The sequence below is a fragment of the Segetibacter sp. 3557_3 genome (assembly GCF_004354985.1).
Lineage (GTDB): Bacteria > Bacteroidota > Bacteroidia > Chitinophagales > Chitinophagaceae > Segetibacter.
In genome coordinates this window covers 57672-115342 of the sequence record NZ_SMSK01000010.1, presented here as the reverse complement: position 1 = coordinate 115342, position 57671 = coordinate 57672, and the positions used below count along the sequence as shown (strand labels likewise).

Here is a 57671-nt window from a genome sequence, read left to right as displayed (position 1 = left end):
TCCGGCGTTTCTCCGCTGACGAAGCGAACGAATTTTTGAGCCTCCAATACAAGATCCTAAGAAAGCATATACCGGCTTCACAATGGATCACGACCAACCTCATGCCTGAGCATGTAGACGTGGATCCTACACATATCAACAGTCTCGATTTTCTGACTTATACCAAATACCTGGTTGCCGGTTACGATAAAGGAATTGGTCCGCAGGGTTTTCGCCTGGGATCGTCGACCAGCATTGGCTTTGCAAATGATTTCTTCCGTTCATTTAATGGTACCACGGGGGTTATGGAGCTTCAGCCAGGCCAGGTAAACTGGGGCAAGTTTAATTCACAACCGCTGAAGGGTGCTGTACGCATGTGGATATGGCACGCGTTCGCCGGTGGAAATAAATTCGTGTGCAACTACCGGTTTAAGCAACCACTCACCGGTGGTGAACAATACCATTATGGCATCATCAGCACCGATGGGGTTACGCCAAGTACAAGCGGACTGGAGTACATAAGGGTGATCAACGAAATAAAAGAACTCCGTAAGTCGTACGACGCTGCTGCAGGCATGCCAGCGGCTTACAAAAAGCGCCTGACAGCGATCTTGTATAATGCAGACAACAGGTGGGAGATGGACAACCAGCCGCAAACCAACCAATGGTTTTTTATGGATCACCTGAAGCGGTACTACAATGGGTTGAAGCAATTGGGTGCACCTGTTGATGTAATTACTGAAGACAAAGATTTTTCCGGGTACCCGGTAATGGTTGCACCTGCATACCAGCTGCTTGATGCAAAGCTGGTAGAGCGATGGAAAACCTATGTTCAGAATGGTGGCCACCTGGTATTGTCGTCCCGTACCGGGCAAAAGGACCGAACCGGTAAACTCTGGGAAATGAAGTGGGCCGAGCCCATTCATGAATTAATCGGCGCAAAGATTTCGTATTATGATCTGTTACCGGATAGCGTGCAGGGTACAATTAAGATGGGCAACCAGGGGTATCGCTGGAACAACTGGGCAGATATGATTAAGCCGTTACAGGGTACAGCCGTTTGGGCAACTTATACCAACCAGTATTACGCAGGAACTGCTGCAGTGGTTTCGCACCGATTTGGTAAAGGAACAGTCACCTACATTGGCCCGGATACCGACGATGGTGCGCTGGAGAAAGCCGTATTACAACGAGTGTACCAGCAGGCAGGTATTGCAACTGAAAATTATCCCGATGGTGTGATGATCGATTGGCGGGATGGATTTTGGGTGGGGGTGAATTACTCCGAAAAACCCTTTATTGTTCCGGTTAAACCAGGTGCTAAAATACTTGTTGGCAGTAAGGTGGTGAAGACAGCCGATGTGGTGGTATGGAAAGATTAAGTCTATAGCACACGGATGGCACCGTTGAAGGGATCAAAAGACGTTATTAGAATTTTTCTTTACAATGATTAATCCTGTTTATGATGTTTAAAAGACCATTGTTTGTTTTGGTGATCATGTTATCCACGGCCGTATGTATGGCGCAGCAGCCAATGCAGCTGGTGAGTATACGGTCATATGGCGCGGTTGGGGATGGCAAAACAAATGATACCAGGGCGATTAATGATGCCATAGCGGCGGCCGGGAGAAGTGGCGGAGGAACGGTATTTTTTCCCGCCGGAACCTATATCAGCTATTCAATACACCTTCAAAGCAATATTTCACTTTACCTCGACCAGGGTTGTGTATTGCAGGCGGCCGACTCTACCCACGGTGGCCGGTATGATGAGCCGGAGCCTGGTGCAGGCAATAACTTCCAGGACTTCGGCCATAGCCATTGGCACAACAGCCTGATCTGGGGTGAGAATCTTGAGAACATTTCCATCCTGGGACCAGGCACCATTTTCGGCAAAGGACTAAGTCGCGGGTTTACCCGAAGCGAAGGTTGGGCAAGACGAGGGATTAATGCCGCACCCTATATGTGGGACGGTGGCGCAAATAAGGCCATCGCATTAAAGCTGTGCCGCAATGTAATACTTAAAGATTTTACCATCACCTATGGCGGGCACTTTGGTATTCTGGCAACAGGGGTTGATAACCTCACCATCGATAACCTTAAGATGGATACCAACCGCGACGGAATGGACATTGATTGTTGCCAGAACGTGCGCATCTCCAATTGCAGCATCAATTCGCCCTACGACGATGCGATCTGTTTAAAAAGTTCTTATGCACTTAACGAGGCGCGGCCAACACAAAATGTAACGATCACCAATTGCCAGGTTAGTGGTTATGACCTGGGAACATTTATTAATGGTACCTATCAGAGAAAAGCGTTTAACCAGGTGCCCGACCAGGAAGGTCCGACAGGCCGGATAAAATTCGGAACGGAGTCGAATGGCGGGTTTAAAAACATTACCATTACCAACTGTGTATTTGATTACTGCCGCGGGCTTGCTCTAGAAACCGTTGATGGTGCCTTACTGGAGGATGTTACGATCAGCAACATTACGATGCGGGACATTGTTAACTCCCCCTTTTTTCTTCGGCTTGGCGGTCGTATGCGTGGACCGCAAGGCATGAAGATTGGCGCACTCCGACGCGTATTGATCAGCAACATCATGGTGCATAATGCCGACGCACACTTTTCTTCGCTTATTTCCGGGCTTCCCGGGCACGACATCGAAGACGTTAAGTTTAACAATATCCGGATTTATCACCGGCAGATTGACTCACCGGCTACAACCATACAAACCACGGTTCCAGAGTATGAAAGAGCCTACCCTGAGCCCCAGAAGTTTGGTGTTATGCCTGCCTATGGGTTCTTCATCAGGCATGCATCGAATATACAAATGAATAATATTGAGATCAGCTACCTGGGTAAAGAAACCAGGCCGGCCATTATACTGGATGATGTAAAAGGAATAGAACTCTTTAACGTTAAAGCCCAACAGGCTGCAAATGCAAAGCGGTTTGTGCTGAAGAACGTCACAAACTTTGTCGCGGACAAAGTACAGGGGATTACACCACGGAATATGCCTAAGCTGACGAATACAAGTTTTTAGGGCCCTCACGGCAAAGCTGGTGTCGCACCGAATACACAGAAAGGCACAGCAGAAAACAATTACTTCTCGACGAAATTTGGAAAGACGTCTGTGCTCATCTGTGAGCAAAATGGGGTCTCGCACAGAAAGCACGGATAACCACAGAAGATTACTCTTTTATTCTGGATTGCCTTTTCCTTTTGTCAGGGCTTGTTTCTTCTGTGATCATCTGTGAGCCCACTATCCAAACTTAATTCGTTTAGTACGCAACCCTTTGTTTTCCACCAACGTCTATATAAGTGGTTTTTCATAGAATATTGGATTAAAACGGGGCTGGATTTCTATCCTGGCCCTTCTTTTTTTTACCCCTGTCCTGAGGTTAAAGCACGAGCTTACCCCTGTAATAGTCGAGTATTTGTGACCTGAATATGCAATCATATTTTGCAGATATCAGGTTTATCTTCGACCTGTCGACATTGTTTTTTGCAATCAGGTAATCTACCTGTGTCAGCACTCCCGCGTTAAACCGCACTTCTGCGATCCGAAACGACTCACTAAAATCTTCCACCTGCCGATGCAATGTTTTGTAACGTTCTCTTGCTGCATTCAACTGGAAAAATGCCTGCTCAACCTGCTGGTTCAATTGTGTACGCATTGCCTGTTCAACCACCGTTGCATTCGCCAGGTCGATCTTCGCAAGCGACACCCTGTTGCGGGCACGGAAACCATTTAGTATGGGAACCCTTACGCTGAGGTATAAGGATGTACTGTAATTGTTCTTGAACTGGTCGGTATAGGGGATCTTTTGGATGTCGAAATTTCTTCGCTGGGTCATTACGGGAACCTTGCTTCCGTTAACATTGATATAGTCGCCGGTAGCAACATCTACAATCCCCAATGGAATGTCGCGGCGTGCTGCATTGGAATAATTGGTGTTGATAGAACCACTAAGTGCAACCGTAGGCAAAAAGGTTCCTTTGGCTATCTTGATATTTGCCAACGCACTTTGCTTCCGGTATTCTGCCGCTTTGATGATGGCGAGTTGCTCTTCTGCAACCTCGTATACCCGGGAGGGAACATCGTTGTCGTAAACCAGCTCTTCGTTTATGGTGGTAAAAGGTTCCACCTGCAGGTCTTTGTCGTACGGTACATTCATCTGCTGACAGAGGCTTAACCTTGCTGCATTAAGTTCATTTGCACTGCTTACGATAGCCAGTTCATCGTTTGCGAGCTGCCCCTTTAAATCATAAAGCAACACGGGGGTAATGGCTCCTGCCTTGTTAAGCGTTTCGAGCCGTTCCATTTGTTTTCGGGTGACTGCTTCCTGGTTACGTGCCTGTATCAATTGTTCTGCCCCGTTCAACATCTGCACATAGGCTAGTATCACGTTCAGCATGATGTTGTCTTTTGTCTGCTGTACGTCCATTTGGGCAGCCTGGTTATTGAAAGTGCTTTGCCGAACAGCGTTTTTTAGTTGAAAGCCATTAAACAGGATGACAGATGAGTTCAGGTTATAGCTGGCATACGACACCTGCTGGTTGATATAGGTGTTTGTGAACGGGTCAATACTTCTGCCCTGGTTGAGCCCGTGACCAAGATTACCAAACAGGTCCGGGAAAGCATTCGCCTTAGCCTGCCGCAGTTGTATAGCAGTTGTCTCATTTTGCAACTTGCTTTGTTGTACCTGCAGGTTGTTTGCAAGCGCCTTCTCTACGCTTTGTTTTAACGTAATCCTGTGCACGGTGCTATCTTGCGCATAAACACATGGCGGTGCGGTTATCAGTAGCAAAACCGCTATCCTAAATAATAAATGCATTTCTTTCTTTTTAAGCGTACGAGGCATGTTCAATCCTCCCATCCAGCAATTGTATGATGCGCGAGCCGTATGCTGCGTTTTTTTCAGAATGTGTCACCTGGATCACCGTTACACCTTCCTGGTTCACCTGCGTAAAGAGTTCCATAATTTCTTCGCCTTGTTTAGAGTTGAGGTTGCCAGTTGGCTCATCAGCAAGGATCAGTTTTGGCTTTGCAATCAGCGCTCTTGCAATACCAACAAGCTGTTGTTGTCCACCAGATAACTGCGAGGGATAAAGGTCCTTTTTGCCTACAATCTGGAAGCGGTCGAGCATGTCACCAACCATTGCTTTACGTTCTGATCCTTTCACATCCTGGTAGAGTAAGGGGGTTTCAATGTTTTCGTAAACCGTCAATTCATCAATGAGGTGATAAGCCTGGAAAACAAAACCGATATAGCGTTTATACAACTGTGAGCGTTGCTTCTCTTTTAGTTTCGCGACAGACTCATTCATAAACAGGTATTCTCCTTCTGATGGTTCGTCTAGCATTCCGATGATGTTTAATAAGGTGGACTTTCCCGAACCCGATGGTCCCATTATGGATATGAATTCGCCTTCTGCAACCTTGAGGTTAACATCTTTCAACACGAAGTTTGGCCGCCCGGCCTGCATGTGCCATTTAGATAAATGTTGTAGTTCGATCATGATTTTGATAGTGCGTTTAGGTTGTACTTGGTAGGGCCTTGCTTATACAATTATTGATTTCTCATTTATAGGCAAGACCAATAGTCTATGATGATTTCTTTGCATGATTGCTATTCTGTTCGTAGTTGCTTTGCCGGGTTTTGAATACTTGCCCTGGCAATCCGAAGCACGATCAGCAATGTTGTAATTGCACCCAGTGATACGATGGAAGCAATAAAGGGAAGCGCTGAAAGGTTGATCTTAACCGAATAGTTGTTTAACCACTGCCGCATGAGCAGGTAAGCCGGTGCGGTGCTGATTATGCCGGCTACTGCAATTACCGGTAGAAAGTCTTTCAGAAAAAGCCTCACCACATTTGCTGTTGCAGCTCCGAGCACCTTGCGTATAGCAATCTCTTTTGTTCGTTTTTGAATGCTGATGGAGACAAGTCCGGTTACACCTAACAGAACAATGACGATGGCAAGCGCAGTTGCCGCCTGAGCTGCCTTTTTGAGTTGTATTTCTGATTGGTAGAGCCTTGCGAGCGTATCGTCCATAAAAGTATATTCAAAGGCGACACCCGGGAAAAGCGCTGCCCACCTTGCCGACAATGCCGCTACAGCTGCGGAAACGTTTCCGGGCTTTATTTTAAAGGAAAGGTAGCGGTAGTTGTTCCAGAGATCTACGTTAAATAGGGTAACCGGCTGAATGTGGGTTTGCATTGAACCAAAGTGGTAGTCCTTAACGACACCAGCAATTGTCAGGTCATTCCCGCCTCCTGTAGCCCGTACAACTGCGCCTACGGCATCAGCGTTACTGCTGAACCTAAGCGCACGAACAGCGGTCTCATTGATCACGATATGTGAGGAGTCTTGTGGTTTGTATGCTGGGCTAAAGAAATTGCCTGCACTCATCGTTAAACCGTATGTAGTTTGATAGTGCTCATCTGTGATCATGGCAACTGTGGCTACAGATTGGGTAGAGTCAAGGTCTTTGCGATAGACCGAAACACCGCCGATATTGTTTCCATTCGGGATTTGGTAGGATAGAGCGGCACTGCTTACTTGTGGCACGTCCAGAAACTCGTTGCGGATGGTACGCAGCTTTTGTACCCCGGAGGCGGACCAGTCCCTTGGTACCTGGGCTGACAATACATAATCTTTGTCGTAGCCCAGTTCTTTGCTAAAAAACAGCGAGACCTGTTGAGAAACTACGATTGCCCCAATGAAAACGATTGACGCGGTGGAGAACTGAAAAGCCAGCAGTGATTTCCGAAGCATGATATTCTCATTCACCGACCTTAGTTTACCCTTGATGGAATCGGAAGCTTTTAACTTCGATAGCAGTATGGCAGGATAAAACCCGGCGAGCACTCCGATCACCAATAACAACCCAAGTGGGCCCAACAGAAAAACTGCAGGAAAGCTGTTAAATGCAGGAATTTCCCTGCCTAGAATACCCGAGAGAAGTGGTCTGAAAAGCACATACAGCAATATTGCAAAAAGGGTTGCTATCCCGGTTAAGAAAACAGACTCAAACAAAAATTGCTGCAGCAATTCCTTTCGCAAGCCACCCAACACTTTGCGCACACCGATCTCTTTTATCCGGATTGAGGATTTACTTACCGAAATGTTTACAAAGTTGATGATCGCCATCAATAAGATGAAAGCGGCAATAAATGAAACCGTGTAAAGCATTTTTCTTAACAGTCTATTATTTGCATCAAGGTAGTAACTCGTCAGGGGCACCAGGTATGGTTGCATATTAGCCCTGATTTGTTCGGGTGCATGCGTTTCTACAAGGTGTTGAATGGGTGCTTTTAAAGCGCTAATGTCGACCCCTTTTTGCAACTCAATAAAACCAACTACCCCGGCGTTCAACCATGTGGACATGTCCCTGTTGAAGAACTTAAGTGCCTCAAGTGGTATAAACAATTGGTTATGGTTACTTGGCAACAGCCGTGTGACGCTGTTTTCACCTGGGTCCTTCATTACAGCCGTAATCGTAAAATCGCGTTTGCTGCCGGAGAAACTTTCAATGGTGAGCGACCTGCCTACAACATCCGTTTTTCCAAAGTACTTAATCGCCGCCGCGTCGCCGATCACCACTGAACTGGGATGTTTTAAAGCTTCGGTAGCGCTACCATGTAACAATTCAAACCCGTACATATTGAGTAGGGTGGAGTCACCTACCTGGAGATCCTGGCGAAAGCTGATGTTTCCCCGGGATACATTGGAGGTGATACCATCGAAACGGTAGTAGTTTGAAACCAGGCCCGGGTACTGTTCTTTGAGCGCCCGGGCCAGTGGGCCAAGGGTAGTCAATTCGCCTCCCAAATTCGGATCCTTCCATCTGCTCTGTAAAATGTATTGGCGGCCGGCATTTTTAAGGTTTTTATTCACCTGCAGTTGTGCCCACAGGAAAGCAGCAACCAGCATCGTAAATCCGAGCCCGATGGATAAACCAAATATATTTAGCGCTGAATGAAATTTGTTTTTCACAATGCTTCTCCAGGCAACCTTTAAATAATTCCTCAGCATAATACTTGTCTTTTGCCGGATCAATCCGGTGTTAACAACCGTCTCCTTTGTTTTCCTACTCAACTTTCAAACTAGCAACCGGGTTAGCTGACGCCACCTTTATAATCTGTGTGCTTATGGTTAGCATAACCAGCACTAGCAACCCTGCGAAACACAAGATGATACTAACCGGATCCATGGTTACCCGGCTTGCAAAAACCTGTAGAAATAAACCTCCACCGATCAGGCTAAGCGGTAATGCGATAAGACCAGCAATAAAAACGAGTTTCAGAAAATCACGCGATAACAGTGTTACAATCACCGCCACGGATGCGCCAAATACTTTTCGGATACCAATTTCTTTTGTTCTTGTTTCTGTGTTGTAGATCACCATGGCAAACAAGCCAAGGCAGGCAATGGTAACGGCGATAAAAGCAAGGAAGTAAAGCATCGAGACTGTGCTCAAGGCAGATGCTCTTTCATAAAGATCCTGTTGAAGCCAGCTTACCTGGAAAGGTTTCGCAGGGTACACTTGCTTCCATGCGCTTTCAAGCGTTGTTTCGATTTGAGGCGACGACAGGTTGGTTCGAACCTGTAAAAGCTTAAAATTATCGGGCCGGTACCGAAGCACCAGTGGTGAGATCGGCACCGCAAGACTGCGAAAATGGAAATCCTTTACTACTCCGGCAATCTGTACCTGGCTGCTGTCGTTCAGCCATACGGTTTGTCCGACAGCCTCCGAAGCGGACTTAAAATTAAGTACCTCGATGGCTTTTTCATTGATCACCACAAACGCTCCGGCATGCGCGTCATTTACTTCCGGCATTGAATTGCCCGCCGTTAATTGCAGCCGGAGAACCTTAAGCCAGTTTAGATCCGTATCGTAATAGTCAAAGGAAAGCGGTTGATTTCCTTTCAGCCTGCTTACTGCAACCCTGCCAGACGAACTGTGCCCTGGCGTTAACGAAGTGGCACTAACATCTTCAACACCTGTTACTGTCTTCAACCTGGTAGCGATCACCTTTGGATCGGCACCATTCAGCGGGATTACTGCGAGGTTTTCCCGATCAAAGCCGGGATCTGCAGAACTCATGTAACGGAACTGCCTCGCAGCAATGGTGGTGAAAATAAGCGTGAACAGGCTTATGGTGAACTGGGTTATGATCAGGCCTTTTCTAAACCTGTTGCCTCCAAATAGTTTAACGTTTGCCAGGTTCTTCAATACATCTACCGGCGCAAAGGACGAAAGTGCCCAGGCCGGTATGACACCCGCGATGAGCCCGGTAAAACATGCGAAAACAATGAAAGTAATCACCAGCGTGCGGTTGATACTAAAACCCTCAGGAATCATTTCTCCGCTAAATGGGGCATAGTCGATGATCAGCTTTAGCATAAAGCAGCCAACCGCAAGTGCAACCAGTGATACCAGCAGAGACTCGGTAATAAATTGGTAAAACACTTGTGTTCTCGGTGCACCCGATACCTTTCTTATCCCAACCTCCTTGCCCCGCTTTAATGATCGCGCGATGGATAGGTTGGTATAGTTGAAACAGGCCGAAACCAATATTACCAAACCCACCAGGATTTCGATAAAGGTTTTGCTGCGCGAACCAATGTCGCCAAGATTGTTAATAAGCTCTTCTCCCAATACAATGCTTCCAAAGGGCTGCACCATAAACCCATAGTTCTCCTGCCCCTGCAAACTTGAAGTTTTCGCAAGTTCAGCTGAAATGCTTGCTGCTGCCTTCTGCAACTGATCCTCCGTCGCTCCGGGGTGAAGCAGCACATAGGTGTAGGTATGGTTGTAGTTGCTCCAGTCACCTGCTTTTGCCCGAGCCTCATTTTCAGCTCCTGTTATAGATGCTATAGGGAAGTAGGCATCAAAGTCGAGGTGTGATTTTGACGGCGCCTCAGCCAGCACAGCAGTTACTATAAAATTACCGGCATTTTCAAGCGTTAAGACCGAACCAATTACGTTAGTTGACCCAAAGAGACGTTCTGCATATGTCCTGCTAAGAACAACCGTATTGGGGTTTTTTAATGCGGTTGCCGCATCGCCTTTTAAAACCGGAAAGCTAAACACCTGTAGAAAACCAGGGTCCGTATAGGCTGCACGGATATGCAATGCTTTTTGGCTCGTTGAAGCTGTTGTAGCAGTAGCAGGTTGAACCCGAATGGCCTTGTCTATAATGCCATATGATTGCAACAGGGCAGGAGCGAGGGGCATAGCAGAAGAAGCCATGCGGTAAGTTGATCCGTCGCGACTGGTGAGCACCGTATTGATGCGGTAAAGCTCCTTTGCACGACTATGAAAACCGTCGTAACTCAATTGATGATTTAACCGCAACAACACCAGTAAACACACCGACATGCTTAGCCCAAGTCCGAACACATTTATGAATGAGAACAGCTTGTTTCGCCTGAAGTTGCGGATGGCTATTTTAAAATAGTGTGTTATCATGAGATTTCGGATGGATAGAGCCGGTTTGTTCTTTTTAAAACGTGTTATTGACCAGTGCCTCTGTTGGCGAATAGGTTAATGTCTTGCTGCCTTTAAGGTTTGCCGGAAATCAACGCTATGTATTGTAAGCGCATTAGGGAAGCGATTCTGCGTTGCAATGGTAATCAGCCGGACGAATAGCGCTGCAGGATTTTTCAAGCCGCCTGATAACAGAAACCGTTTACCCACCAGTTACAAAAGGATATTTTCAGTAACGGTTTGTCCGTCCAGCATCCTGATGATCCGGTGGCTGTAACGCGCATCGTGTTCGGAGTGGGTTACCATAATGATCGTAGTGCCTTGTTCGTTAAGGTCGGTCAGCAGGGCCATAACCTCGTTTCCATTTGATGAGTCGAGGTTACCCGTGGGTTCATCCGCAAGAATAAGTTTTGGATTATTCACAACTGCTCTTGCAACGGCTACCCGCTGTTGCTGTCCACCCGAAAGTTGTTGTGGATAGTGGTTACGCCGGTGCATGATCTGCATCTTATCCAATACACTTTCTACGCGCTTCTTTCTTTCATCCGTTTTTACACCCAGGTAGATCAGGGGTAGTTCAACATTTTCAAAAACAGTCAGTTCATCGATGAGGTTAAAGCTTTGAAAAACAAAGCCGATGTTTCTCTTCCGCAGATCGGCTCTTTTTCGCTCGTTGAAGTGCGACACCTCAATACCATTAAAAAGAAAGCTGCCATTGTCGGGATCGTCGAGTAAACCAACGATGTTAAGCAGGGTGGATTTACCACAACCCGAGGGTCCCATTACTGCAACAAATTCTCCCTCCTTGACTTCAAATGTGAGTTTATTCAGTGCTACGGTTTCAACGTCTTCCGTCCGGTATACTTTTTCAAGTTCTTTGATGCGGATCATTGTAGGTAAATATTTTTATTGGTCTTTGCTAATGTACTAGTAAAAGCTTTGGCTCAATAGCCGAAGCGGATGAAAAACTACCGGTGCTGCAGGTACTGAAATGTTCTCCTTTACCAATGCAACTACGTTTCCGCTGTACTTGCAGCTTTTCTTTTTTACTTCGGTTATCTGCGTAAATCCGAAGCAGCATATGATTAATAAGGAGATGGGTGCAACGCGTTTCATAGTAGTATGTTTCAAGTTTAAGATCTATTGTGAGGGTGGACTACGTCATGGTTTTTTGAGCACAAGCTCCTGCATGTTCCCATAATTTTCATAACTGGAGGTAACAACTTTGTCGCCTGGTTTGAGCCCACTGAGCACTTCGTAGTAATCGGGATTTTGCCTTCCAAGCTGGATGTCGGTTTTATAAGCAATCTGTCCATTGTCTGAAACTTTAAAGATCCAGTTACCGCCTGTTTGTTGGAAGAATCCGCCTTTCGCCAGGAGTACAGCCTGTGTTTCATCACCAAGCGCCAGCCGTATTTGTAAGGTTTGTCCGCGACGAATGCCTGATGGCACAGCATCGGTAAAAGCCATATCTACCTGGAAGCGACCTGCCGTCACCTGGGTATATACTTTTGTAATCTTGAGCTTATAGCTTTTTGCACCCAGGGTAAACTCACCCATTAGTCCGGTAAATATGCGGGATATATAATGTTCATCAATGTCGGCGCGTATTTTAAAGCCGCTGGTTACGTCGAGTTGTCCAAGGCGTTCGCCCTTGTTTTTGGATTGGCCGATCTCCGCATCAAGCGAAGTAAGCTGGCCATCAACCGGTGCGCGAACAATGAGGTCGCCCACTTTCCTGCGCATCAGTGCCAGTGCATTCTGCATACGGGAATACGACTCTCTTGCCTGCCGGATCTGCATCTTGCTTCCGGTTGCGTCTTTGTCAAGCGTTTCCTGGGTAAGCTTTTTACGACGTTGCTGGTAAGTGTAATTGTTTTCGGATGCCTTAAACTCCTGCGAACCGATCGCCTTTTCTTCGTACAGGTGTTTATTAAGTTTATAGATCCGCTCTGCCTCCACCAATGCATTTTCCACATCGGCCATCTGGTTCAATTGGCGTATCGTATTCTGATCGGCATTATTCCGGGTGTCCTGCATTTGAGTGAGTACATTGAATACCGCGGTCTCCTGGTTTGAAAGACTTAGTTCAAGATCAGTGTTAGCGAGCCTGAGTATGGGCTGCCCCTTTACCATCATTGCACCGTCTTCAACAAATTTCTCTTCAACCCTGCCACCTTCTACTGCGTCGAGGTAGATGGTTGTAATTGGTAACACAACCCCGTTAACCGGAATAAATTCCTGGAACGAACCTTTAGATATTTCAGAAACCGTGATCCTTTCGGTGTCAACATTCAACCTGCTTTTGCCCGATGTCATCAGGAAACTTAAGGTAATTAATGCTACTGTAGCAACCACCCCGACGATGGTGAGTATTCTTTTCCTGCTCCACTTCTTTTTTTGTATTTGCCGGTCCACCTGTTTGTTTTTTTAAATTCGTGATAGGGGAGGTCTATTGCCTCAAAATGTCCAGTTTCAATATGATTGTGAATAATGTGCCAGTCTATAGCTCGCTGGTTTACAAGTGCTTAGGAGCCTTGTGATCCGCTATGTGTTCGCTTGCACTACAAAAAGTGTTCGCTTTCGATACAGCGATATTCTGCTCATTTTCGAGCTAAAAAATTAATTGCCATAGGCTTGCATTATTGGTATCATTGTAGCCGGGCAGGTTTCACTTCCTTGCCAACGCTTGCCGGCCGGCCATGGAAGTTGTGCTGCACCGCCCGAAGCTTTGCCTGAAATTATCAAAAACCATCATTGCGCTTAGGAGCGATGGCTTTTCAGCGAAGCAGGTATGCAATTATATTCAGGAATAAATTAATTACAGTGCAATTAAAAAATGCCTCGATACTGGTGATAGACGATGATACCGATGTGTTAACTGCGGTGAGGCTGTTGTTAAAAACAGAAGTTAAAGAAGTGCTTACGGAGAAGAACCCCGAGCACATCCGCTCTATTCTTGCCCGGCAATCATTCGACGTGATTATGCTGGACATGAATTTCACGAGTTCTATCAACACTGGTAACGAAGGCTTATTCTGGCTAAGGAAAATCAAAGAACTCAAATCGGATGCTGCCGTAATCATGATTACCGCTTACGGCGATATCGACCTGGCTATTCGTTCCCTGAAGGAAGGCGCTTCTGATTTCGTAGTTAAACCCTGGCATAACGAAAAGCTGATTGCCATCATTAAAGAAGCGTTGCTTAAGAAAGATAAGGGTAAACAAAAGGGTGGGGGAAGTTCTGCAGAACAGGGGATCACGAGCACGGGTTTGCTCGGGCAATCAGAACCCATGAAAGAGATCTTTTACAAAATATCCAAGATCGCTCCAACTGATGCAAACATCCTTATACTTGGCGAAAATGGTACCGGTAAGGACCTGATTGCACGTGCTATTCACCAGGAGTCGTTAAGAGCCGAAAAGCCCTATGTAAAAGTGGATGTAGGTGCCTTAACCGACTCGCTTTTTGAAAGTGAACTTTTTGGTCATAAAAAAGGCGCCTTCACCGATGCACGTGAGGATCGCGAGGGACGATTTGAATTTGCAAATGGCGGTACACTTTTTCTCGATGAAATCGGCAATATCGCCTTACAGCAGCAGGCCCGCTTATTAAGTGTATTGCAAAACCGGCAGGTGGTAAGACTAGGTGATAACCAGCCAAGACCCGTTGATATCCGCCTGATCTGCGCAACCAATATGCCATTGCAGGAACTCGCTAATGAAACAAGGTTCAGAAAAGACCTGGTTTACCGGATTAACACCGTGGAGATCATCGTGCCTCCCTTACGCAGGCGCGGAAACGATATCCTGTTACTTGCAAACCACTTCAGCAGCGTTTACTGCAACAAATACCTGAAGCCCGGCATCCAGTTTGGAGGCAGTGCAATAGAGAAACTGCTGCAATACCACTATCCGGGTAATGTGAGGGAATTACAGTATACAATTGAACGCGCAGTGATCATGGCCGACAATGATATCCTGCAGGCTAAAGACATCATTTTTTCGCCCATCGAAACCACCAAACCGGCAGACGATGAACCCCGGGAAATGAACCTCAGTTCTATCGAAAAAAACACCATTCTTAAAGTCATCGAGAAACATGGTGGCAACATATCCAAAGCAGCAAAAGAGTTAGGACTCACCCGCACCGCTTTATATCGGAGGCTGAGTAAATACGATATCTAAATGCATTACACCCCCATCCTGTAGCCGGGCTAAACTCATATCGCTTGAACTTAAAAGACTTTTACTGGCCCATTCTGCTTCGTATCATCCTGCTGTTTGCAAGCATGTTCGCGATTGCTTTCCTGTTGAGTGCAGCCAGGTATGCTTATGTGGTGTTGTTGGTTCCATTACTCATTTACCAGGTTTTTGAACTGTACCGTTTTCACCGGAGAGCACATGAAGAACTGGAACAATTTATTGAGTCAATACACTACCGCGATTTTTCGAGGAACTTCGATGTAAAACATGCAGCGCCTGAACTTAAGTCGCTACGGAAAGGGTTCAACGATATCAATACCACCTTCAGGGTAATCAGCAAAGAAAAAGAAACCCAGTACCAATACCTGCAAAAAATACTTGAGCTGGTTGACACCGGTATACTGTCGTATAAGGAAACAGGTGAAGTGGTTTGGATGAATGAATCGCTGAAGAAGATGCTCCAGTTACCCTATTTGAAAACGATACACTCGCTTGCCAAACGCGATGAAGAACTTTACAACCAGATTACGCTGTTGAAACCAGGGGAAAGTAAAGTAGGGGTCGCTCGTCTTGAACGTTCCTCGTTTAAGATATTGCTATCGGCTACGGCTTTCCAGACCGATGGTGAAAAATACAAGCTGATTGCTTTTCAGAATGTTGATGAAGCCCTTGACGAAACCGAGTCGAAGGCATGGCAAAAGCTGTTGAGTGTGATGACCCATGAGATCATGAATTCCATCGCCCCGATTTCATCCCTGGCAGAAACATTGCGGCACAGGTTGAAGGAGTCCATGCCTCAGCTCAGCAACGACACCGGCAGTGTTGATGATCTTGAACTTGGTATTGAAACCATAAAACGCAGAAGTGAAGGCTTGCTGAAGTTTGCCGAAACCTATCGCAACCTGAATAAGATTACCACACCAAACCTGAAGAAGGTATTTGTGCGCGACCTTTTTGAAAACCTGCATAATCTGATGCAGCCAACGCTTGAGCAAAAGAATATCGACATGGAGATTGTGTTGAAGGATACCGCGCTGGTGGTGCATGCGGATACCAATCTTGTTGAACAGGTGCTCATAAACCTGGTGGTAAACAGTATTGAAGCAGTAAAGGACCGGCCTGATGCACGGATTGTACTGTCGGCCTACCTCTCACCATCAAAGAAAATTGTTGTAAAAGTGAGCGACAATGGTTTGGGTATGGAAGAAGAAGTAATGGATAAAATCTTCATTCCTTTTTTTAGTACGCGTAAAAACGGGAGCGGTATCGGGCTAAGTCTTTGCAAACAGATTATGATGTTGCATCATGGTAGTATAACCGTACAATCCATTGTTGGAACGGGAACGTCTTTTCTGTTGCAGTTTGAGAGTTGAGAACAAATTATTGGATTACGGATTAGCGAATTGAAGTGGGGAATTTGATATAAGGTATTGGATATTGAGGTAATGCGAAAATTAGCGAATCCCGGATTGACGAATTGCGAATTGGGGACTGGGTATTAAGGTATTGGGTATTGAGGTATAGGGGAGAATTTGCGAATTGCGGGGAATTGGGTATTGAGGTATTGTGGTATGAGGTACTGGGAAAGCCTGTTGATGTTATTAAAGGTGTTCAGGAGTTTTAACGCCGAATAGAGATATATCAGTACAAGAGTGCGACGCAACGATGCTAAATAGTATTGCTCCAGTCGAGTCCAAAAAAGATTCCTAGTTACGTGTCGCAAGTATTGGCTAAGTAGAAAATGCGTCTGCTCCGTTGTAAATGAGCAATCATGCTCAGGGTATACAGAGTCAACTTATCAAATGGTCAACTTGTCAAACGGTCAACTTATCAACTTATCAACCTATCAACTCAATACCCAATACCTCAATACCCAATCCCTACCCCCCCCAACTTATCAACCAATCAACCAATCAACTTTCACCCCAATACCAATACCTCACCAATCCTCAATCCGCTAATTCGTAATCCGCTAATCGCGGATTAAATGCGACACAATAATTCCTGTTGCCACAGCGGCATTCAGCGATTCGGCACCACCAAAACGCGGGATCGTTACCGGCCTGTTGATAAAGGGCTTTAGCGCCTCATGAATGCCTTTTCCTTCATTGCCGATCAACAGCACGCCCTCCGTAGCCCTGGTGAGCCCGTAAATACTTTCGCCATCGAGCAGGGCACCGTAAACCGGCACCTTTACGGAGGGTAACCACTGCAACAAATCCTCGTACCATACACCTACCCGGCATATACTCCCCATACTCGCCTGTACAACTTTGGGGTTGTAAATGTCGGCAGTCTCCAACCCGGCAACAACCTGGGTTATGCCAAACCAGTCGGCAATACGAATGATGGTGCCGAGGTTACCCGGATCCTGGATGGCATCGAGTACAAGCGTAAGCCTGCCGGTTAATGTAGGTTCGGTTAAATGCTGCCTTTGCTTTACTATAGCCAGCACCTGGTTGGGGGTTTGCAGGTTGCTGATGCGCGAAAGCTCGTCGGTGCTGATGATGGTTGTTTTTACATCAATAGCGGGGTGTTGCCCGAAGAATTCTGCCGTTCCATAAAGCCCTACCACCTCCATATTGCTCGAAAGCAGCTCAGCAACGAGTTTTGGGCCCTCGGCAATAAACAGGCCCTCCTGGTCGCGTTGTTTTTTATGGCATAAAGATTGGATATATTTGCCTTCATTTTTACTCAGCATAAAACAAATATGTTCACACAAAGCCCTGTATCTCACACCATTTTAGCGGCTTTAATGGTTATGATGATACTGGGATCGTGTACAGTGGTTAAGAATTATCCCCGCGATGTTCCCTTTGTTTTCGACAATAAAATTACCGTTCAGGGTGTTCCGTCGAAAGACGAAAAAAAGCGCCTTCAATCGGAGCTTGATGGTTATTGGGACGACAGCATAAAGGTAAAGAGTATCACCCAGCTGGGTGTAAGAACCGTTATCAGGAACCCGCCCGTGTACGACAGTGCGGGAATTGTGCGCAGCATTGCCTTCATGAATTCTTACCTCAACTCCCAGGGTTACTACAATGCCATCATCTCCGAGGTGCCTGTTGAACCAGATACGGTTAATGACCAGGTTCGTAAAACGGTGTTGATGAACATCACCCTTGGTAAAAGCCTCCGGATCGACTCATTTGCTTTTGATACACTGATGCACCCCGAGTTAAGAAAGCTTGCTATGGAAAACAGCAAACAATCGTTGCTCGGCAGCAATAAGCCATTTTCAAAACAACTTGTTGCTTCGGAGCTCGACCGTTTGGTGGCCCTATTCAGGCAAAACGGCTACTTCCATTTTACGCGGGAAAACCTTTATGCTGAAATTGATACTACCGATGTAACCCTGCTTCAGCTTACGCTTGATCCTTTTGAACAGGCACGGATTATAGCCGAAGCAAACCAGAAGCGGCGGCTTGATCCAACAGTAGACGTTATCATCAAACAAAAGAATACTGCCGACTCGAATAGCTTTACAAAATTCCGGATCGGTAATATCCACTACTATCCCGAAACCGGTGCAAACGAACTGGCCGACTCGGTATTGATTAAACCATACAGCATGGTTTTTACCCGGCGTGAAGTCACCTCGCATCAAAATGCAGGTTATAGCCATATGAAGCCTTTGCGCGAGCACACTTATCTCAGGCGTGGCGTTTTGTACAATGAAGAGAAGTTTTATAAAACAATCAATTCCCTAAACCAACTTGGCGCATGGAGCCAGGTTGATGTAAGAACACGTCCGTATGTTGACAGCGTAACCGTTCGTGAAAACGAAACTGCCACCGCTGCCACCTACTTCGATACGGTGCCTTTGCTCGACTTCCATTTTTTACTCACCCCTGCAAAAAAGTATTCATTCGGTAGCGACTTTGAAATCAGTCGTAACAGTGGAACCATCTCAACGGGTAACCTGCTGGGTATTGGTAACAACACCACCATCCGGAACAGGAATGTTTGGAAAGAGTCCATACAGGCGAGTACAGCTTTGCGTACCGGTATCGAAATATCCTTTTCCGATACCATCCCCCTGCAAACCTTCCAGGCAAGTTTGTCGCGTACTTACAGCATTCCGCAGTTTCTCACACCCATACGCCTGAACCGCCTTAAGCGGCTCGACGATTATAAAACACTGGTAAGCTTTAGTGCAGGTTATACCGAACGCCGGAACTTTTACCGCTTAAGAACGGTAGTAGGCTCGTGGGGTTACGAATGGAAAAGAAAGACCAATCTTTGGTCGTACCGCCTGCTAAATGTTGAGCTGTACACACTCGATACACTCCGTTTACTTACAAAAGCTTTTATCGACAACCCGTTTCTTCGAACCGCGTTCAATACCGGTTATGTAGTTAGTCAAAACCTCACTTACAATAAGATTTTCCCGGGAACAGCCAATCCCGATGTAACCAATTATATCCGGTTGTTTGGCGAGGAAGCAGGCGCAATTGCGGGTGCATTGCTGGGTTTGAATAAAAAGTTATATCGTTACCTGAAAGCGGAAGGGGAGTTCAGGCAGTTGCGTCCATTTCGAAAAACAGCTTTCGCATACCGGTTGTTCGGAGGCATCGGTTACAACTACAGCAACGATCCGGTTCTTGGCCAGTCACTGCCTTTCTTTAAACAATTTATTGCCGGTGGGCCAAACAGCATGCGCGCCTGGCAGGTGCGGCAGTTAGGTCTTGGTTCATCCGTTATCAGCGATACCTCTACATCCTTCCGCGACCGGTTTGGCGATATACAACTCGAAACAAACCTAGAATATCGCTTTCCCATTGCCGTCATTGGCGGGGTTAAAGTAAACAGCGCCCTGTTTGCCGACATCGGCAACATCTGGAACCTTAAAAACAGCGTGAGCAATCCCGAAAGTAAAATAACCTTCAATCGTTTTCTCCGGGATCTTGCTATCGGGGTGGGTACGGGGGTAAGGCTAGACTTTAATTACTTTCTCATTCGCGTCGACCTTGGCTTTAAGTTAAAGGATCCTGCACGGCGCGAAAACAACGGCTGGCTTAACCTGGCAGATTTTACCTGGCGCAATTATGAGCTGCAGAATCCGAATTCCGCAGTACCATCTGCAAGAAGAAACAATTATGCAATCCAACTGGGTATCGGCCTGCCGTTCTAACTTTCCAACAGCAACGTTTGCTGAAATTCACTCACCCGTTGAGCATCATCTACGCTAAAGATACCGATACGTGTGCGACGGAGCGAACTCAGGTAGCCACCACATCCGAGAGCTTTTCCATAGTCGTTTGCAAGGCTTCGTATGTATGTTCCCGTGCCGCAAACCACTTTAAAGTAAACATTGGGCAATTCAATACGCTCGATTTCAAAACGGCTTATGGTAATGGTTCGCGGTTCTAAAATTACATCCTCACCTTTCCGTGCCATTAGGTATACTGGTTTGCCGGCCTGCTTTATGGCAGAATGTATTGGCGGCACCTGTTGTATTATGCCGGTGAACTGTTTGGTGGTATCATGTATCCTTTCCTCGTCGAGGTACGAGATGTCGCCAAAGCCGGTCGGCTCACTTTCAAGGTCGTATGTAGGGGTGCTGGCACCAAGGGTAATGCTCCCGGTATACTCCTTCTCCATTCCCATGTATTCGTTGATCTTTTTGGTATACTTGCCGGTGCAAACAATCAACAACCCCGATGCCAGGGGATCAAGCGTTCCGGCGTGTCCAACCTTCTTAATCCTGATCAGCGATCGTATTTTACGCACTACGTCAAACGAGGTCCAATCAAGTTCTTTATCAATCAGCAGTACCTGGCCTTCTTCAAATTTATTCAGCGGCTTTTCCAATTTCGGTATTTGTGCAAATGTAAAGGTTCAGGCTTAAGTGCAGGTAATGGTTGCTCATCCTTAAAGCATGCAGTAACCCGATATGCTTGTGCGACAATTCTGTAAGTACATTTTTTTGGTACAGGCTGGGGGAATGCTACTGAACATCGTTGCCCGCCCGGATGAACTCCGTTCGGACGGGTGTCACTCCCTTGTACCGCATATCTCTATGGCGGCAGTGGGTGCTGCTGGCTGACCAGCAAACTGATATGCAGAAATTTAAGCCCGTAAACATTTAAATGTATTTGTTGGGTCATTTTAACATTTGCTTGCATTTACATCAATTTCTCCCTACTTTACCAGACCATCCGTTACTACCCTGTGTTTACATAGTAGGTGATGGTACCTGTTAATCCATATACGATAAAAAGCCCGGTTATCAGAACAGCAAAAGAAACACTTGATCCATGGATTTCATGAAAACATTGGTTTGCCTTTTAACCATCCCGGCATTTTCCTCCAGCTATGCCCAGGATGTAACCCAGCCAAATCAGCCAAAACCATTTAGCATAATCGGCAGCATAGGCACATCCGCGAACTTCTATAAATCCAACGAAGGCGACTATACCAGCAATGAACGCAACTTTACCCGTCCGCCGTTTGCATGGAACGTTTACGGAAGTATGATTGCAAAAACGGGTGAGTTTTCTATGCCAATCTCCCTCGTGATCAATCAATACAGCAAGAGCAATCTTAAGCCGTATTTTCAAATGGGAATAAGCCCGACTTACAAGTGGGCGAAGGTTCACCTGGGCTATCGCACCATACCTTTCTCACCACTGATTTTCGAAAACCAAAGCTTTCGCGGAGTTGGCATCGAACTCAATCCTAAGCTGTTTCGTTTTGCAGCATTTTACGGTGGTCTCAACAAGGCAATCTCCGAATTTGAAGACAGCAATAATTACCGGATGCCGCAATATTCGCGAACCGGTTATGGCGTTAAAGTAGGTGTTGGCAGCACTTCAAATTATTTCGACCTCATGTACTTTCATGCAAAAGACGATAGCACTACTGCGTTTGCAAAAAACAACTCACTGCCCGCACAGGAAAATTCAGTTGTAGGAGGGGCTATGAAGATTACGCTGTTTAAGAAAGTTGTGTTCACTGCAGACGGTGCACTTAGCGGCATCACAAGAGATTTATCGTTCACAAGCCTGGATATTGACTCCAGCAACTTCAACGCTTACGATAAGATCGTACGGAAAAGCCTTGGGAACTTTATTAATGTAAATGCAAGTTCGCTGGCGAGCTTTGCGGGGCAGTCGTCTTTAACCTTTAACTTCAAGGGCTTTAACAGTAACATCGGTTATCGCAGGGTTCAACCGGATTTCAGGTCCCTTGGAACCCCATACCTGGTGAATGATATAGAACTGGTATCCTGGTCGAATTATTTTACGATAGCAAACGGAAAGGCTACCGTTAATACAAACCTTAGCACCCAGCACAACAACCTGAATAAAAACCTGCTTAGTGAATTGCAAACCCAACTGGGCAGCATAAGCGTTTACACGATGCTCGATCAACATACCAGTTTAAATGTTAGCTACTCGGGCTACGACTTCAGGCAGAAGGGTGGAAAGCTGCCGGTGAAAGATTCCTTTCGACTCGAACAAAAAAGTTCGCAATTCAATATCAACCCTTCTTACAATATCACAAAGGGAAACAAGCTTCATTTTGTGTCGGCCAATGTTAATTACTCCACCTTAAAAGACCAAAACCAATTTTCTGGTCCGCTAGGAAACACCACAAACTTGTCATCTTCACTGAACTATACGTTAAGCCTGGTAAATAAGCCCTACAGCTTTTCGATAAACGGGATCTATTCGAATTACAAGCAGTCGTTCAGCGAATACACCTCCTATGGTGCAACAGTGGGAACTTCGGCACAATTTCTAAAAAACAGGAATCTTAATGTAGAAGGAAATATTGGCTACCTGATCAACAGCCTGGATATCGGCAGTACACAACGAAACATTACTTATTCACTATCTACGGGTTACCAGGCCAAAAAACATGCGATCAACGTTTTTGCAAACTATGTTTATACGCCACCCAATTTATTTAATGCAAGGGTATATGGTTCTATTCCGTCTGCCGTAGTTTCAAGGAACCTGGCAAGTGGTATATCTTACAACTATTATTTTTAAAGCTTCGTGCAAACAAATGAGAAAGGCAACGATCATCGTGATATTGACCATACTGGTTTTTCCTGCTATGGTACAGGTTGGCATTGCACAGCAAAACATTGTCGTTACAACGTCGGTGAATCCACCTATTGACCTGTTTATCAACCAAGCATTGTCAAATGCAGGGCGTGGTATTTTCGTTACGTTAACCAATCCGGCGAACAATCCGCCGGCCCAGGTCCGTTTGCTTGGTTCGCTGAGGAGAATCTTTCCGCTGCCTGAAATTACCATCAGGCTAAATGAAAAGTATCGTCCGGCTGCACCGATCACGCTTCCACCGGGTCAACCGTTTATTGTCAACAACAGGGTGCTCTCTGAGGCCTTCGGCAATTTTCGCGAGGCTGACGTTGTCGTAAGCGGGATCAGTTTCAACGATCTTCGGGATGGCATTAATTATAAGGTTCCTGAAGGCAGGTACCAGCTCTGCATAGAAGTAAGAAATTTTGCGAACGATGAAATTCGCAGCGTACAACCGACAAACTGCCCAACGTTTGAAGTCTGTTATAAAGCATCAGCACCGCAGTTTACCCAACCAATAAATAGTCTTGCACTTAACACTAACATCACGGTAATAAAACCATTACCCACCACCATCTTTACCTGGACACCCCCGATGGCAAGTTGCGCGCTTGCGAACCGCACCTTTACTTATGAATTTGAAGTACGGGAGATCCTCGACAATCAAACCATTACCGACGCGCTCAATAATCCTTACATCTTCAGGAAAGCCCAATTGCCATCAACCACTTTTCTCTTCGATGCAAACCTGTATCGCGATGTGTTGAAACCCGGGCGGCGGTATATCACGCGTGTGCGGGCGCTAAATCTTAATCGAACGTCGCCGGTGTTGATAGACAATGAAGGGTTTAGCAGGGTAGAAGCGTTTCAATATGGCGAGACCAATGAAAACACCAATCCCATCACGCTCAACGAACCTGGCTCATTTTACATACCGTTCACGGAGCGTAAAAGTGAATACTGGGACAACATTGCAAACGAATACGCATCCGGTGGAAAAAAGGATACGCTTATTCCGGTTAAGGAGTACATTGGGTTCAGACTTATGCAGCAGGGGATTGCATACAGCATAGATGCGATAGACCTTTTTCTTGCATTAAATCCCGAACTGGCGAGGGTTAAGTTTGTTAGTTTGAGCCACAAACCTAAACTGCCGCAATTGCCCGTGGTATCTCCTGCTAAGGCCGAAGGATTTAATCGTGCTTATGCAACTGACCTGACCCCGGACAGCAAAGAAGCAGAGCGTTTGCTACAATTAAGCGACAGCCTGAATTCCTCCGCCTATGTGAACAGGTATCCTGATAACCTTGCCGGTCGTATAAAGGAACTAAACCAGGCCCTCGCAAATCTTAAGGGTGAAGCAGGAAGCATAAACCGTGTGTCTGCCGGGTTGATCAATAGCTTGCTTTCAGAGTTGCTATATGTTCTGAGAAGCGGATCAAACCCGGGCAACGTACAAGTAAGTGGCCACCTTCAGGAAGTGCTCACCGATCTCAATGAACTCGTGGTATCGGCAAAATTTGCGTTCAACCGGTTCCCGCAAAAGTTAAGTTCTGAACGTTTCGCCGGCAAAAGGCAAAACGCGCCTGCACATATGAAGGTATCGTTTGCCAGCTATACCGGAGGCGAGGGGTATGAGCAGCCTTACCTGCCGGCTCCTGCTGATGCGTTATTGCCATTAAACGTAGTCGTATTTCGCAAAGGAACAGCTCCTGTTGAACCCCTGCTAAGTGCACCAGATCTAAATGCAACGTACCGGATATTCTATACCGTTCGTGGACTATACAATTACAAAAACCCGGAGATTAATGCCAAAACGGTTAGCCAGCTTGCCTCTACTACACAGGTATCATTACCATTAACCTCGATATACAAATTCTGGAGTATGAATATGCTTGATCACAAGTTGACCAAGCCTGCAGATATTGATATCAAAGACTTGTTTATCAAAAGCAAAAGATCAACGGGCACAAATAAGCCCCTGACGATCCTGATTAAAGTCGATTAAGCATTTAGAAGACGGGTATTTACAACTTTGTGTTTGTAATTCAGTTGCATCCGGAAGCCTATTGTGATGAACTGCTTTACTGCAATCTAGATCTGTTGGTTAGATGGCGTGTTTCCCTGTTACGAAATGATTTCGTTTAGTGTTACCCTGTGCTGGTAGATGCCTAAGGATATGCAGAACAATGATGCGGCCCACTCAATATGTGTAGTAGATATATCCGATTACAATTTGTTTAAATTATAGCAGTACGTTGTTCCGGAGATAATAAACCTCCACAAGCACGCTATTCGTTTAAATTAAAAATGCGTACATCTCTTTAGGTTATCATAATCAGCCACCCGGCTCCGTCATTGCAACAAAGGAAGCAATTTCTTGTTTAAGCATCGTGAACCCCTTTCGTTTTTCAGTTGCCACTGGTCTACTGTTAAGTCTTACCTGGGTTGTTTAGTCTGCAGTGCTTTTACCTTAGCCTTAAAAGTTGTATTTTGTTTATGCACCTGAACAATGTAAATTCAACCTTCATTATCCATTTCGTTTCATTAAGTCTTCACGAACCCTGTAGTTTGCCTATAGAAATGTTTCGGAATAATTGGTTGGGTTAGAAAAAACAACGCTTAGTTAAACGGTATTGGCTCATTGTCTAATTTTTCAAATAAAGCCTCCCGATGGCATATCTCGACAATTTTGATTTTGATATTTTCATTAGTTATTCGCACATAGATAACGAGAGAAAGTCGGGACAGGCACTGGGTTGGATAGAGCAATTCTACAACGACCTTACAGTTTCATTGTGGCAATCGATCGGAACAAAAGATGTAAAAATCTGGTGGGATGATAAGCGGCTTGATGGTGGTGTGATGTTCGACGATGCAATTGCTGACGGCATAAAAAAGTCTGCTATTATCTTATGCCTTAACTCTCCGGCTTACTTAAAGTCGAAATATTGTAAAAAGGAGATGGAGCTTTTTACATCTTCTGCTCAATCGCATCCCCTTGGGCTGAAAGTGGGCAAACACTCCCGGCTGTTTAATGTATTGCTCTATAACCTGCCTTTTACATCCTGGCCTGCCGAGTTAAGCGGTACCACCGGTTTTCCTTTTCATGATGCGGAAGATAAAGACGATCGCGGCCATCCACTCGATCTGCAGACACCACGGTTCCGTCAGCAGTTACAAGACCTGACGGACTCGCTTGTAACCCTATTGGAAGCATTTCCAAAGAAGTCCGAAGAGGTAGAAGAGGATGACACCTTCACCATCTTTTTCGGGGATGTGCCAGACAGCCTTCGTACTATACGTAAGCGTACCATTACGGAGTTGCAAAAATCAGGGTACCGTATCATCAGCGACGTTCCTCCACCTTATGAGGCAGCCGAACACGAAGACGTGGTTAACGATAGAATAGGGCAGTCCGACTTATTGGTTAACCTGTTCGACCAGTTCCCCGGCAGGGAGGTTGATGGCGACGAGATTACCTGGTATCCGCAAAAACAGGGCAAAATTTGCCTGTCATCAGATAAGCCGCAATTAATTTGGGTTCCTGGTGATTTAGACATTTCAGAAATTGAGGAAGAGTCGTACAAAGCCTTCATCACAAAGATTGAAGAAGGCGATTATCCTAAGGAGATTGATTTTATCCGGGGTATAAAAAGTGAGCTTCCCGGGCAGATCATCGGAATGGCAGAACAAATAAAACTCAAAGCAAAACGGCCAGCCTCGGGCAATAAAGTGTCCGTACTTCTTGACACCCATTATAACGATCAATTGTATGCATTAGAACTTTGCAAAAATTTATTGGAGAACGATATTCAGCCCTTTATAAATCCACAGGAAGATGATCCCAAGAAAAACATTAATATTCTTGAGGACCGGATCAGCCAGGTAAATAACCTCGTATTCTTTTATGGCAAAGTGAGTGGCGAATGGGTGTCTGAACGCATGAAGGCTGCCCGGCAATACATTGTAAGTAACGACTACCCTATAGAACAGTTTTACGTTTATATGCTTCCCCCGCGCAAAGACCCGGACGACAAAATGCTACAACAAAGATTTATCAAGGTTAAGGTCCTCAACAACAGCGACAAGCCATCATTGGATTCATTAACCCTTAACCAGTTTTTACAAAACATAAAGGCCGCAGTATGAGTGCAGCCGGGAGCAACCCTTTTGTTGGACTCCGTGCTTTCGAGTCGGACGAAAGCCTGTTGTTTTTTGGCCGGCAGGAACAAACCCGTGACTTGCTCCAGCGTTTGCACGATCACCACTTTGTAGCGGTTATAGGTAGTTCCGGCAGCGGAAAGTCTTCTATCATCAAAGCCGGGCTCATTCCTGCATTAAAAGGCGGTTACCTGGTAAATGACCGGGACCGGTGGATGATCACTACCATGAAGCCTGGGCAGAGTCCGCTGTGTAACCTTGCAGACGCAGTACTTGATACTGCTGGTAATCCCATTGGCATTGATGCTACCGTTCTTGAGCAGCAGGTGAAAGAAGAAGGGGCACAAGCGTTACTCGACATCCTGGAACCGCTCTGGGGCGACAATGCAAATGTTTTCTTACTCATTGATCAGTTTGAGGAACTCTTTCGCTTTTCACTTGATCAACCGGAGGTGGGCCGAAAAGATGAAGCAATTGATTTCGTAAACATCTTACTTGAACTAGCTGCGCATAAGGCACTACCGATCTACACGGTTATTACCATGCGGTCCGATTTTATAGGCGACTGTGCAGCTTTCTATGGCCTTCCCGAAGCAATAAACCAAAGCCAGTACCTTGTACCAAGGCTCACGCGTATACAACTCAAAAGTGCCATTGAAGGGCCGGTACGGTTGAGTGATGGAAAGATCAATCCCGGTCTTTTAACCAGGTTGTTGAATGATGCCCAGGTTGTAAAAGATGAACTTCCCTTGCTCCAGCATGCTCTTATGCGCATTTGGGATCGCGACTATGCGCTTGGCGGCAACCGCGAGCTCGACCTCAAAGATTATGAGAGCATCGGCGGGCTGGAGAACGCCCTGTCGAATCATGCCGACGAAGCGCTTACCGGGATGGAGGATGCGGAACTTCAGCTTACCAAAAGGCTGTTCCAGGCGCTCACCACTGTTGATGAAAATGAACGGAAGGTGCGCCGGCCCATACGGCTCAGCGATCTTGAAGCCGAAACCGGATCAACGAGGAGCGAACTGATAAGTATCATTGAACGGTTTGCTGCAGACGACCGTTCCTTCCTGATTGTTTCGGAGATTAAAGACAAAGACGACCTGCTGTTAGATATCTCTCATGAGAGCCTGATCCGGCAATGGAAAACCCTGAACGAATGGGTCAACGAAGAAACGGAAGCATCGAAGGTCCTGTTGCGCCTCAACGAGTCGGCGGAGTTATACCGGAAAAAACAGAAGAACCTGCTTAGCGATAATGAGCTCCACCAGGCTATGCACTGGCGAAATACATTTCAACCAAAAGCAGCATGGGCCCGGCGGTACCACGCCGATTTTGAATATGCAATAACTTACCTTGAACAAAGTGAACAGGAGGAAAAGCGTGCACGTGTAAGAAAGATCAGGAACCGGGCTGTCTTACTTTCCCTGGTGCTGATCGTTCTGCTTTTTGTAGCTGCGTTTGCCATATATGTGTACCAGGACCGGCTGAGGCAACAACGTGAGCTCGCTTTGAACTACTGGAAAAGCAGCCTGGCTGCACGCAAGTCAAATCAACTGCTTGAGTCACTCCATTACCTGGCAGAGTCTGCCGACATTACCGATGACCCAACAATCAAAAGCGCTCTCTATATTGATGCTGAGGCTTCTTTACCGCAAGCCGTACTTTCCTCAGTGGTAAGCGTAAATGATGTTATCACGGACGTTCAGTTCGATCCGCAGGGTAAGTTTGTCCTCCTTGCACTTAACGATGGTACTGCTCAGATAGTGGACCCTCTTACGGGCGGAACAACAGCAATTCTTCAACATCGCCAGCCGGTAAACAGTGCAGAATTTAGTCGTGACGGAAACCTGATACTGACCGCATCAAATGATCATGACGCTATTCTATGGGACGCCCGAACGCATCAGAAACGCCGGGTTTTCGCGCATCCTGCAGCTGTACTCAGTGGCACCTTTAGCCCTGATGGTACAATGGTACTAACAGCCGGAGCTGATAGTACCATCCGGCTGTTAGATGTTAACAGCGGTAAACAGGTTTTCTTTCTTCAGCAGGATGCGGCAGTGATAGGGGTGTTATTTAGCCCAGGCGGTGAAAGTTTTGCTGCGGTTTCCGCAGATAACCGCGTCAGCGTTTTCGACACACGTTCGCGTAAGCTATCCACCATCATCGAAAACATGGGTGTTCGTGTAGCCGCATTTACGCCAGATGGAAAAAACATAGTTGTCAACAGCAGCGACTCTTCCATCCGGTTTTGTGATGCGCTCAACGGTACAGTACTTAACAGCTACAAACAAGAGGCAATCGTTTCGAACCTCGCCTTTAATAAAAGTGGGGACTGGCTCCTTGCCGGAGGCAAGGATGGGAACATCAGGTTGATCGACCCCGGAACAGGGTTGCAGGTGGGTGCCGTTATGAAGCATGAAGGTCCTGTGTATGGCCTTGCTTTTGCGATTGATGGGAAGCGTATTGCCACTGGTGGTTGGGATAAAAGCTTACGGATATGGCAACTCCTGCCAACCCAACAACGTGCGCAAACGCGAACATTCACACATTCCGGTGTGGTAAAAAGCGGGGTGGTAAGTGCCGACGAAAAGTATGTGTTAACTGCATCTGCTGACTCAACAGCACGGGTTTGGCACCTGGACTCAACTAGTAATCCTCCGGTTGTACTGCAACACAGGGGATTTGTGAATAGTGCAGTTTTTGATAAAACGTCCACATTGATTCTTACCGCGTCAACCGATTCGACCGCAGCCATATGGTCGGTTCAGGGCAAGTTGTTACATCGGCTGCCGCACCAGGCAGCGGTAAACCACGCAGCATTTGGCACCGATAATTCTCGTTTTCTCACCGTTTCAAGAGGTAACCTGGTAAGGGTTTGGGAATATTCAACTGCCGCTGTAAAGTGCATAGACTCGTTTACGCACAACGCTGCTATAAACAGCGCGATGTTGCACCCCGATAAACAAAGCATACTGATCGGTTGTGAAGACAGTGCGGCTTACCGGGTAGATCTTGTGAGCGGCAGAATACTTACTATGTTCAGGCACGACGACCAGGTACGAAGTGCAGTTTTTAGTTCAGATGGAGGATTGGTGCTTACATCCAGTTGGGACATGACAGCCCACATATGGGATGCAACTACGGGCAGACAGGCCGGTCCTTCTATGAAACACCGGGCGGCAGTAAATAGTGCAGTATTCAGTGATGATGAGAAATTTGTGGTTACAAGCGGATGGGACAGGTCGGCTCACCTGTGGAACGTATTAACCCGACAGGAAATCGGGAAGCCTGTTTTACACGAAAAACAGGTAAACAGTGCAATGCTAAGTCCGGGTGGTAAATGGATGATTACCGCCTGTAACAATCGCGCAGAAATCTGGCCCGTGGCGGGCGACCTGGATCTTCCTGCCAGGCTGTTTCATTTGCAGGCAAAAACGACTTCGGGTGTGCGCTTCGATGTAGCTACGGATGAAGCTCAATGTATTCCACCGGATGAGTGGCTTAAACTTTCTGATCAGTACAAGAAAGACGCGGCTCAACATCATAAAGTATGTAAATATCGTGCTTTTAATTTTTGGGGGCGTATACATCCTGAGGTTCCGGCACCGGTGCAGGCAAGCCGGTAACGAGGTAAATTATAGTGCAAACTTTTTTGGAGGAGCTACGACTTCCATTGATCATGTATAACGGCAACAAGGCGGAAATTATGATCATTTTCTTCGAAAACCATTATGAGGCTTTTCCAGTCCATGCCGCCAAATTTTGGATCAATACCTTCAAAGTAATATTGCACAAAATTGCTTTGAGGATACACGGTTTTAATGTTGTTGATTGCTGTATTACCGATGACCTTGTTGACTGTTTTATTTGCGTTGAGAAAGTCGACATCGTATACAAAGCGACCGAAATATTTCGGGAGCGTAAGATTGATGGGGTCACCACTTCCATCATATATACCCCAGTTGCGTGTTTCCTGTTGTTTCGTTAAGGTCAGGAATTCTTCTTTTGAAAATGCCTTCTGCTTATTGGTATCAATATAGCCATAAGTAACAAAACGTACGCCTTTACCGGCGTGTATACCCGCTGCTACCTCCGTAAAGTTTTTGGCCTTCATGGCCTGCAATAAACGTGTTGCTGTTTGCAGCAACATCGTATCCTTTTCCTGCTTTGTATTCAGCATAGTGTCAACCGGAGGTGTTGTACTTAGGGGGGTGTCGGGTCTATTGTTGTTTTGATCAGCTTTGTCCGGTTGTTTCTGATTGCACGCTAGGAGGACTAAAAAAGCTATAGTGGTAAATACTTTCATAATATCGGTAAGTTGAAGTGTACGTTTTTGATATCGTTATCCCAGCAGCGTTGCAATAATAACGCCATGACAGGTATGATCCGGAGGCACGAACAACACCCGGGAGCAAATGTAAACTGAACGTGATTTTACAACCATTGTTTTGGGCTTAGACCTTGTTGGAGCGATCCGAAACATGCGCCTGCCGCGCCGCTGTTTGTAGTAACGAATTGTTGTGCGTTTTGAACGAACATGCTTCATAATGGATGAAGTAAAAAATGATGTTCCTGGCGTTAACTGCAGTAAAATGAATCAGGATATCTTGAAGCCAGCTCAAGAATAAAGCGTCTTTATTTTTCAACATACATGATTTTAAAGTTCACGGTGCTTCGGATTAGCGTAAGCAAGTTTATGGGTTTGCCAGGTTACATGAAGGAAGGAGATATACGACTGCGGGTGATAGGTGATGAAAGCCGTGTGGTCGCAACATTAGCTTACAACAATGCTAACCGGCGCTCGCAGTTCCTCAGATTGGATTAGGCAGAATGCAACAGTAGTCCGACGGAAAAGTTTAAGCGGATTTGTTTTCCAATGTTCAACGTGGATGTTATGGCTTCGAATTAAGGTAAGCACACTCTTCTTCGCGTTGCCAAAAAAGTAGTACCGGTGGTACAACCAGTTTGCTGAGCCGGAATAATCAGTACAAGCATTTTTAGTAACCGGCCACTTTTGTAGCATTCGTATACCGCAACCATTCGCTTATATATACCTTCCAAAAAATGGCGGTGCCATCTTGTTTATAACTCATTAAAACTCATTTGTTGCTTTAACAAAAGCTTAGATAGCAAAGCAAAAAACTGGGCAACAATTTGCTTTTGATCGAACGAACGACCAAAAACCCCCGTTCGCCCTGTTATGAAAAAAACACTTTTATTTTCCATCAGCTTAATTTTCTGCACGATGATATTCGCCCAACAAACAACGTCATTTGGTGTTCGTGCAGGAGCATCTTCAACAGGTATGCGTGGTGATGCAATCAGCAGTTTTAAAAATCTGCTTGACTTTTCAAACGGTATGATTAATCCAACAAATCGAACTGGTTTCTTCGCCGGTGGATATGTAAATATTCCAATTACTGAACAGTTTTTAATTGAACCGGCGATTTACTATTCTCAAAAAGGATATGTACTAAATGGGTCGTTCAATGTTAAAGGAATGAGCTTCCTGGGTGCAAATGCAAAGGCGCGTTTAAATACGCAATACATCGACTTGCCTGTTGTAATAAAAACAAATTTCAATGGCTTTCAATTATTCGCGGGACCTCAAATTTCTTATTTGTTGAACGCTGACCTTCGTGCAACAGCCGGTGTTTTTGGTATTAATTTATTGAATACTAAAATCGATGCCAGTCCTCAATTCAATCGCTGGGATGCTGCCCTCACCGGTGGTATAGGTTATGAGTTTGCTAATGGATTCAACATTAACGCTGCTTACGATTATGGCTTTTCAAGAGTAGATGCAAGCAGAACCATGAACTCTTATAACCACGCCATTAAAGTTGGGCTTGGTATGAAGTTCTGATGATTATTGCGCCGGTATATAATAAGCAAAATGGATTTATCTAATCGTTAGCGAACCTCTGTCATATTTTCCTGCTGATCTTCCAGGGCCTTAAAATTTAAGCACCCTTCCATTCGTTCCATCGCAAGAGCAGCAAGCTTTTGAAGGCAACTGATTTGGAAAGCATCGAGTTGTTGGGGTTGATTGTTTGCGACACATAAACTCCCGATGTGAAATCCATCTGGTGTGGTAAGCGGGGCCCCGGCGTAGAACCTCACCCCAAACGTTCCGGCAAACAAACCGTTCGGATCAATTCTATTGTCGAGCAGGGTGTCTTCAATTACGAGTACACTGTCTTGCGCAATGGTGAATTTGCAAAAGGACTCTTCGCGTGTGGAGGAGTGCCAATCAATGCCTTTTTTTACTTTGAAGTATTGGGTGGTATCGTCAATTAAGGTGATTAAGGCAACCGGGGTTCCACATACATCAGATGCAACTTCAATCAAATCTTCCAGGTCGTGTTGATGTGAGGTATCAATAAGTTTGTATTTGTGTACAGCTTTTATTCTTGAAACTTCCAGTTCGGCTTCGTTATCCATCGACAGCAGGTATTTTAAAGGTATTTTTTAATCAACATCATATTTTCCATAAAGTTCATCAAATGATCGTGTTATTCTTCCTTAATTTAATTCATTTTTCCGCTGCTGCAAAATAGTAATATATTTTTTTTGGAGAGTTTTTTAACGCACGCCAGATCAACTCATTTACAGTATTTGATTTTGAGTAAACTGTTTGAAACTGCCCCAATTTACCAGGTTTCTTAAAAGGCAATAAGCGTCCGCAGTGCTTATGCAAGATGAACTGGTTGAGCGCTGGATTGTACTAATTTCGTGGAGGTAGTTGGCTTGAATAGCTTAGGACATATATAGTCTGGAATACAATTGTTCGTGTTGCATGGAAGCAAGGTCGAAACCCGGGCAACAGCGTCCGAGGTAAGCAGGATTAGGTGTGAGTGTTTGGTCAACAAGCGAAGTTATCAACGGAAATAGTCCAACCAATAACTCCTGCCCCTGTTGCTGCCCCAGTGGTACCAGTTTTACGCAATTCGTGGTAAAGGCCGATGCTGCACTATAGTAGAAGCCTGTAAGCATATCGTTTTTAGTTAACCCAAGTCCGTGTGCGATTAAACCAAAAGCAAGGCAGTAATGACCGAAGAGTGTGCCGTTTGATGATGCTTTCCAATAGCTGGAGAATGGTTTCGTGCTAATCATACCGGCAAATATTTTCATAAGCCGGGTACCCGTTTTTTGACTTGCGATCCGCATTTCCATCGCGAGCTTAACGGCTGTGCAAATATCGTCCAACTCATGTATCTTTCTTGCGTCATCTTCTTTAGCAGCGGTCCAGGCAAGTGAAGCAAAGGCGGCATCATTATTCCTGAAGTTTTCCGACAATTGTTGTTCAATAAACGCCTGTGCCGTTTCTTTATTGTTTACCGTTCCCGCCTGAACATAGGTTTCCAAACCTGCCGAATGGGAGAAACTTCCAACAGGGATTGCAGGATCACACAGGTGTAACAAGTGAAGTAGTTCGGGGCTAAACATCAGCTATTGGTTAGTTGTACGATTCTGCTAAACAGCGATCCCGAACCCGAATGCATATGCGGCAATACAGAGGTGTTTATTGTACTCAGCAGCTTCCTCTTTTCAACTTTAACGGCATAACCAGAAGCTTTCATCAGCCGGTGCAGGGGTGCTTCGTAAGGAACCAGTAGTTCGTTCGCTTCATAAAAGAGCGGCAGGTGCTTATTGCCGATCTCATAACAAATCGCAGCAGCATCAAGGATGGATGTTGGCGTTAACACGATGACCTCGCAAGGGATGATTTCAACCGCAATTAATAATGACTCGTCCTCAAACAAAATATCCCCTTGCTGCAATCGTGGGCTCTCTTTTAGAAATTTAAGTCTTACCGGTTGACCCATTTGGGTTTGCTTATGCAGGATGCGTTTATTGCACTCATACCATTCCAGAGGCAGGTAGTCCACCCGGCCCATTTCCCCGCCAGCTAGTTGTTTACCCGGTAGTTGTGTGATCAGCATAATGTTTGACTTTTCTGGCCTTGCTAAATTGATTGGTGGTTACTAAATCTATGTGGTTTAGTGAAGCAAGCGGCTTAACTCATCGAAATTGAGTCTTCAATTTCTACCCTGCTCAGTGCGCGCGAATATTGACTCGTATATCTTTTTCTATCTATTCTGAATAATTGCTTCAGCATTAGAATAGAAAGTATCGTTGCGCTAACGAAACTACTTCGAGCGGTTCACAGGTAATATGTTCACCATCCACTCGCACTTCGTAGGTTTCAGGGTTAACGTCAATTTGCGGGGTTTTATCATTATGAACGAGGTCGGATTTGGAAACATTTCGACAGTTTTCGACTGCGACCACTTTTTTCTCCAGACCATAGGAATTGATGCGCCCGTTTTCAATGGCGATCTTCGAAACAAACGTAATACAGGTGTTGAGTACCGCTTTGCCATACGCCCCAAACATGTGCCGGTAAATTACTGGCTGGGGGGTGGGTATGGATGCATTTGGATCGCCCATTCTAGCGCCGATGATCATACCCCCTTTAATGATTATTTCGGGCTTTGCACCAAACAATGCGGGTTTCCATAAGACCAGGTCGGCAAACTTTCCTGGCTCAAGGGAGCCCACGTGTTTCGATATGCCATGTGTTATTGCCGGGTTGATGGTATATTTTGCCACATACCTTTTGACCCTGAAGTTATCGTTACCCTTGCTTTCGTCTTCCAGCAATGGTCCGCGTTGTTTCTTCATTTTGTCGGCGGTTTGCCAGGTACGGGTAATTACTTCGGCAACCCTGCCCATGGCCTGGCTATCCGAGCTCATCATGCTAAATACCCCCAAATCGTGCAGGATGTCTTCGGCGGCGATTGTTTCCGGCCTGATCCGGCTGTCGGCAAAAGCCACATCCTCGGGTACCGTTTTATCAAGATGATGACATACCATCAGCATGTCGAGGTGTTCGTCTATGGTGTTGATGGTATATGGCCGTGTAGGATTGGTTGAAGATGGCAGCACATTCTGGTATTGGGCAGCTTTGATGATGTCGGGTGCATGCCCGCCACCAGCTCCTTCGGTGTGGTAGGTATGGATGACCCTTCCTGCTATTGCTGCCATCGTATCCTCAAGAAATCCCGTTTCGTTTAGTGTATCGGTATGTATTGCAACTTGTACATCCAGGGCGTCGGCAACCTTTAGCGACGCGTCGATCACAGCAGGGGTGGCGCCCCAGTCTTCGTGGATCTTAAGCCCGATGGCACCTGCTTCAATTTGCTCCGTTAACGGTGCCGTCGTTGCACAGTTTCCTTTACCCAGAAATCCAAGGTTCATCGGGAATGCTTCAGCTGCTTCCAGCATTTTTTGAATGTTCCATGCACCTGGCGTTACCGTAGTTGCATTGGTGCCATCAGCCGGCCCGGTACCGCCGCCAAACATGGTTGTGATGCCACTGAAAAGCGCGTGGTCGATTAATTGAGGACAAATGAAGTGGATATGTGTATCGATCCCACCTGCCGTAGCAATTAGTCCCGCCCCACCATGAACTTCTGTAGACGCACCTATTACCATATTGTCATGAATGCCGTCCATGGTATCGGGATTACCCGCTTTTCCAATCCCAATGATATGACCATCTTTAATCGCAATATCGGCTTTAACAATGCCCCAATGATCTATGATCATCACACTTGTAATCACCAGGTCGGGTACACCCTCGTCGCGGGTGCGGGTTGCTGATTGTGCCATACCATCCCGGATGGTTTTACCCCCACCAAACTTTGCTTCGTCGCCGTAAACAGTATAGTCTTTTTCGATTTCAATAAAGAGTTCGGTATCACCAAGCCGCACCTTATCGCCGGTTGTTGGCCCATACATGTTTGCGTACTTGAAACGGTTTATCTCGAGGCTCATTCGCTTAAGTTAGAGTTGAAGTATTACTGATCGGCAAACAAAAAATGTATTTGAATTTGTGTTATGGCAAAAAGTTGCGCTCGGCAAGGCGTTGTAAGGCGTCCTTTTTGTTTTGTGTGCCTGTTTCTCCATTCACCAGGTTGTGAAAACCATGTACCTGTTTCAGACCGCCATATTCAACAAGCTCCACTTCCTTTTCTTCTCCCGGCTCGAAGCGTACAGCTGTTCCTGCAGCAATGTTTAGCCGCTTCCCGAATGCTGGTTCCCGATCAAAACGGAGGTAGCGATTTACTTCGAAGAAATGAAAGTGAGAACCTACCTGTACCGGCCTGTCGCCGGTGTTGGAAACTATTATTTTGCAGGTGGCCCGCCCCTGGTTACACAAGATATTGCCTTGTGCTAAGATGTATTCTCCGGGTATCATGGATTTGTTATTTGTTAATGGCTGCTTTGGCAGTAATCGCGGTAAAAAGTAGATATGAAAATTTGTAAGTCGAAAACGGGGCGGTGCCCTAAACAGATTTTGCTGAAGAATAAAAGCAAATCCCTCAGGTCAAGCATCAACGGATCGGTTCGTGTACCGTAACCAGTTTCGTTCCATCGGGAAAGGTTGCTTCGATTTGAACCTCGTGAATCATCTCAGGGATGCCTTCCATTACATCGTGGCGGGCCAGGATAGTGGCGCCATATTGCATCAGTTCAGCAACGGTTTTTCCATCACGGGCAGCTTCCTGCAGCCTGCTGCTGATTAAGGCAATCGCTTCGGGATAGTTAAGCTTTAGTCCGCGTGCTTTCCGTTTTTCTGCCAGTTCCCCTGCCAGGAACAAAAGCAGTTTCTCCGACTCTCGAGGGGTTAGATGCATGTACGAATTTTAGCGATAAGTAGGCAGGCAATCGTGGTGTCAAATGTAGAAATAAAAATTTGAATAGGGGAAGTTCGACAGTAGTGTTTGCAAGGACCCGGCATAGGAACGGATAGTTATCATACGATTTACTTAAGCAGCGTGTCAATTGATTTGCTCATTACCGGGCAAATTAAGCCAGCAAGGCGCATAACGAAACGACATTGATCGCCTGATACCTTGATCCACGTTATCTAATACAAAGGATTCTGCTGCATGTTTCTGTTGGCCTTTATTTCAGCATCGGGTAATGGAAATGTATACTGTGCCTGTGCCGGTGTTAACAACACAGCGCCAAGTGCGTTGATGGCATCTGCAGGTTCCCGGACAACGTTTAAGTTGCGTCGTCTCAAATCGAAAAAGCGATGACCTTCGAAAGCGAGTTCTTTGAATCGTTCGTTGTAAATCACGTCAATGAGCTCCGGTGCACCGGAAAACGTTTGGTTGTTATAGCCATTGATCCTGGCAGCCCGCAGCTCATTGAGGTCTGCCGCAGCTTCGGCGAGCTTTGCCGTTTCTGTATATGCTTCCGACCTTACGAGGTACATTTCGCCGGTGCGGTATAGTTTTACATCTGCAAGGTTTACCGTAGTAGTTCCGCCGACATATTTGACCACGATATTGGGTGTTTTACCAGTGCCCCGGGTATTGTCGATTTTAATGTAAGCGTTAAAACGGATGTCGTTTGTTTTATCAAAAAGGTTCATGAGTTTCATGGAAGGTGCATACAAAACAGTGTTGTTGGTGTTGAAGTAGAAGGCTCCAAGTAAGCCATCGGCCGTGCTTGCCCTTTTAAGCTTCCAGTAAACTTCAGCTTCGGAGCGGTCTTTCCAGATATCCGGAAACTGGGTTTTGGTTGCAAGCGGTAACAGGTTGATCGCCTCAGTGGCGTACGTAATTGCATCGACCCAGTTCCGTTCGTAAAGCGCTACCCGTGCCTGCATTGCGGGAATGGCTGTCCTGGTGATCCGGCTTCTATCGGCAAAAGATGCGGGGAGTAATGATTTAGCAGCAGTCAGGTCGCCCTTTATCTTAGCTATACTTGCTTCGAAAGTGAGCCGAGATGGAAGCCCTGTTTTTGACTCTTCCATATAGGCGATACCAAGAGCACCCGGCTCGTAGCGTGAAGCAAAATTGCGCAAGAGTTCGAAATGGCAATAGGCTCGCAAAGCGAGTAGTTCGCCACGATATCTTTCTTTCACTTCGGTTTCAGCAGCCGATGAAGGAACGATATCCAGCGCTGCAAGTACCCGGTTAACCCGGTCGATGCCGATATAGTTTTCGCTGAAGGCGCCAGTGATCGTACCGTTGCTGCCATCGTATTGCCACCGATGGGTGGCGACACCACCACCAGTGGAATTTTCGGAGGGGAGCATGCATTCGTCGGAAACCAGCGAGGTATTGCTGATATGGCTGGTGCCCAACACCGCATATGCGCCTATGATACCAAGGTTGATATCGGCCAGACTCCTGAACGCCTTGGTGGCATCGATGCTGTCGGTAGGGTAGAGGTCAAGTTGCTTTTTGCAGGAGAAGCCAAGTACAACAAGTAAGCTGAATAAACAACTTAGCATCCGATTGCTATTAATATAAAACATAGTTGAGAAAATTAGAAGTTAACATTAAGTCCTGCAGTATAGGTTCTTGGACTTGGATAGCTGTACCGTGCATATTCATTGCCGTTCTCAGGGTCAAAGCCTCTCCACTTCGTCCAGACGTGCAGGTTTTCGGCTTGTACAAAAAGATGTATTCCCCTAATGCCGCCAATGCGGTTAACAAGTTGTATCGGGAGATTATAGCCTATATTCAGATTTCTGAACCGGATAAATGATGCATCGTAGATGTCGCGGGAGGTATAATTCCGTGGTGCCCCTATTCTTGGCAGGATGGCGATATCGCCGGGCTTTTTCCACCGGTCGTATAACATGCGTGTTGACTGGTTGCTGGTTCTAAAGCTTGGATTTTCGTTGTAATAGTCTTCGTTGTTGTAGCGGAACACCTTATCCATATATGAAAACAGCGCATTTATGCTTAGGCCTTTCCAAAGTAAAGAGGTGTTTAAACCACCGGTTACTGCTGGCAGATAGGTGCCGAACTCGGCCACATTCAGTTGTGCGGCGTTGTACGTGGTTGTAATTTGTCCATCGCGGGTATAATACTGAGGGTTACCTGTCGCAGGGTCTACACCCGCCCATTTGGGCGCAAAATGACTACCAAGAGGCAATCCAACCCGAACGATACCGGTAAAGCCATTTTCGAATTCGTCTGAGCCTCCGAGGTCGACAACCTTGTTTTTATTATACGAGTAGTTGCCCCCAACGGTCCAGGTAAGGGTTTTGTTTTTTATCACGTCAACCTGCAGGTCAACCTCGATACCGCGATTGTTAACCGACCCGCTATTGATTAAAGAGAAGCTAAAGCCGGAAGTAATGGACAGTGGCCGGTTGAAGAACAGGTTAGTCGTGGTTTTGTCGTACACATCCATGATCACCCGGATACGGCGGCTCTTAAGTAAGCCAAGATCGAAACCGACGTTAGCTTCTTTTGCATATTCCCAATCATAATCGGGATTGCCCGGTGCTGAAGGGCGAATGCCCTGGTTGCCGCCGTACGAAGTAGAAACATAGGTGGCTACATAACCAAAGTCGCGGCTAAACGGGCTTGCAGTTGTGCCATAACTCGCCCGAACACGAAGACCTGAAACAAGATCAACGTCTTCAAGAAAATTTTCCTTTTTAGCTTCCCAGTTTAGGCCAATGGAATAGAAGCCATGCCACCGGTTGTTTGCAGGAACGGTTGAGGAGCCATCATAACGGTAGCTTGCATTCAGGGTATACTTATCGTTGAAAGTATAACGTCCGATGGCAATATAGGAGTTCAGCGCGCTACTGGTTCGTGATCCCGCGATTACCGGGATAAAGGAATTTGTTGCTGAGCCTGCGGTAATGCCGGCTGGTGTCTCGGGTAGACGGCCCTCGATCCCATAGCCTATGTAATTGAAGTTTTTGCTGTCGTAAAAGTTGTATTCGAACAGGCCGGAGACTTCGATATCGTGCAGGCTTGCAAACTTTTTTGAGTAGGTTAGCCCTGAGGTTGAGGTGAAGCCGAAGTACCGGCGTGAACCCTCAGAAAAGCTCCCTTTCCGACCGTTTGTAACCCTTGTTCCTGAGTACGAGTCGGGGTTAATAAATGCTTCGTCAAGCGTCTGGCGGAAGTCGATCCCAAACCTGGTTTTTGCGACCAGCCCATCAGCAATGGTATAATTTAAGGAGGTGCCCCATATGCCTTTTAATTGGTTTGACTTGTTGCTGGTGTTCAGTAACCGTTCATAGGCATTACTTCCTTCGCGGAGATCCATTACCGGGAACCGGCTGGTATTACCGGAGTGTACCAGGGTATCATTGGGATAAAATGGATATTCGTAAGGAAGCGCATAGTATACTGCCGATAAAGGATTGTTTCCACTGCTGGCACCTTCCGACTCGATAAAACTCGACGCAGCGTAGCCCAGCGTAAGATTAATGCTACCCGTAAAACGCTTTGTATTGAAGTCTACATTGTTTTTAAGGGTGAACCTTTTCATGCCTGAGCGTACTGCTATACCCTCCTGGTTGTAGAAGTTTAGTGAGCTATAAAAGCGGATGTTTTCAGATCCCCCACTTGCACTAAGCTGTTGTTCCATAAACTTACCCGTTTGAAAGAAAAACTTTCTCCAATCCGTATTAATGTTTCGCAGGCTGTCGAGGATGAAGTCGTAGCGTTGTTGTTCGGCAGGGCTTTTTGTCGCATAAACCGGGTTTTTGCTAGAGTACGTCCAACCGGGACCGGCATTGGCGGCGTTGGTTTCCAATCCCACTTCTTCTTCAAACCTAAGGTGTTCGGCTGCATTCATCATTTTAAAGGTTGGAGAAGAGAGGTTTGAGAAACCATACTGCGACTTGTAGTCGAATGCTATCCGGCCAGATTTGCCCCGTTTAGTCGTGATGACAATTACCCCATTGGAACCCCTTGACCCGTACAGGGCTTTGGCTGAAGCATCCTTCAAAACGGTGACGGACTCGATATCGGAAGGATTAATGTTTTGCAGATTGCCGCTTTCAATGGGGATACCGTCCATAATGTAGAGGACGCTGGTGCTTCCGGTGATGGTATTAACTCCGCGTAAGGTAACGCGGGCAGATGCGCCCGGTTGCCCCGAGCCTGAGGCCACAACCAACCCGGGAACCCTTCCCTGAAGTACCTGGTCAACTGTCATGGGAACCTGATTTATCTTGTCGGCAGTAACTGTTGTAGCAGCACTCGCCTATTGGCTCCTGTTGTACGCGGTATACCCGGTAACTGTTACTTCTTCGAGTGCCCTTGTGCTCTGTTGAAGGACAACGTTTATTTCGGTTTCGTTCTCCACGATCACTTGTAAGGTGGAATAGCCAACCAGGGAAAATACAAGCGCACGCACCCGATCGGGAGCACTGATGCTAAAAGTTCCATCGGCATCTGTCAGGGTTCCTGCCGAGGTGCCGGCAACACTTACCGATACATTCTGGAGCGGTTTATTGTCGTTACCGACAACCTTACCTTTAATAGTAACAGGCGGAAAGAATGCCTTTGCCTGTATCGGAATTGCGGTAATAAGCACCAGGGTAAGTAGCACAAGGGCGGATAATACACGCCGCAAACAGGACCATTCCATGCGCAAGGGCACATTTTGTCTCATAATCTTGATTTTACATGTTTACTGCCGGGTGACAACGGTAGGGTAGCTGTTGGTTTTGGATAGTTCCTGCAGGTTCCTGTCATCAAATCGTAAAAGGAAATTATCATTATTATTGATAAGTATAAAAAGATATATTCCTGGTGGACGTAATCAGGATGCACGGTAAATGAAGCATGCTTTACTAATATGCGTTAGCGTACCGTAAACAGGGTAGATGGGATTACAGGAGACGAGCAAGGTGTTGGTGCCGTCATAAAAGGTGTTTATGGCCGCATTTGTACGTGCCCCCGTTTTGATTGCAGCCGCCGGCTCCTGAATTAGTAATGGTACAATATCGTATTCACAGCACCAATCGAGTTACAGATAGCCCAGCGATTGGGGGGTCGTAAACTTATGCGATCACATCTGCTCACTTCAGTTTAAGTTTTTGCGGTTCGAAAGTTCAGGACGGTTTCCTTTTCAAAATGCACCACGTCGCAAGCTGCAATTTGCTGCACTTACCTGAAAATTGATAATCAGTCTGTTTTCAATGAGATTTTTTTGACATGACAGAATAGAGAAAAATTTTGCGTTTTCGGAACAATTAAATTTTCCGGGAACCGTTTTTTTTATGATCTGCATTTATTATCATGCATTTGGAAGGTAAGTTGAAGGAGTGTTCTCTTGATGAAATCCGGCAGCTTACGTTGACAAAATCGTTACACAATCTCCTGATCCCTAACAAAACCATCGTTTAAGAACATGAGCCGACTTGTCCTTACCCTCTTAACTTTGATCGCATGTTTCGCCACTTACGGACAGGAACATAGTAAACGGTGGATTGAAAATCCACTGCTGCAATGGGCAGACTTTGAAGGTGAGGTTAAGGATACAAGTAGATTTGATGCGGAGTGTTTTGCCAATGTAACCTACGACTACGTTTTCTACAGTCCAAACGAGTTTCAGTTTGAGGTTTATGCAAATTTCGACAGGTATAATTCGTGGCGTAAAAAAGAAATGCAAAGTGACGAATTGTTGCGGCATGAGCAATTGCATTTTAATATAGCACAGTTGTTTGCAGACCGGTTAAAATTCGAGTTTGAAAATTACATATATTCAGAAAATTATGAAGCTGAAATAGAGGAAATATTTGATAAGGTAAAAGCAGCTTATCACGATATGCAGAACTTATATGATGAAGAGACGAATCATTCTTTAAACAAAGAAAAGCAAGAAGAATGGGAAGAATACATTAACGATCAATTGTATAATTCCAAAGTGAAGATGGAGGTGGTTTACCAGGATTTGCCGATGAAAACAGGGACTTATTCCGCTTATTAAAAAGGTTATATAAATAGAAAAAGAACATCAACTAAATTCATTGTGTTAATCATGAATGTATTGCAAGTGTATTAATTATTAAAGGGCAAAATAAGGTAGTTTAACTTTAATCGAATTTATTGTTTGGTTCTAAATTAAATTTATTTTGTTCAATTGCGCTTTAGTTGTTGAATGCTTTATCAGCGCTGCTTAAATTTTTATTGTAATTGCTAATTTGCGCTTTGTATTTGTTTAAGGTGCAATTTATTTTTAGCCCGTTTTAAAATTGGTAAGTGCTGCCATACTGAAGTCCTAATCCCATATATTTTCTTGTAGGTGCTGCTTGAATTGTACGCAACCTAAAAAGAACTGACCCGGCAGTTTTGGTTTAACAACAAAACACACCAGGCCAGCCAATCTACTCGAGGGATGGAGTTTATCAACTTTCCTAATGGAACACGATATCAAAATCGTAATTCGCATTATTCAAAAACTCAGGGATAAGGTTTTCGAGTCCCGCCGGGGTTAACCCGTTTGGTTCGTAATACTCACTGAGCGAAGTTTTGTGTAGGGAGCAAAAGCAAGAATTACCCCTTAGTTACCCCACATTGCCTTTTAACTTTTATTGTTGTTGAATTACAGACAGGCTTGACCGTATTATTTTTGGCCGGAGTTCCTGGATTTCTGCAGTGAGCTTGTCTAACTCTTTATCTTCCACCTTACCCATCAGGTTTACCACACTGTCCCGGGTTACTGCTTCCACACTGGCGTATTTCATTAACACGCTGTCAACCGCAAGCTTCAACAACTGGTCGGTGCCAAGCACTACTGGGGCGACCTGGATGTTGCTGACCATGCCTTTAACCCCGTACAATTGCTTGACAGTACTTTCTACAGTGCTTTTTGCTTTCTCCTTCGGGCAATCTCCGCTTAAGATTACTGTTCCGTTTTCTAACCGGAAAACCACTCCTGCAAACTCGGTCGTTGTTTTTGCTTTTGTCGTTAGATCAGCTTTTATCGTTTTGTCTTTATCGGCGGAACTACAGGACGGTAACGGTGAGTAGCTGGAAAGCACCAATAATCGCCAACGCTTTTAGAGTTTTATGGTTCATAAAAATTCAAAGGCATCTGTAAGGCCTCAACTTTTTAAAAGTTATCGAAAGGGATAGTAAGCATTCAAGCTGATCGGGTCACAGGTTTTTCCTTGTAACGCAAATGGCTTGTTTCAATTGGCAGAACAACGTTCATGGTTATAGGTGGGAGAATTTGCGCAGTACGCGGATGTCCCGACACCTTATTTAGCAAATGCTTACCGAAATGCGTGTGTACAAAGAGGATTGGCTGATGTGAGAAGCTTTGCGGCGGGTTTCGTTCAGCAACGAAGTGTTATGCGCCCCTGTTACTTAAAAAAGTTTCCCGGTTTTTATTATCTGAGAATGCTATAGCCCTCCCGCCAGTCGGGTTAGTTTGTCCGAAAGCTGTTGCGGGTCAATCACTTTTACGTGCAGCACGGTGCTTTGCTTTCGGGTTTATCGCAATCATTGTTAACAATTAGCAAAATGTCGATGTTGGTTTCGTCAGTGCGTATTGCACGGGGAAAAATGGCACTGTTCCCTTTGTGTTATGGAAAATGATGCACATTCAGCATGATGGGCTGCCGGGCAGATCCAGCATAAGGTGTAGGAGGAAACAACAAGGCGATTAACGGACTATACTATAATGCCGGCAGGGCACCGGGTTGTTGGCCCGGGTGTCTGCACTATCCACGTTAGTTTGCAATTAATAGGGAGGCTGAGATGCTCCTGCAGTACGGGAGAAGAAGTTTAAGTAAAGTAGAACGGTCGGTTTCACTTGATGAACCGATGTTGGTTCAAGCACGGTACAAGCTATAAAACATTGAGGCTAACCAATTAGCCTCTTACTCAATTGGCACAAAATGTAAGAAAGATTTTCTTTTGAAAGATGGTCGACAAAATTTCTTCAAGTTCATCTTTTTGATAAAGCTTTGCTTCCAATTTGATGACACCGCATATCTGGTCAAGTTCTTCCAAAGAAGCACCCTCGAGAATATCGTCGATCAAGTCTACTGGGTAGGTAGGGGAGTAGGGCATCAGGCAAAACTAATTTAATGTTCTTATTTGGTTTATTTTCCGGCGTGGGTTTAAGATTAATTTTTACTTGAAATTTGCCTGGTACATGCTAACAAAGTTTAGCAGCGCACGAGGCAAAATCCACTTTCATCGGCAAAGATTGTCAACCATCAAAAGGCTTTCTGATTTTGCTCAAATTTTACCGTAGATATAAACGACGCTTAACGCATTAAATTGTTTGAGACAGGATGTGAAACATGGGCCCGGCTCATACAATTTAGCTATGATGAAAGTTGTGATTGCCAGAGTTGCACAGCGTACAGATTATTTTGCATATAATACGATTTCACAGTCCGGTATGGCCCATTCCGCATGCAGCATTAGCACGGCGTTTGTACATTCCAGCTTTGCACATTAGGTCAACAATGCCTGAAGCGGATGTCATAGAATGCTATGATTAAGTCGTCCGGGCGCAATACCTTTGGCGCAACCAAATCAATGAGGCCGGAAAAGGCCTTAATAATTCAACCATGATGAAGTCGATTTTTGCTTTACTAATGGGGATGTTATCGCTGACGAGCGCGGCGCAGGAGTGGAACGGGAAGAAAAGTGCAGTCGTGCTTACTTACGATGATGCTTTGAATGTGCACCTTGACAATGTCATTCCTGCACTCGATTCACTGAAATTGAAAGGCACATTTTTCCTGATCGGCTCATCACCAGCATTCACCGGCAGACTTGCCGAGTGGAAAAAGGTTGCGGCCAATAAGCATGAGCTTGCCAACCATACCATGTTTCATCCCTGCAATGGCAACCTTCCCGGAAGGAGCTTTGTTACAGCAGATTATAACCTCGCCACTTATTCGCTGAAACGGGTGCGCGACGAGATCAGGATGACCAACACGTTGCTATATGCCGTAGATGGAAAGCGGGAGCGAACATTCGCTTATCCGTGCGGCGATACTAAAATCAACGACTCACTTTACCTTGATGCGCTGAAAGGGGATTTTGTTGCTGCCCGGGGTGTTCAAAATGAGCTGGTACAAAAATCCCGTAGTGATATGTACAACATTGGTTGCTACAGCATAAACGGGCAGACCGGCGCAGAATTAATTGCGCTCGTAAAAAAAGCAATGGATGCTAAACAGCTAATTGTTTTCCTCTTTCATGGTGTTGGCGGAGAACACTCGCTGAATGTTTCTTTAAAAGCGCATAGCGAATTGTTGCACTTCCTAAAGCAAAATCAAAAAGACATTTGGGTGAGTACGTTTATTGAAGCCGCAAAGTTTGTAGGGAAGTCGGGTCGGGGGAGTTAAGGTATTCGGTATTGGGTATTGAGGTGTTGGGGTATTGGGTATTGAGGTATTCGGTATTGAGGTATTGGGTATTGAGGTGTTGGGGGGCGGTTGATAGGTTGAGTGGTGGATAAGTTGATAAGTTGATAGGTTGATTGGTTGAATGGTTGGTTGATTAGTTGGTAAGTTGATAGGTTGATAAGTTGATAGGTTGAATGGTTGATAGGTTGAGTGGTGGATAAGTTGATAGGTTGAGTGGTTGGTAAGTTGATAAGTTGATAGGTTGAATGGTTGATAAGTTGAGGGGCGGTTGATACGTTAATTGGTTGGTTGATTCGTTGAGTTGTTGATAGCTTGATAGGTTGATTGGTTTGTTGATTCGTTGAGTGGTTAATAAGTTGATAAGCGCAATACGCATCGGTGCTGCTATGAAAGGCAACAGTTGAACCGAGCGTGGCAACGGCTGCTAAATTGCACCACCAAAGCTAAGTACAAAAGAATCCGTGCACTGCTTGTTTTAAGGAGCAGGATCGTTTTCAGGAGTTGGATTAGCTGGTTCGCGAAGTGCTTGATTGGTTTGCAGAAACTCATTTGCCTGTTGTGACCGGTCTTTGATACCAATACGGCTGCAGTGTTCTACATCAATGCTGAATACACCGAATTCCGCTACAACCCTGCCCTTCATCCGGTAAAACCCTTTGCCATTTACCGGGTAGCGACTCGCCACCTGGGGAAAGAAAACAGTATCGAGCCAGTCGCCGGCTGCATCGATAAACGTATGAAAAAACATGGTTTCATTTTTTACCGTATGTACCGGCTTCGACGTAACCAGGTAACCCAACACCAGCACCTGACGACCAAGGTAAGTTTCAATGTTTCGCGCGGGGATGTACTTATCTAATGTTTCGTCAACAAGTTCAAAAACATTGCACAACGGAAAGCCAAGGAGTTCAATCTCGTCAATTGCATCATCCAAAGGTTTTTGGCTCAATACCGGAAGGCTGAAATGAACGGGTGCTTCCTTAAACAGGGTTTTACCGGTGCTATGACCCACGTTTTTCTTTTGTAAAAAATTCGCCTCCCACAAGAGCTCTTTTTTGTTTTTACCCGTAAACCTGAAGGCGCCGATACGAATAAGCAGGTTAAGTTGCTCTATGCCTGCATTGGTACGTTCGATAAAGTCCTGCAGGTGTTCATACGCGCCGTAGGCAATACGCTCATCCACCAATTTTGCAATCAGCCCCTGTTCGAGACCCTGCACGTGTATAAAGCCCATGTACACCGATGTGCCCTTGATAGAGGTTAGCAGGCAGGCGGCATTTACACACGGTAAATAAATGGTTGCGCCCGTTTTTTTTAACTCATGAAAATAGAGTTCGCGCGTATAAAATCCCCCGAAGTTGTTGATTACCGCCACCATAAACTCCATGGGATAATACGTTTTTAAAAACAGGCTTTGGTAGCTTTCAACAGCGAAGCTTGCCGAATGTGCCTTTGAGAAAGAATAGCCCGCAAAACTTTCGATCTGCCGCCACACTTCTCCGGATATCTGATCGGGATAGTCCCGTTCTTTACAAAGCCGGAAGAATTTATCCCTGATTTCTTCAAATTGTTTTCGGCCGCGGTACTTGCCGCTCATGGCCCGCCTTAGTACATCGGCTTCGGCCATGTCGAGCCCGGCAAAGTGATGCGCAACCTTGATCACATCTTCCTGGAAAACCATTACCCCGTACGTTTCTTTTAGCAACTCTTCCATTTTTGGGTGCAGGTATTCAAACTTATCGGGATTATGAAAACGATAGATATATTGTTTCATCATACCGCTTTGCGACACACCCGGGCGAATAATCGACGAAGCTGCCACGAGGGTTACATAATCGTCGCAACGGAGTTTCTTAAGCAGCTGCCGCATTCCGGGGCTTTCGATATAAAAACAACCAATCGTATCCGCATTCCTGATCTGTGCCGCAACCTTATCATCCGCTTTAAATTTTTCGATGGCGTGAATATCGATCGACAGGTTTTTATTTTCGCGCACCAGGTCCAATGTTTCTTTTATGTGGCCCAGGCCCCTTTGTGAGAGTACGTCGAGTTTAAACAAGCCAATTTTTTCGGCGATAAACATATCGATCTGGGAGGTGTAAAAGCCTTTCGGCGGAAGCTCAGTAACGGTATACTGATGCACCGGCTCATCACTGATGAGTATGCCACCTGCGTGAACGCTTAAGTGATTAGGGAAGTCTTTGATCAGGTTGCCATAGTGCAGTATCTGTTTCTGGATCTTATTGTCTTGTAACGGTGTTCCGTCGAGCTGATCGATTTCTTCTTTCGGTAATCCGAATACTTTACCCAATTCGCGGATGACGGCACGCCGCTGAAAGGTAACATAAGAGCCCAATAAACATACATGGTCGCGCCCGTATCGTTTAAAGATATAGTCGGTCATTTCATCACGATCTTTCCAACTGAAATCGATGTCGAAATCAGGCGGTGTAGCACGGTGTGGATTCAAAAAACGTTCAAAGTACAGGTCCAGCTCAATCGGATCCACATCGGTTATTTGCAGGCAAAAAGCAACAATCGAATTACCGCCACTGCCGCGGCCAACGTGGTAAAATCCACGGCTCTGTGCATAACGGATGATGTCGCAGGTGATCAGGAAATAGGCGTTGAATCCAAGGTTGTCGATAATCTTTAATTCTTTCACCACCCGGTCAGTAGCTTTTTTATTACGGGTACCATAGCGCCGTTTTAAACCGTCAATCGCGAGTTTTTCAAGTAATATGCGGTCATCGGCTTTGGATGCCGAATAAACCTGTTTTGTTTTATCGCTGCCAAAATCCATGTCGATCGTGCAGCTATCCAATACCTGCAGTGTGTTGGTGAGTATAGAAGGATACCTCGAAAATGCTTCAACCAGCGAAGCGGGCGACACAAAAGTTTCGAAGGGCTGTGCATAGTCTTTTGCTTCCTGTTTGCTTAGAATAATATTTTTATCAATTGCCCGCAGCAGCCGATGGACATTAAACATGGTTTTGTTCTGGAAAGTAACGGGTTGCCGGATAACGTATTTCGTTGGAAACCCGTTGGTCGCTTTATTGTACAACTTGTTTACTTCTGCTGGCTGAACACCGATCAATTCATTTGATTGAAGGGCTGCGGGTTCAATGCTGTTGATCGGGTAAATAATCAATACGTTTTCGTCGAAAACCGGGCGCAGCGGAAAGCAGGATTTGTTTTGCAGGTGCTGTGAAATAAAAGCATTGATTTGTTTAAAGCCATTGTTGTTGCGGGCTAATAAGATGTAAAGGAAAAGTGCCTCGTTACGGATTTCGGCGCCGGCGACCGGCTTAACTGCATGTTGCCTGCAGTAGTCAACAAAATCCCATATGTCGCAGGTGCTGTTAATGTTAGTTAGTGCAATTGTATTTACACCCATTTCCACTGCCGTTTTTACCAATTCTTCGGTACGGAAGGTGCCATATAAAAAGCTAAACCAGGTTTTACAATTCAGGTACAAGTGTGGGAGGAGTTAGCAGCGTGATTAATGTTTTTGAGGAATGAATTGAACGTGATAAACTTTGGGTTGAGTGTTACAGATTAAGCGTGATGATAAAAGTGTGTGTCGATTTAGTAGTTATTAATACAATGCCGTTTACTTACTAGCATTTTTTGGTGACCTGCCGAAGGAATTCTATTGGCCATCGTTGCCCGCCCGGATGAGTCCCCGCCAGAATGAATTCTTTCGGGCTGGCCGTTCGGACGGGTGTCACTCCCTTGTACCGCATTACTATATTCACCCAATTTCTGTAAACTAACTTAAGTAAACGACCTTGGTTATTAATAGATCAATATCGCCTAGTCAAGTACTTCATTTTTCTGGGCCCGACCATAGTGTTTCAATTAAGCACCCTTGCCTGCCCGGCTGAAGCCATTCGGACAGGGGCCTGGTACTCTTGTACTGAGGGTTACAATACGCAGCTTTAATGCAGTGGTAAAAGCTTAACTAAACATAGTTGTTGATCAATCTAGAACCGGCACGACTAATTACTAATCTGTCCAGATTAATATTTTTTGGTTACGGGCGGTGGAACATGAATTTGTGGTCGTTGCCAGCCCGGCGCGACTCCGTTCGGACGGGTGTTACGCCCTATTACCGAAAGTAATGCTATTGAGCCAGGGATGATGAGTTAAACTTCTGCATGATGAATTAAGCGTCATCAGTAAGTGTTCGTATTTGTTGTAATTCACGCACTCGAAAATTATCTTATCGCAAGCAACATGTGTATCATAACTGAATTTTGTTATCGTGTGTGAAAAGCGGTGATTGTAGCCCGATGAGTTGAACGAATATCGGACTAAGTAAAATGATTATGCCGTTTACTACCGGGCACCGTTACCGGTACTTAATGGAACTCTTCTTCGAAGATTTTTTAGCTTCAACATTGCCATGTTCATGTGATTATTTTTTACTGCTAATATTCCGTTTTGAATTAGTAAATCCTGCTGCGCGGGTAAGCAATTGTTCCCCAAATTGCTGTTTGATGCTATCGATTGCCTGGTAGAGGTTTACCGTTTCATGTGTATCTTCAAAAAGGTTGGTTTGGTAGTTGCCGGGAATAAGGTGGCTAAACCGCACCCCGATGAGCCGTAAGAGTTGCCGTCTCTTATACAATTTGGTAAAGAGTTCTTTCGCTTTCGTCAGCAATACATGGTCAGCAGCCGTATACGGAATTACAGACTGCATCGTCTCGGTTTGGAAATCGCTGTACCGGATTTTAACCGTAACACAGCCGGTAAGCTTATTTGTAGACCGAAGTTCAAAAGCGATCTTTTCCGTTAAGCGGGCAAGATCGCGCTGTAATGCCTGCACGTCGATGGTATCTGTTTCGAAGGTGTGTTCTGTTCCGATACTTCTTTGTTCGTGATAGGGTACGATTGGGGTTTCGTCGATCCCATTCGCCTTACGGCTTAAAGCGATCCCGTTTTTACCCAGCAAGTTTACCATCATCTCTACGGGTATCTGGCTCAGTATACTTATCGTTTCAACCCCCATACGCCGAAGCAATTCACTGGTTTTAGCGCCGACCATCGGCATTTTTTCAATCGCAAGCGGAGCAAGAAACCCTTTTTCCTCGCCGAATGCTATCTGGAGCTGTCCGTGTGGTTTGGCTTCATTTGTAGCAACTTTACTGATCAGCTTATTGGATGAGAGCCCGTAGGATACATTAAGTCCGCTTTCTCGTTCGATCGTTTTCCGCAATTCGACCGTGTACCGCGCGCATCCATAAAATCTATCCATGCCTGTCATGTCGATGTAAAACTCATCTATGGATGATTTTTCAAACAATGGAACCTGGCTGGCTACGATCTCCGTAACAAGACGTGAATGTTTGCTGTAGCTGTCCATGTCGCCACGAACAAGTTGTAATTGCGGGCATAACCTGCGGGCAAGTTTTACCGGCATAGCACTATGCACCCCAAACTTTCTGGCTTCGTAACTGCAGCAGGTAATAACACCGCGGTCGCTTTGTCCGCCAATTGCTATTGGTTTACCACGAAGCTTTGAATTTTTCAATAGCTCAACCGATACAAAAAAACTATCGAGGTCGAAGTGGGCGATATGTCGGTTGATATTCATCGGTTTGGCAGTACAAGATTACTAAATATTTTAGCAAACCAGGGCAGGGGACACTCCCTAAACTTATGCACAACCTGCAGGAGTGAAGATTCTGCCCGGGTTGTTTTAATCCACAACTGCGGTTTTAAAGCTGAATAGCCGGCGCCTCGGTCTTGTGCTTAAACCCCTGGGTCGGTTGTCCCTGGATGCGATTTAGATCACCCAACCGGAGTCCTGAAATGGTACATGTAGCGCGGTACTACTCCTTGCGGGGTCGCACTTCGGCCGATGGCTTTGCCGGTAGGTCTGTACAGCATAGTGCTACGGGGGAGATGTGTTCAACAGTCATCAACCAAACGAAATTGGTTTACCGTTGCGCACCCGGAAGTGCCCAATTATGAGCGAACAAAGGAACACTTGTTACCGCACGTTGCGGCCCTTTAGCACCAGGTAGCGGATCCAGAGAAAATCGTCGTAAATCCTTTTTGCCGACTTTATGGTGAAGCGGGTTGCTTTGCGCTTGCCATAGCCTTCTTCTGCTTCAAACACGGTTGGGGAGCCTATGGTACCATCGGCAACAGGGGCTAATACAAGGCTGAATTCATCAATAAGGCCCGCCTTTAGAAATGAGCCGTTTACATGTCCGCCTCCATCAATCCGGAGGATTTTGATGCCAAACAAGCGATAAAGCTTTTTAAGCACGAGTTTTAAGTCGAGTTCCGTGGTGCCCCCGAAGATATAAGAGACCCCGGTAGCTTTTAGGTGCTCCAGGTATCGACTGCTGACTTTTTCGGTCAGTACTTCAATAACCTGTTCAGTAGAGACCATATTCGTATCCCAGAAGCATTTGCCGGATGGATCAATCACCACAGCGTATGTTTTTGACACCTTTTCCGCTACAAAGTCTTCTTTCGGAATGTTTACCCTGCCCTTAGCCAATGGCGGCACTGTTTTGCTGGAAAATTCCTGCATCGTAGTGCGACCCACCAACCAGGCATCGGCCTTTATCCTGGCTGCTGTTTCCTCGAAATACTTGTGGTGATCTTTAAATCCCCAGATGTCTTGTTTAATACGACCGTCAACCGATCCCAGCATATGACTGATCACATATGGTTTCATGAAATTGTTTTTCATAAGTTTTCAATAATCGAACCACTGAACTGATGCCGGCAGTGATTGCAGCCTAAAAACAATCCAATTATAGTAATGTACTAAAGCCTTCGCACGCACGTTGTTAGAACAGCATAACCTGCTCCATCCGGGTTTGAAAGCTTAATTGCGAAACAACAGGGCACCCGGCAGTGCAGGAACACGCAATTACACCAAAACCCTTGTATTTGAAACTGTAAACGGCCCGTTAAATAACATTTTTTAATTATGATTAGCCAGAAAATCGCTGTAATATGTAGTCAAATTCAGCCAATAATTATGCGGTTAAGCAATGTAGTAGCCTTTGGTTTTATCATAACGCTTGGTGTGTTTTCATCCTGCAAGAAAGACATCGCCGACAAACCAGCCGAGCCGGCCCCCACACCGCCGGTAAAAGCCGATACTTTATCAGCCGCGAAATTGAAAGATTCGACGCTGATCTATACACGTGACATCTATTTGTGGTACAAACAAATTCCTGCATCATTCAATCCTCAAACTTTTGAAGATCCTAAAGGGATCATGACGGCAATTCGTGCATATAGTGTTGAAACCGGCTATAGTACCCCGGTTGACCGCTGGAGTTTTGCCATGAAGAAAACCGAGTGGAACAATATGAGCATGGGCATCAGCAGCACCTCGGAAGAAGATCAACATGATTTCGGCCTGAATGTGTTTTTCCGTGCAGACAACGATTTACGCGTACGGCAGGTAGAAAAGGCTTCCCCCGCAGGACTTGCCGGCATACGCCGTGGCTGGAGGATCACCCGGATAAATGGCAGCTCAAACATCAATACCGCAAATTCCAGCCTGGTTGTTAAAGGTGTTTATGAAAGTGAAAACAGCACTTTTACCTTCGTAAAGCCTGATGGTTCAAGCGTGGACATGACACTGAAAGCTGCCGGCTACCAGGAAAACCCAGTCGTGTTAGACTCGGTATATACCGAGGGTGGTAAGAAAGTCGGTTACCTTGTATTTAATTCTTTCCTTGGTGATACCGCCCAGATTTACCGTGACCTTAGTGCTGTATTCAGTCGCTTTGGTGAGCAACAGGTAAAGGAGCTGATTGTGGATCTCAGGTACAATGGTGGTGGTTACGTGAATGTGCAGGAAAAGCTGGCGAACTATATCATCAATGCCAGCTCCAACGGCCAAATCATGATGCAGGAGAAATTCAATGATAAGTATACCAGTTTCAACAACACAACCTTGTTTGCAAAAGCTGGTAACGTAAATGCAACGCGTGTTTCATTTATTGTAAGTAACCTGACGGCTTCCGCCAGTGAACTGCTCATCAATAACCTGAGACCGTACATGGACGTCAGGATTGTGGGACCAAGCAAAACCCATGGTAAACCCGTAGGCTATTTCCCAATACCTGTCGGCGACTGGTATGTTTTTCCTGTGTCGTTCCGTACTGTTAACAAGAACGGTGAGAGTGATTATTTTGGTGGTCTTTCCCTCACCAACCAGGTCGCAGATGGGATTGATAAAGACTGGGGTGACAGAAATGAGTCAGCACTCGGTTATATTTTAAACGGGCTTAAAAACGGGAATTACCGTACCGATGGTACAACGGAGGCATCTGTTGATCCCCGCATTGAATCGATCAATACGGGATTGAAAGGGAATATCTTTGAGGGAACAATTGATTCGAGGATCAGGTTTTAAGTCGTATTCTGATTGGTGATTTGTTCACACGATCACGCTATATAAGATAACAGCAACGCCCCATTTTTCCAGGGGCGTTGTTATTTTAGTAGCTTTTTGGCAAGGCTAATGGCCTCCATGGGTATTAGTCAGCAACCACTTTTGGTTTACGTCCTCTTTTCTTAGGAGCGGCATCAGCAGCAGGGCTTTCCTTCACCTTTGGTTTTCTGCCTCTTTTTTTCGCAGGCTCACCACTTTTGGTTTTCGCCGGTTGTTGAGTCGCCGGGTTATTTAAACCGCCTGGTTCATAAATGACGGTAATGTTAAGCATGGCATCTTTCGAGAAAACCTGCATCAGCCCATTTGCAAATTCCTCGGTAAGATCGCGTACATTGATTACAAGATTTGCTTCCATTTTTTAAAATTTTCTGGGGGTTAAGAAATCTAAATTGATTGTTTTAGGTACCAGTTGATAACAGGAGCTGACTTATTCCAGGGCAATAATTATCAATTACAGATACGCAGTTTTTTAAGTTGTTCAGGATTTATATGGTATGGTTATCAGTATTAATCCTGGTTATTGGTTGTGTTTGACGTATATAAGGCAGTCTTGGTTGCGTAATGTTCCTTAGAATCAAGAATTGTCTGCAGCTATTGTCAATATTACCTGGTGTTTTGCGGACATTAAACATACAATTCCTATTTAACGTTTGAAATAGCTTTCTTGTTTTATTTTAACAATTAATAACCTGCAGACGATTGCGCTGCCTATCGGCCTATCAGAAATCAAACGATGCATAACGGAAAATACGACAAATTAACCCCGGCTTTGTTTTACGAACCCGTAAACCCCAATGCAATTATCCCGGTTCTCAACGACTGCCAGAGCAAGCTTAAACGATAATATCTTAATTAAGGAGATATAAAAACAGCATTTAAGTTGAGTTTAAACAGCAATTTACCAATCGTATTTTTTTCAATTGCGTTAGCCAACATGCAGTTTTCATAACAGATCTGAAAAGAACAGTAACAATAAACACGTGCAGGACAGCTGCCACTGGGCGAGAATTCACCATTACACAATTGCATCGTATCTTTTACGAGGAGTACTCAACGAACAAAATCCCTGCTGGCTTGAAATGCAGGAATGCAGAAATTGGCCAGGCCTGATCATTTTTCTATTGCGGGTTTTATAACAAGCCTGGTAACGGTGTGCGATGATAGTCGTAAACTGATCAGTCCTTTGCGTTCATAATCCGTTCCAATGCTTCCAACTGGTCAGGGCTGGGACGATTTACAAAAATCCCTGTTTGCCCATTTTTCCTTATTCCCCGGATAAACAGGTAGATTACCCCACCAAAATGTTTTTCGTACCGGAAATCCGGCAGCCTGCTTTTCAGGTATTTCGTTGCAGCAAGCGTATACAATAAGTATTGGAGGTGGTAATTGTTTTCGTTCATTGCAGTTGCAAGCGCACGGGGAGCATAATCAGCCAGGCTATCGCCAAGGTAATTGCTTTTCCAATCGAGGATATAATACTTGTCCCGGACACCAAAAAACAGGTCCACTTTGCCGTTAACAATTCCTTCCAGGGGTTTGTCCCACGACACCCGCACTTCGATGTTGTTGTCCGTTAATTTATTAAGCATTGCCGGATCGTAAACAGGTACAGGGAAATCAAACTCAAACTCATTTATTCGTTCATCGTTGTCGATTTCGGCCAGTTTGAATGTTTCTTCGCCAATTTGCAGGGGTACGTTTAACGTGTGCTGAAGCATCTGGTATAACATGGGTGAATACTGCTCTTTGTGTTTTGGCAGATGCTGATTTAAGGCTTCTTCAATTACATAGGACCAGTTGTATTCGCTGCTAAATTGAACATGCTCAAAAATGTAGTGCAACAGGTTCCCTGTTTTACTTCCTCTCACCAGTTGGCTGAACATGAACTGGTCGTACTTGTCCCCCTGGTTGGTACTCCGCGGTTTCGATGTGATTTCGCCTTTTTGTGCAAGCATTGAATAGCTCATTTTTGTCCAGTTATTATGCTCGAGCGTAAACTTTACTTCAGTATTCCGCTTTACTGGTTTATAACGGTCATCCTCCTGGTACCTAAACTCTTTGGGTGGTTCGGCGGCCTCCTCGTTGCTGATTAGTCGTTCATCGCAGCCATTAAGTGCCTGTAGAAAAGTTGAAA

39 protein-coding genes (2 of these 39 cut by a window edge) are annotated in these 57671 nt (G+C 45.5%); 13 read left to right on the top strand and 26 right to left on the bottom strand.

The features are described 5' to 3' along the window. Window positions 1-1361: the 3' portion of a beta-galactosidase gene (locus EXU57_RS15445; protein WP_207955494.1), read on the top strand. The gene continues 754 nt to the left of window position 1, outside the view; the window shows 1361 of its 2115 coding nt (coding positions 755-2115); its start codon lies off the left edge, out of view; its stop codon occupies window positions 1359-1361. 80 nt (window positions 1362-1441) lie between these two features. Continuing rightward, window positions 1442-3025, top strand: coding sequence for a glycoside hydrolase family 28 protein (locus tag EXU57_RS15440; RefSeq protein ID WP_133269128.1), 1584 nt, complete (start codon window positions 1442-1444; stop codon window positions 3023-3025). A gap of 358 nt (window positions 3026-3383) precedes the next feature. On the opposite strand, the gene EXU57_RS15435 is transcribed toward EXU57_RS15440, so the two are convergent. The 7 genes from EXU57_RS15435 to EXU57_RS15405 all read right to left on the bottom strand — a co-directional run bounded on the left by EXU57_RS15435 (window position 3384) and on the right by EXU57_RS15405 (window position 12900). Further along, the gene (locus tag EXU57_RS15435; RefSeq protein WP_133269127.1) at window positions 3384-4820 is read right to left on the bottom strand and encodes a TolC family protein; all 1437 of its coding nucleotides are present in this window, start codon (window positions 4818-4820) and stop codon (window positions 3384-3386) included. Window positions 4821-4830: 10 nt separating this feature from the next. Beyond that, the gene (locus EXU57_RS15430) at window positions 4831-5505 is read right to left on the bottom strand and encodes an ABC transporter ATP-binding protein (RefSeq protein WP_133269126.1); all 675 of its coding nucleotides are present in this window, start codon (window positions 5503-5505) and stop codon (window positions 4831-4833) included. Window positions 5506-5615: 110 nt separating this feature from the next. Beyond that, a complete protein-coding gene (locus tag EXU57_RS15425; RefSeq protein ID WP_133269125.1) occupies window positions 5616-8024 on the bottom strand; it encodes an ABC transporter permease in 2409 nt (802 codons plus the stop codon). A gap of 55 nt (window positions 8025-8079) precedes the next feature. Next, window positions 8080-10464, bottom strand: coding sequence for an ABC transporter permease (locus EXU57_RS15420; protein WP_133269124.1), 2385 nt, complete (start codon window positions 10462-10464; stop codon window positions 8080-8082). Between the two features lie 231 nt (window positions 10465-10695). Continuing rightward, window positions 10696-11373, bottom strand: a complete 678-nt coding sequence (locus tag EXU57_RS15415) for an ABC transporter ATP-binding protein (protein WP_133269123.1) — start codon at window positions 11371-11373, stop codon at window positions 10696-10698. Between the two features lie 36 nt (window positions 11374-11409). After that, window positions 11410-11598 carry a hypothetical protein gene (locus tag EXU57_RS15410; protein ID WP_133269122.1) on the bottom strand — a complete coding sequence of 63 codons (189 nt, stop codon included), beginning with the start codon at window positions 11596-11598 and terminating at the stop codon, window positions 11410-11412. Window positions 11599-11643: 45 nt separating this feature from the next. Continuing rightward, window positions 11644-12900 carry an efflux RND transporter periplasmic adaptor subunit gene (locus EXU57_RS15405; protein ID WP_133269121.1) on the bottom strand — a complete coding sequence of 419 codons (1257 nt, stop codon included), beginning with the start codon at window positions 12898-12900 and terminating at the stop codon, window positions 11644-11646. Window positions 12901-13308: 408 nt separating this feature from the next. Here EXU57_RS15405 and EXU57_RS15400 point away from each other — a divergent pair, with 408 nt between their 5' ends. Further along, complete coding sequence (locus EXU57_RS15400) at window positions 13309-14670, top strand: sigma-54-dependent transcriptional regulator (protein ID WP_133269120.1); 1362 nt, start codon at window positions 13309-13311, stop codon at window positions 14668-14670. Between the two features lie 44 nt (window positions 14671-14714). Then, window positions 14715-16061, top strand: a complete 1347-nt coding sequence (locus EXU57_RS15395) for a sensor histidine kinase (protein WP_243745613.1) — start codon at window positions 14715-14717, stop codon at window positions 16059-16061. Window positions 16062-16660: 599 nt separating this feature from the next. Here the strand turns inward: EXU57_RS15395 and EXU57_RS15390 are convergent. Then, entirely contained in the window at window positions 16661-17389 is a 729-nt protein-coding gene (locus tag EXU57_RS15390; protein ID WP_133269119.1) for a TrmH family RNA methyltransferase, read from the bottom strand. Between the two features lie 60 nt (window positions 17390-17449). Here EXU57_RS15390 and EXU57_RS15385 point away from each other — a divergent pair, with 60 nt between their 5' ends. Next, on the top strand, window positions 17450-19822 hold the full coding sequence (locus tag EXU57_RS15385; RefSeq protein ID WP_165958165.1) for a BamA/TamA family outer membrane protein: 2373 nt from the start codon (window positions 17450-17452) through the stop codon (window positions 19820-19822). On the opposite strand, the gene truB is transcribed toward EXU57_RS15385, so the two are convergent. After that, the gene (gene truB / locus EXU57_RS15380) at window positions 19819-20502 is read right to left on the bottom strand and encodes a tRNA pseudouridine(55) synthase TruB (RefSeq protein WP_133269117.1); all 684 of its coding nucleotides are present in this window, start codon (window positions 20500-20502) and stop codon (window positions 19819-19821) included. The genes EXU57_RS15385 and truB overlap by 4 nt on opposite strands. A gap of 446 nt (window positions 20503-20948) precedes the next feature. On the opposite strand from truB, the gene EXU57_RS15375 reads away from it, so the two are divergent. The 4 genes from EXU57_RS15375 to EXU57_RS15360 all read left to right on the top strand — a co-directional run bounded on the left by EXU57_RS15375 (window position 20949) and on the right by EXU57_RS15360 (window position 30541). Continuing rightward, complete coding sequence (locus tag EXU57_RS15375) at window positions 20949-22688, top strand: hypothetical protein (RefSeq protein ID WP_133269116.1); 1740 nt, start codon at window positions 20949-20951, stop codon at window positions 22686-22688. A gap of 16 nt (window positions 22689-22704) precedes the next feature. Further along, complete coding sequence (locus EXU57_RS15370) at window positions 22705-24753, top strand: hypothetical protein (RefSeq protein ID WP_133269115.1); 2049 nt, start codon at window positions 22705-22707, stop codon at window positions 24751-24753. A gap of 665 nt (window positions 24754-25418) precedes the next feature. Next, the gene (locus EXU57_RS15365; protein ID WP_133269114.1) at window positions 25419-26897 is read left to right on the top strand and encodes a toll/interleukin-1 receptor domain-containing protein; all 1479 of its coding nucleotides are present in this window, start codon (window positions 25419-25421) and stop codon (window positions 26895-26897) included. Then, window positions 26894-30541 (top strand): WD40 repeat domain-containing protein, encoded by a 3648-nt coding sequence (locus tag EXU57_RS15360; protein WP_133269113.1) that lies wholly within the window; start codon window positions 26894-26896, stop codon window positions 30539-30541. Before EXU57_RS15365 ends, EXU57_RS15360 begins: the two co-directional genes overlap by 4 nt. A gap of 35 nt (window positions 30542-30576) precedes the next feature. On the opposite strand, the gene EXU57_RS15355 is transcribed toward EXU57_RS15360, so the two are convergent. After that, window positions 30577-31221, bottom strand: a complete 645-nt coding sequence (locus EXU57_RS15355; protein ID WP_133269112.1) for a hypothetical protein — start codon at window positions 31219-31221, stop codon at window positions 30577-30579. An 894-nt stretch (window positions 31222-32115) separates the two neighbouring features. Here EXU57_RS15355 and EXU57_RS15350 point away from each other — a divergent pair. After that, window positions 32116-32781 (top strand): porin family protein, encoded by a 666-nt coding sequence (locus tag EXU57_RS15350; RefSeq protein WP_133269111.1) that lies wholly within the window; start codon window positions 32116-32118, stop codon window positions 32779-32781. Window positions 32782-32828: 47 nt separating this feature from the next. On the opposite strand, the gene EXU57_RS15345 is transcribed toward EXU57_RS15350, so the two are convergent. The 9 genes from EXU57_RS15345 to EXU57_RS15305 all read right to left on the bottom strand — a co-directional run bounded on the left by EXU57_RS15345 (window position 32829) and on the right by EXU57_RS15305 (window position 42374). Next, window positions 32829-33359 carry a GAF domain-containing protein gene (locus EXU57_RS15345; RefSeq protein ID WP_133269110.1) on the bottom strand — a complete coding sequence of 177 codons (531 nt, stop codon included), beginning with the start codon at window positions 33357-33359 and terminating at the stop codon, window positions 32829-32831. 315 nt (window positions 33360-33674) lie between these two features. Beyond that, window positions 33675-34364 carry an urease accessory protein UreF gene (locus tag EXU57_RS15340; RefSeq protein WP_133269109.1) on the bottom strand — a complete coding sequence of 230 codons (690 nt, stop codon included), beginning with the start codon at window positions 34362-34364 and terminating at the stop codon, window positions 33675-33677. Beyond that, a complete protein-coding gene (locus tag EXU57_RS15335; protein WP_133269108.1) occupies window positions 34364-34861 on the bottom strand; it encodes an urease accessory protein UreE in 498 nt (165 codons plus the stop codon). The genes EXU57_RS15340 and EXU57_RS15335 overlap by 1 nt, the downstream gene beginning before the upstream one ends. A gap of 175 nt (window positions 34862-35036) precedes the next feature. Continuing rightward, a complete protein-coding gene (ureC, locus tag EXU57_RS15330) occupies window positions 35037-36758 on the bottom strand; it encodes an urease subunit alpha (protein WP_133269107.1) in 1722 nt (573 codons plus the stop codon). Window positions 36759-36819: 61 nt separating this feature from the next. Then, the gene (gene ureB / locus EXU57_RS15325) at window positions 36820-37182 is read right to left on the bottom strand and encodes an urease subunit beta (RefSeq protein ID WP_133269106.1); all 363 of its coding nucleotides are present in this window, start codon (window positions 37180-37182) and stop codon (window positions 36820-36822) included. A 136-nt stretch (window positions 37183-37318) separates the two neighbouring features. Beyond that, window positions 37319-37621 carry an urease subunit gamma gene (gene ureA, locus EXU57_RS15320; RefSeq protein ID WP_133269105.1) on the bottom strand — a complete coding sequence of 101 codons (303 nt, stop codon included), beginning with the start codon at window positions 37619-37621 and terminating at the stop codon, window positions 37319-37321. Window positions 37622-37854: 233 nt separating this feature from the next. Further along, window positions 37855-39234, bottom strand: a complete 1380-nt coding sequence (locus tag EXU57_RS15315) for a RagB/SusD family nutrient uptake outer membrane protein (RefSeq protein ID WP_133269192.1) — start codon at window positions 39232-39234, stop codon at window positions 37855-37857. 35 nt (window positions 39235-39269) lie between these two features. Beyond that, window positions 39270-41915 (bottom strand): SusC/RagA family TonB-linked outer membrane protein, encoded by a 2646-nt coding sequence (locus EXU57_RS15310; protein WP_133269104.1) that lies wholly within the window; start codon window positions 41913-41915, stop codon window positions 39270-39272. 48 nt (window positions 41916-41963) lie between these two features. Then, window positions 41964-42374 (bottom strand): carboxypeptidase-like regulatory domain-containing protein, encoded by a 411-nt coding sequence (locus EXU57_RS15305; RefSeq protein ID WP_133269103.1) that lies wholly within the window; start codon window positions 42372-42374, stop codon window positions 41964-41966. A 741-nt stretch (window positions 42375-43115) separates the two neighbouring features. Here EXU57_RS15305 and EXU57_RS15300 point away from each other — a divergent pair. After that, on the top strand, window positions 43116-43694 hold the full coding sequence (locus tag EXU57_RS15300) for a hypothetical protein (RefSeq protein ID WP_133269102.1): 579 nt from the start codon (window positions 43116-43118) through the stop codon (window positions 43692-43694). A gap of 601 nt (window positions 43695-44295) precedes the next feature. Here the strand turns inward: EXU57_RS15300 and EXU57_RS15295 are convergent. Together EXU57_RS15295 and EXU57_RS15290 are read right to left on the bottom strand one after the other, a co-directional pair. Then, the gene (locus EXU57_RS15295) at window positions 44296-44748 is read right to left on the bottom strand and encodes a BON domain-containing protein (protein WP_165958164.1); all 453 of its coding nucleotides are present in this window, start codon (window positions 44746-44748) and stop codon (window positions 44296-44298) included. Between the two features lie 847 nt (window positions 44749-45595). After that, a complete protein-coding gene (locus tag EXU57_RS15290) occupies window positions 45596-45784 on the bottom strand; it encodes a hypothetical protein (RefSeq protein WP_133269100.1) in 189 nt (62 codons plus the stop codon). Window positions 45785-46293: 509 nt separating this feature from the next. On the opposite strand from EXU57_RS15290, the gene EXU57_RS15285 reads away from it, so the two are divergent. Further along, entirely contained in the window at window positions 46294-47079 is a 786-nt protein-coding gene (locus EXU57_RS15285; RefSeq protein WP_207955493.1) for a polysaccharide deacetylase family protein, read from the top strand. A 496-nt stretch (window positions 47080-47575) separates the two neighbouring features. Here EXU57_RS15285 and EXU57_RS15280 read toward each other — a convergent pair whose 3' ends face one another. From EXU57_RS15280 to EXU57_RS15270, 3 genes are all read right to left on the bottom strand, one after another. Further along, window positions 47576-50578, bottom strand: a complete 3003-nt coding sequence (locus EXU57_RS15280) for a DNA polymerase III subunit alpha (protein ID WP_133269099.1) — start codon at window positions 50576-50578, stop codon at window positions 47576-47578. 942 nt (window positions 50579-51520) lie between these two features. Then, a complete protein-coding gene (gene dinB / locus EXU57_RS15275) occupies window positions 51521-52699 on the bottom strand; it encodes a DNA polymerase IV (protein ID WP_133269098.1) in 1179 nt (392 codons plus the stop codon). A 399-nt stretch (window positions 52700-53098) separates the two neighbouring features. Further along, a complete protein-coding gene (locus tag EXU57_RS15270) occupies window positions 53099-53797 on the bottom strand; it encodes a dihydrofolate reductase family protein (RefSeq protein WP_165958163.1) in 699 nt (232 codons plus the stop codon). 309 nt (window positions 53798-54106) lie between these two features. Here EXU57_RS15270 and EXU57_RS15265 point away from each other — a divergent pair, with 309 nt between their 5' ends. Beyond that, window positions 54107-55498, top strand: a complete 1392-nt coding sequence (locus EXU57_RS15265) for a S41 family peptidase (RefSeq protein ID WP_165958162.1) — start codon at window positions 54107-54109, stop codon at window positions 55496-55498. Window positions 55499-55622: 124 nt separating this feature from the next. Here the strand turns inward: EXU57_RS15265 and EXU57_RS15260 are convergent, their stop codons facing one another. Both EXU57_RS15260 and recB read right to left on the bottom strand, forming a co-directional pair. Beyond that, complete coding sequence (locus EXU57_RS15260; protein ID WP_133269095.1) at window positions 55623-55892, bottom strand: hypothetical protein; 270 nt, start codon at window positions 55890-55892, stop codon at window positions 55623-55625. 820 nt (window positions 55893-56712) lie between these two features. Beyond that, a protein-coding gene (gene recB / locus EXU57_RS15255) for an exodeoxyribonuclease V subunit beta (RefSeq protein WP_133269094.1) crosses the window boundary here: on the bottom strand, window positions 56713-57671 show its 3' portion. Its footprint extends 2491 nt past the window's final position; 959 of the gene's 3450 nt are visible here — the last part of the coding sequence; its start codon lies off the right edge, out of view — the gene reads right to left on this strand; it ends in the stop codon at window positions 56713-56715.

What these genes read in the sequence shown, in the direction of transcription:
- EXU57_RS15440 (WP_133269128.1), top strand. Translation starts at nt 1,442, where the DNA reads ATGATGTTTAAAAGACCATTGTTTGTTTTGGTGATCATGTTATCCACG.
- EXU57_RS15435 (WP_133269127.1), bottom strand. Translation starts at nt 4,820, where the DNA reads ATGCATTTATTATTTAGGATAGCGGTTTTGCTACTGATAACCGCACCG.
- EXU57_RS15430 (WP_133269126.1), bottom strand. Translation starts at nt 5,505, where the DNA reads ATGATCGAACTACAACATTTATCTAAATGGCACATGCAGGCCGGGCGG.
- EXU57_RS15425 (WP_133269125.1), bottom strand. Translation starts at nt 8,024, where the DNA reads ATGCTGAGGAATTATTTAAAGGTTGCCTGGAGAAGCATTGTGAAAAAC.
- EXU57_RS15420 (WP_133269124.1), bottom strand. Translation starts at nt 10,464, where the DNA reads ATGATAACACACTATTTTAAAATAGCCATCCGCAACTTCAGGCGAAAC.
- EXU57_RS15415 (WP_133269123.1), bottom strand. Translation starts at nt 11,373, where the DNA reads ATGATCCGCATCAAAGAACTTGAAAAAGTATACCGGACGGAAGACGTT.
- EXU57_RS15410 (WP_133269122.1), bottom strand. Translation starts at nt 11,598, where the DNA reads ATGAAACGCGTTGCACCCATCTCCTTATTAATCATATGCTGCTTCGGA.
- EXU57_RS15390 (WP_133269119.1), bottom strand. Translation starts at nt 17,389, where the DNA reads ATGCTGAGTAAAAATGAAGGCAAATATATCCAATCTTTATGCCATAAA.
- EXU57_RS15385 (WP_165958165.1), top strand. Translation starts at nt 17,450, where the DNA reads ATGATGATACTGGGATCGTGTACAGTGGTTAAGAATTATCCCCGCGAT.
- EXU57_RS15375 (WP_133269116.1), top strand. Translation starts at nt 20,949, where the DNA reads ATGGATTTCATGAAAACATTGGTTTGCCTTTTAACCATCCCGGCATTT.
- EXU57_RS15370 (WP_133269115.1), top strand. Translation starts at nt 22,705, where the DNA reads ATGAGAAAGGCAACGATCATCGTGATATTGACCATACTGGTTTTTCCT.
- EXU57_RS15365 (WP_133269114.1), top strand. Translation starts at nt 25,419, where the DNA reads ATGGCATATCTCGACAATTTTGATTTTGATATTTTCATTAGTTATTCG.
- EXU57_RS15360 (WP_133269113.1), top strand. Translation starts at nt 26,894, where the DNA reads ATGAGTGCAGCCGGGAGCAACCCTTTTGTTGGACTCCGTGCTTTCGAG.
- EXU57_RS15355 (WP_133269112.1), bottom strand. Translation starts at nt 31,221, where the DNA reads ATGAAAGTATTTACCACTATAGCTTTTTTAGTCCTCCTAGCGTGCAAT.
- EXU57_RS15350 (WP_133269111.1), top strand. Translation starts at nt 32,116, where the DNA reads ATGAAAAAAACACTTTTATTTTCCATCAGCTTAATTTTCTGCACGATG.
- EXU57_RS15345 (WP_133269110.1), bottom strand. Translation starts at nt 33,359, where the DNA reads ATGGATAACGAAGCCGAACTGGAAGTTTCAAGAATAAAAGCTGTACAC.
- EXU57_RS15340 (WP_133269109.1), bottom strand. Translation starts at nt 34,364, where the DNA reads ATGTTTAGCCCCGAACTACTTCACTTGTTACACCTGTGTGATCCTGCA.
- EXU57_RS15335 (WP_133269108.1), bottom strand. Translation starts at nt 34,861, where the DNA reads ATGCTGATCACACAACTACCGGGTAAACAACTAGCTGGCGGGGAAATG.
- ureC (WP_133269107.1), bottom strand. Translation starts at nt 36,758, where the DNA reads ATGAGCCTCGAGATAAACCGTTTCAAGTACGCAAACATGTATGGGCCA.
- ureB (WP_133269106.1), bottom strand. Translation starts at nt 37,182, where the DNA reads ATGATACCCGGAGAATACATCTTAGCACAAGGCAATATCTTGTGTAAC.
- ureA (WP_133269105.1), bottom strand. Translation starts at nt 37,621, where the DNA reads ATGCATCTAACCCCTCGAGAGTCGGAGAAACTGCTTTTGTTCCTGGCA.
- EXU57_RS15315 (WP_133269192.1), bottom strand. Translation starts at nt 39,234, where the DNA reads ATGCTAAGTTGTTTATTCAGCTTACTTGTTGTACTTGGCTTCTCCTGC.
- EXU57_RS15310 (WP_133269104.1), bottom strand. Translation starts at nt 41,915, where the DNA reads ATGACAGTTGACCAGGTACTTCAGGGAAGGGTTCCCGGGTTGGTTGTG.
- EXU57_RS15305 (WP_133269103.1), bottom strand. Translation starts at nt 42,374, where the DNA reads ATGAGACAAAATGTGCCCTTGCGCATGGAATGGTCCTGTTTGCGGCGT.
- EXU57_RS15300 (WP_133269102.1), top strand. Translation starts at nt 43,116, where the DNA reads ATGAGCCGACTTGTCCTTACCCTCTTAACTTTGATCGCATGTTTCGCC.
- EXU57_RS15290 (WP_133269100.1), bottom strand. Translation starts at nt 45,784, where the DNA reads ATGCCCTACTCCCCTACCTACCCAGTAGACTTGATCGACGATATTCTC.
- EXU57_RS15285 (WP_207955493.1), top strand. Translation starts at nt 46,294, where the DNA reads ATGATGAAGTCGATTTTTGCTTTACTAATGGGGATGTTATCGCTGACG.
- dinB (WP_133269098.1), bottom strand. Translation starts at nt 52,699, where the DNA reads ATGAATATCAACCGACATATCGCCCACTTCGACCTCGATAGTTTTTTT.
- EXU57_RS15270 (WP_165958163.1), bottom strand. Translation starts at nt 53,797, where the DNA reads ATGAAACCATATGTGATCAGTCATATGCTGGGATCGGTTGACGGTCGT.
- EXU57_RS15265 (WP_165958162.1), top strand. Translation starts at nt 54,107, where the DNA reads ATGCGGTTAAGCAATGTAGTAGCCTTTGGTTTTATCATAACGCTTGGT.
- EXU57_RS15260 (WP_133269095.1), bottom strand. Translation starts at nt 55,892, where the DNA reads ATGGAAGCAAATCTTGTAATCAATGTACGCGATCTTACCGAGGAATTT.